The organism is Bacillus nitratireducens, assembly GCF_036320425.1.
Taxonomy (GTDB): Bacteria; Bacillota; Bacilli; order Bacillales; family Bacillaceae_G; genus Bacillus_A; species Bacillus_A nitratireducens.
In genome coordinates, this window is sequence record NZ_JAUMJO010000001.1 from 822256 (window position 1) to 879926 (window position 57671).

The 57671-nt window shown below is 34.5% G+C and carries 66 protein-coding genes, 3 pseudogenes and 1 riboswitch (1 of these 70 running past the window's edge); of the genes and pseudogenes, 20 read left to right on the forward strand and 49 right to left on the reverse strand.

Annotated features, from left to right (window positions below; all coding sequences use genetic code 11):
• Positions 1-120: 120 nt before the first annotated feature.
• Positions 121-681: pseudogene (locus tag Q3V31_RS04330) on the forward strand (dicarboxylate/amino acid:cation symporter); the annotation flags it as partial.
• A gap of 22 nt (positions 682-703) precedes the next feature.
• On the opposite strand, the gene Q3V31_RS04335 reads toward Q3V31_RS04330, so the two are convergent.
• Positions 704-859, reverse strand: coding sequence for a hypothetical protein (locus Q3V31_RS04335; protein WP_000184933.1), 156 nt, complete (start codon positions 857-859; stop codon positions 704-706).
• 136 nt (positions 860-995) lie between these two features.
• Positions 996-1415 carry a MarR family winged helix-turn-helix transcriptional regulator gene (locus Q3V31_RS04340; protein WP_329762566.1) on the reverse strand — a complete coding sequence of 140 codons (420 nt, stop codon included), beginning with the start codon at positions 1413-1415 and terminating at the stop codon, positions 996-998.
• 162 nt (positions 1416-1577) lie between these two features.
• Between Q3V31_RS04340 and Q3V31_RS04345 the strand changes: the two genes are divergently transcribed.
• A complete protein-coding gene (locus Q3V31_RS04345; RefSeq protein WP_097871667.1) occupies positions 1578-2009 on the forward strand; it encodes a regulatory YrvL family protein in 432 nt (143 codons plus the stop codon).
• A 33-nt stretch (positions 2010-2042) separates the two neighbouring features.
• Positions 2043-2630 (forward strand): thioredoxin family protein, encoded by a 588-nt coding sequence (locus Q3V31_RS04350; RefSeq protein WP_141435188.1) that lies wholly within the window; start codon positions 2043-2045, stop codon positions 2628-2630.
• A 42-nt stretch (positions 2631-2672) separates the two neighbouring features.
• Here Q3V31_RS04350 and Q3V31_RS04355 read toward each other — a convergent pair whose 3' ends face one another.
• Together Q3V31_RS04355 and uppP are read right to left on the reverse strand one after the other, a co-directional pair.
• Positions 2673-3137, reverse strand: a complete 465-nt coding sequence (locus tag Q3V31_RS04355) for an SRPBCC family protein (RefSeq protein WP_000006431.1) — start codon at positions 3135-3137, stop codon at positions 2673-2675.
• 194 nt (positions 3138-3331) lie between these two features.
• On the reverse strand, positions 3332-4123 hold the full coding sequence (gene uppP / locus Q3V31_RS04360) for a bacitracin resistance undecaprenyl-diphosphatase (RefSeq protein WP_000796259.1): 792 nt from the start codon (positions 4121-4123) through the stop codon (positions 3332-3334).
• A 183-nt stretch (positions 4124-4306) separates the two neighbouring features.
• Between uppP and Q3V31_RS04365 the strand changes: the two genes are divergently transcribed.
• From Q3V31_RS04365 to Q3V31_RS04375, 3 genes are all read left to right on the forward strand, one after another.
• On the forward strand, positions 4307-5665 hold the full coding sequence (locus Q3V31_RS04365; protein ID WP_000665540.1) for an MATE family efflux transporter: 1359 nt from the start codon (positions 4307-4309) through the stop codon (positions 5663-5665).
• Between the two features lie 76 nt (positions 5666-5741).
• Positions 5742-5915, forward strand: coding sequence for a hypothetical protein (locus Q3V31_RS04370; protein WP_000343684.1), 174 nt, complete (start codon positions 5742-5744; stop codon positions 5913-5915).
• Between the two features lie 18 nt (positions 5916-5933).
• Positions 5934-6083 carry a hypothetical protein gene (locus tag Q3V31_RS04375; protein ID WP_000743737.1) on the forward strand — a complete coding sequence of 50 codons (150 nt, stop codon included), beginning with the start codon at positions 5934-5936 and terminating at the stop codon, positions 6081-6083.
• A gap of 25 nt (positions 6084-6108) precedes the next feature.
• Here Q3V31_RS04375 and Q3V31_RS04380 read toward each other — a convergent pair.
• Positions 6109-6589: pseudogene (locus Q3V31_RS04380) on the reverse strand (biotin transporter BioY).
• A gap of 123 nt (positions 6590-6712) precedes the next feature.
• Between Q3V31_RS04380 and Q3V31_RS04385 the strand changes: the two are divergent.
• Complete coding sequence (locus tag Q3V31_RS04385) at positions 6713-7621, forward strand: aminoglycoside phosphotransferase family protein (RefSeq protein ID WP_001110362.1); 909 nt, start codon at positions 6713-6715, stop codon at positions 7619-7621.
• Here the strand turns inward: Q3V31_RS04385 and Q3V31_RS04390 are convergent.
• The 5 genes from Q3V31_RS04390 to Q3V31_RS04410 all read right to left on the reverse strand — a co-directional run bounded on the left by Q3V31_RS04390 (position 7618) and on the right by Q3V31_RS04410 (position 10685).
• Positions 7618-7779: a hypothetical protein gene (locus Q3V31_RS04390; protein WP_000651091.1), complete on the reverse strand. Its 162-nt coding sequence runs from the start codon at positions 7777-7779 to the stop codon at positions 7618-7620. The genes Q3V31_RS04385 and Q3V31_RS04390 overlap by 4 nt on opposite strands.
• 96 nt (positions 7780-7875) lie before the next feature.
• On the reverse strand, positions 7876-8649 hold the full coding sequence (locus Q3V31_RS04395; protein WP_000544552.1) for a hypothetical protein: 774 nt from the start codon (positions 8647-8649) through the stop codon (positions 7876-7878).
• A gap of 24 nt (positions 8650-8673) precedes the next feature.
• Positions 8674-9120 (reverse strand): flavodoxin, encoded by a 447-nt coding sequence (locus Q3V31_RS04400; RefSeq protein WP_000041145.1) that lies wholly within the window; start codon positions 9118-9120, stop codon positions 8674-8676.
• Positions 9113-9289, reverse strand: a complete 177-nt coding sequence (locus Q3V31_RS04405; RefSeq protein WP_000929010.1) for a hypothetical protein — start codon at positions 9287-9289, stop codon at positions 9113-9115. Before Q3V31_RS04405 ends, Q3V31_RS04400 begins: the two co-directional genes overlap by 8 nt.
• 226 nt (positions 9290-9515) lie before the next feature.
• Entirely contained in the window at positions 9516-10685 is a 1170-nt protein-coding gene (locus Q3V31_RS04410) for an amidohydrolase (protein ID WP_000827668.1), read from the reverse strand.
• Positions 10686-11014: 329 nt separating this feature from the next.
• Between Q3V31_RS04410 and Q3V31_RS04415 the strand changes: the two genes are divergently transcribed.
• From Q3V31_RS04415 to dltD, 5 genes are all read left to right on the forward strand, one after another.
• The gene (locus tag Q3V31_RS04415) at positions 11015-11161 is read left to right on the forward strand and encodes a teichoic acid D-Ala incorporation-associated protein DltX (protein WP_000440293.1); all 147 of its coding nucleotides are present in this window, start codon (positions 11015-11017) and stop codon (positions 11159-11161) included.
• 12 nt (positions 11162-11173) lie between these two features.
• Positions 11174-12688, forward strand: a complete 1515-nt coding sequence (dltA, locus tag Q3V31_RS04420; protein WP_000770509.1) for a D-alanine--poly(phosphoribitol) ligase subunit DltA — start codon at positions 11174-11176, stop codon at positions 12686-12688.
• Positions 12685-13851 (forward strand): D-alanyl-lipoteichoic acid biosynthesis protein DltB, encoded by a 1167-nt coding sequence (gene dltB / locus Q3V31_RS04425; RefSeq protein WP_000127920.1) that lies wholly within the window; start codon positions 12685-12687, stop codon positions 13849-13851. Before dltA ends, dltB begins: the two co-directional genes overlap by 4 nt.
• A gap of 67 nt (positions 13852-13918) precedes the next feature.
• The gene (dltC, locus tag Q3V31_RS04430; protein ID WP_000807310.1) at positions 13919-14158 is read left to right on the forward strand and encodes a D-alanine--poly(phosphoribitol) ligase subunit DltC; all 240 of its coding nucleotides are present in this window, start codon (positions 13919-13921) and stop codon (positions 14156-14158) included.
• Positions 14155-15330, forward strand: a complete 1176-nt coding sequence (gene dltD / locus Q3V31_RS04435) for a D-alanyl-lipoteichoic acid biosynthesis protein DltD (RefSeq protein WP_329762573.1) — start codon at positions 14155-14157, stop codon at positions 15328-15330. The genes dltC and dltD overlap by 4 nt, the downstream gene beginning before the upstream one ends.
• 17 nt (positions 15331-15347) lie before the next feature.
• On the opposite strand, the gene Q3V31_RS04440 is transcribed toward dltD, so the two are convergent.
• Positions 15348-16484 carry an NAD(P)H-dependent flavin oxidoreductase gene (locus Q3V31_RS04440; RefSeq protein WP_329762574.1) on the reverse strand — a complete coding sequence of 379 codons (1137 nt, stop codon included), beginning with the start codon at positions 16482-16484 and terminating at the stop codon, positions 15348-15350.
• Positions 16485-16554: 70 nt separating this feature from the next.
• Here Q3V31_RS04440 and Q3V31_RS04445 point away from each other — a divergent pair, with 70 nt between their 5' ends.
• A complete protein-coding gene (locus tag Q3V31_RS04445; protein WP_097871660.1) occupies positions 16555-17475 on the forward strand; it encodes a S66 peptidase family protein in 921 nt (306 codons plus the stop codon).
• 27 nt (positions 17476-17502) lie between these two features.
• On the opposite strand, the gene Q3V31_RS04450 is transcribed toward Q3V31_RS04445, so the two are convergent.
• From Q3V31_RS04450 to Q3V31_RS04460, 3 genes are all read right to left on the reverse strand, one after another.
• The gene (locus Q3V31_RS04450; protein WP_000723762.1) at positions 17503-17901 is read right to left on the reverse strand and encodes an SseB family protein; all 399 of its coding nucleotides are present in this window, start codon (positions 17899-17901) and stop codon (positions 17503-17505) included.
• Between the two features lie 87 nt (positions 17902-17988).
• Positions 17989-18543: a cysteine hydrolase family protein gene (locus tag Q3V31_RS04455; RefSeq protein ID WP_097871658.1), complete on the reverse strand. Its 555-nt coding sequence runs from the start codon at positions 18541-18543 to the stop codon at positions 17989-17991.
• A 13-nt stretch (positions 18544-18556) separates the two neighbouring features.
• Positions 18557-19030, reverse strand: a complete 474-nt coding sequence (locus Q3V31_RS04460) for a carboxymuconolactone decarboxylase family protein (RefSeq protein WP_052662179.1) — start codon at positions 19028-19030, stop codon at positions 18557-18559.
• 63 nt (positions 19031-19093) lie between these two features.
• On the opposite strand from Q3V31_RS04460, the gene Q3V31_RS04465 reads away from it, so the two are divergent.
• Both Q3V31_RS04465 and Q3V31_RS04470 read left to right on the forward strand, forming a co-directional pair.
• On the forward strand, positions 19094-19546 hold the full coding sequence (locus tag Q3V31_RS04465; RefSeq protein WP_001175507.1) for an Lrp/AsnC family transcriptional regulator: 453 nt from the start codon (positions 19094-19096) through the stop codon (positions 19544-19546).
• 100 nt (positions 19547-19646) lie between these two features.
• On the forward strand, positions 19647-19829 hold the full coding sequence (locus Q3V31_RS04470) for a DUF3913 family protein (RefSeq protein WP_000707108.1): 183 nt from the start codon (positions 19647-19649) through the stop codon (positions 19827-19829).
• 29 nt (positions 19830-19858) lie between these two features.
• Here the strand turns inward: Q3V31_RS04470 and Q3V31_RS04475 are convergent, their stop codons facing one another.
• The 19 genes and pseudogenes from Q3V31_RS04475 to Q3V31_RS04565 all read right to left on the reverse strand — a co-directional run bounded on the left by Q3V31_RS04475 (position 19859) and on the right by Q3V31_RS04565 (position 39371).
• Positions 19859-20872, reverse strand: coding sequence for a CPBP family intramembrane glutamic endopeptidase (locus Q3V31_RS04475; RefSeq protein WP_001198828.1), 1014 nt, complete (start codon positions 20870-20872; stop codon positions 19859-19861).
• Between the two features lie 379 nt (positions 20873-21251).
• The gene (locus Q3V31_RS04480) at positions 21252-22028 is read right to left on the reverse strand and encodes an ABC transporter permease (RefSeq protein ID WP_000475418.1); all 777 of its coding nucleotides are present in this window, start codon (positions 22026-22028) and stop codon (positions 21252-21254) included.
• Complete coding sequence (locus Q3V31_RS04485; protein WP_000528805.1) at positions 22028-22930, reverse strand: ABC transporter ATP-binding protein; 903 nt, start codon at positions 22928-22930, stop codon at positions 22028-22030. The genes Q3V31_RS04480 and Q3V31_RS04485 overlap by 1 nt, the downstream gene beginning before the upstream one ends.
• A gap of 14 nt (positions 22931-22944) precedes the next feature.
• Positions 22945-23733 (reverse strand): hypothetical protein, encoded by a 789-nt coding sequence (locus Q3V31_RS04490; RefSeq protein WP_000842632.1) that lies wholly within the window; start codon positions 23731-23733, stop codon positions 22945-22947.
• On the reverse strand, positions 23730-24428 hold the full coding sequence (locus Q3V31_RS04495) for an ABC transporter ATP-binding protein (RefSeq protein WP_329762575.1): 699 nt from the start codon (positions 24426-24428) through the stop codon (positions 23730-23732). Before Q3V31_RS04495 ends, Q3V31_RS04490 begins: the two co-directional genes overlap by 4 nt.
• Positions 24425-24805 (reverse strand): GntR family transcriptional regulator, encoded by a 381-nt coding sequence (locus tag Q3V31_RS04500; RefSeq protein WP_000687509.1) that lies wholly within the window; start codon positions 24803-24805, stop codon positions 24425-24427. Before Q3V31_RS04500 ends, Q3V31_RS04495 begins: the two co-directional genes overlap by 4 nt.
• Before the next feature lie 193 nt (positions 24806-24998).
• Entirely contained in the window at positions 24999-26372 is a 1374-nt protein-coding gene (locus Q3V31_RS04505; RefSeq protein ID WP_000449698.1) for a putrescine aminotransferase, read from the reverse strand.
• The gene (locus Q3V31_RS04510; protein WP_044741044.1) at positions 26373-27866 is read right to left on the reverse strand and encodes an aldehyde dehydrogenase family protein; all 1494 of its coding nucleotides are present in this window, start codon (positions 27864-27866) and stop codon (positions 26373-26375) included.
• A gap of 391 nt (positions 27867-28257) precedes the next feature.
• Complete coding sequence (locus Q3V31_RS04515; RefSeq protein WP_000491354.1) at positions 28258-30387, reverse strand: sigma 54-interacting transcriptional regulator; 2130 nt, start codon at positions 30385-30387, stop codon at positions 28258-28260.
• A 142-nt stretch (positions 30388-30529) separates the two neighbouring features.
• Entirely contained in the window at positions 30530-30778 is a 249-nt protein-coding gene (locus Q3V31_RS04520) for a biotin/lipoyl attachment domain-containing protein (RefSeq protein WP_000291043.1), read from the reverse strand.
• A gap of 27 nt (positions 30779-30805) precedes the next feature.
• Positions 30806-31096: an SAV0927 family protein gene (locus tag Q3V31_RS04525; protein ID WP_000762559.1), complete on the reverse strand. Its 291-nt coding sequence runs from the start codon at positions 31094-31096 to the stop codon at positions 30806-30808.
• A gap of 18 nt (positions 31097-31114) precedes the next feature.
• Positions 31115-32395 carry a Glu/Leu/Phe/Val family dehydrogenase gene (locus tag Q3V31_RS04530; RefSeq protein WP_083583389.1) on the reverse strand — a complete coding sequence of 427 codons (1281 nt, stop codon included), beginning with the start codon at positions 32393-32395 and terminating at the stop codon, positions 31115-31117.
• 181 nt (positions 32396-32576) lie between these two features.
• The gene (locus Q3V31_RS04535) at positions 32577-33926 is read right to left on the reverse strand and encodes an APC family permease (protein WP_000521246.1); all 1350 of its coding nucleotides are present in this window, start codon (positions 33924-33926) and stop codon (positions 32577-32579) included.
• 418 nt (positions 33927-34344) lie between these two features.
• Complete coding sequence (gene nrdF, locus Q3V31_RS04540) at positions 34345-35313, reverse strand: class 1b ribonucleoside-diphosphate reductase subunit beta (protein ID WP_001203023.1); 969 nt, start codon at positions 35311-35313, stop codon at positions 34345-34347.
• A 93-nt stretch (positions 35314-35406) separates the two neighbouring features.
• Positions 35407-36357: a ribonucleotide reductase large subunit gene (locus Q3V31_RS04545; protein ID WP_306295567.1), complete on the reverse strand. Its 951-nt coding sequence runs from the start codon at positions 36355-36357 to the stop codon at positions 35407-35409.
• A gap of 382 nt (positions 36358-36739) precedes the next feature.
• Positions 36740-37867: pseudogene (locus Q3V31_RS04550) on the reverse strand (ribonucleotide reductase N-terminal alpha domain-containing protein); the annotation flags it as partial.
• Complete coding sequence (nrdI, locus tag Q3V31_RS04555; RefSeq protein ID WP_000959445.1) at positions 37854-38213, reverse strand: class Ib ribonucleoside-diphosphate reductase assembly flavoprotein NrdI; 360 nt, start codon at positions 38211-38213, stop codon at positions 37854-37856. The pseudogene Q3V31_RS04550 and the gene nrdI, both read right to left, overlap by 14 nt.
• Before the next feature lie 480 nt (positions 38214-38693).
• A complete protein-coding gene (locus Q3V31_RS04560; RefSeq protein WP_000502203.1) occupies positions 38694-39008 on the reverse strand; it encodes a hypothetical protein in 315 nt (104 codons plus the stop codon).
• Between the two features lie 168 nt (positions 39009-39176).
• Entirely contained in the window at positions 39177-39371 is a 195-nt protein-coding gene (locus tag Q3V31_RS04565; protein WP_000360788.1) for a hypothetical protein, read from the reverse strand.
• Positions 39372-39632: 261 nt separating this feature from the next.
• On the opposite strand from Q3V31_RS04565, the gene Q3V31_RS04570 reads away from it, so the two are divergent.
• On the forward strand, positions 39633-40211 hold the full coding sequence (locus Q3V31_RS04570; protein WP_000619519.1) for a GNAT family N-acetyltransferase: 579 nt from the start codon (positions 39633-39635) through the stop codon (positions 40209-40211).
• 59 nt (positions 40212-40270) lie between these two features.
• Here the strand turns inward: Q3V31_RS04570 and Q3V31_RS04575 are convergent, their stop codons facing one another.
• Together Q3V31_RS04575 and Q3V31_RS04580 are read right to left on the reverse strand one after the other, a co-directional pair.
• Positions 40271-40873, reverse strand: coding sequence for a histidine phosphatase family protein (locus Q3V31_RS04575; RefSeq protein WP_001222806.1), 603 nt, complete (start codon positions 40871-40873; stop codon positions 40271-40273).
• Positions 40874-40964: 91 nt separating this feature from the next.
• Positions 40965-41123, reverse strand: coding sequence for a hypothetical protein (locus Q3V31_RS04580; protein ID WP_000971078.1), 159 nt, complete (start codon positions 41121-41123; stop codon positions 40965-40967).
• 256 nt (positions 41124-41379) lie between these two features.
• Here Q3V31_RS04580 and Q3V31_RS04585 point away from each other — a divergent pair, with 256 nt between their 5' ends.
• Positions 41380-41565, forward strand: coding sequence for a YkvS family protein (locus tag Q3V31_RS04585; protein ID WP_001165083.1), 186 nt, complete (start codon positions 41380-41382; stop codon positions 41563-41565).
• A 54-nt stretch (positions 41566-41619) separates the two neighbouring features.
• On the opposite strand, the gene queF is transcribed toward Q3V31_RS04585, so the two are convergent.
• The 4 genes from queF to queC are packed head-to-tail and all read right to left on the reverse strand — an operon-like array spanning position 41620 to position 43998.
• The gene (gene queF, locus Q3V31_RS04590; protein WP_000918893.1) at positions 41620-42117 is read right to left on the reverse strand and encodes a preQ(1) synthase; all 498 of its coding nucleotides are present in this window, start codon (positions 42115-42117) and stop codon (positions 41620-41622) included.
• Positions 42118-42135: 18 nt separating this feature from the next.
• Positions 42136-42852, reverse strand: coding sequence for a 7-carboxy-7-deazaguanine synthase QueE (queE, locus tag Q3V31_RS04595; protein ID WP_000036273.1), 717 nt, complete (start codon positions 42850-42852; stop codon positions 42136-42138).
• Positions 42845-43336 carry a 6-carboxytetrahydropterin synthase QueD gene (gene queD, locus Q3V31_RS04600; RefSeq protein WP_000368412.1) on the reverse strand — a complete coding sequence of 164 codons (492 nt, stop codon included), beginning with the start codon at positions 43334-43336 and terminating at the stop codon, positions 42845-42847. Before queD ends, queE begins: the two co-directional genes overlap by 8 nt.
• Positions 43336-43998: a 7-cyano-7-deazaguanine synthase QueC gene (queC, locus tag Q3V31_RS04605; protein ID WP_097871654.1), complete on the reverse strand. Its 663-nt coding sequence runs from the start codon at positions 43996-43998 to the stop codon at positions 43336-43338. The genes queD and queC overlap by 1 nt, the downstream gene beginning before the upstream one ends.
• 93 nt (positions 43999-44091) lie before the next feature.
• Positions 44092-44135, reverse strand: a riboswitch (PreQ1 riboswitch).
• A gap of 207 nt (positions 44136-44342) precedes the next feature.
• Here queC and Q3V31_RS04610 point away from each other — a divergent pair.
• Positions 44343-45551 carry an ATP-binding protein gene (locus Q3V31_RS04610; protein WP_002075044.1) on the forward strand — a complete coding sequence of 403 codons (1209 nt, stop codon included), beginning with the start codon at positions 44343-44345 and terminating at the stop codon, positions 45549-45551.
• A gap of 9 nt (positions 45552-45560) precedes the next feature.
• Here Q3V31_RS04610 and Q3V31_RS04615 read toward each other — a convergent pair whose 3' ends face one another.
• The 4 genes from Q3V31_RS04615 to Q3V31_RS04630 form a co-directional block, all read right to left on the reverse strand.
• Entirely contained in the window at positions 45561-45677 is a 117-nt protein-coding gene (locus Q3V31_RS04615) for a DUF6254 family protein (RefSeq protein ID WP_000038354.1), read from the reverse strand.
• Positions 45678-45867: 190 nt separating this feature from the next.
• Positions 45868-46401, reverse strand: a complete 534-nt coding sequence (locus Q3V31_RS04620; RefSeq protein WP_000941981.1) for a DinB family protein — start codon at positions 46399-46401, stop codon at positions 45868-45870.
• Positions 46402-46540: 139 nt separating this feature from the next.
• Positions 46541-48235 (reverse strand): M3 family oligoendopeptidase, encoded by a 1695-nt coding sequence (locus Q3V31_RS04625; protein WP_071735040.1) that lies wholly within the window; start codon positions 48233-48235, stop codon positions 46541-46543.
• 157 nt (positions 48236-48392) lie between these two features.
• A complete protein-coding gene (locus tag Q3V31_RS04630) occupies positions 48393-48839 on the reverse strand; it encodes a MarR family winged helix-turn-helix transcriptional regulator (RefSeq protein ID WP_000203343.1) in 447 nt (148 codons plus the stop codon).
• 193 nt (positions 48840-49032) lie between these two features.
• Here Q3V31_RS04630 and Q3V31_RS04635 point away from each other — a divergent pair, with 193 nt between their 5' ends.
• Positions 49033-50529, forward strand: a complete 1497-nt coding sequence (locus tag Q3V31_RS04635; RefSeq protein WP_000865274.1) for a DUF3149 domain-containing protein — start codon at positions 49033-49035, stop codon at positions 50527-50529.
• Between the two features lie 29 nt (positions 50530-50558).
• Here the strand turns inward: Q3V31_RS04635 and Q3V31_RS04640 are convergent, their stop codons facing one another.
• On the reverse strand, positions 50559-50840 hold the full coding sequence (locus tag Q3V31_RS04640) for an aspartyl-phosphate phosphatase Spo0E family protein (protein WP_000495524.1): 282 nt from the start codon (positions 50838-50840) through the stop codon (positions 50559-50561).
• Between the two features lie 483 nt (positions 50841-51323).
• Here Q3V31_RS04640 and Q3V31_RS04645 point away from each other — a divergent pair, with 483 nt between their 5' ends.
• Positions 51324-52094 carry a divergent polysaccharide deacetylase family protein gene (locus Q3V31_RS04645; protein ID WP_001234133.1) on the forward strand — a complete coding sequence of 257 codons (771 nt, stop codon included), beginning with the start codon at positions 51324-51326 and terminating at the stop codon, positions 52092-52094.
• Between the two features lie 67 nt (positions 52095-52161).
• Here the strand turns inward: Q3V31_RS04645 and cbpA are convergent, their stop codons facing one another.
• The 5 genes from cbpA to Q3V31_RS04670 form a co-directional block, all read right to left on the reverse strand.
• Positions 52162-52785, reverse strand: coding sequence for a cyclic di-AMP binding protein CbpA (cbpA, locus tag Q3V31_RS04650; RefSeq protein ID WP_001264224.1), 624 nt, complete (start codon positions 52783-52785; stop codon positions 52162-52164).
• 125 nt (positions 52786-52910) lie between these two features.
• A complete protein-coding gene (locus Q3V31_RS04655; RefSeq protein ID WP_000895985.1) occupies positions 52911-53540 on the reverse strand; it encodes a class II aldolase/adducin family protein in 630 nt (209 codons plus the stop codon).
• 249 nt (positions 53541-53789) lie between these two features.
• Positions 53790-56072 (reverse strand): NEAT domain-containing leucine-rich repeat protein, encoded by a 2283-nt coding sequence (locus tag Q3V31_RS04660; RefSeq protein ID WP_071735041.1) that lies wholly within the window; start codon positions 56070-56072, stop codon positions 53790-53792.
• 439 nt (positions 56073-56511) lie between these two features.
• Positions 56512-57294, reverse strand: a complete 783-nt coding sequence (locus Q3V31_RS04665; protein WP_000117655.1) for a DeoR/GlpR family DNA-binding transcription regulator — start codon at positions 57292-57294, stop codon at positions 56512-56514.
• Positions 57295-57334: 40 nt separating this feature from the next.
• Positions 57335-57671 carry the 3' end of a saccharopine dehydrogenase family protein gene (locus tag Q3V31_RS04670; protein ID WP_097871652.1) on the reverse strand. The gene runs 848 nt beyond the window's last position, so the window shows 337 of its 1185 coding nt (coding positions 849-1185); the start codon falls outside the window, past its right edge — the gene reads right to left on this strand; its stop codon occupies positions 57335-57337.

The window sequence follows — 57671 nt, forward strand, 5'->3', positions numbered from 1 at the left end:
TTAAATTGACATAAATTGTCCCCTCCCTTTGACCATCTTTTATATGATGGTCTTATTTTTTTATTTTCTTATCCCTATTTCTCAGCAGAAATACCTGTTTCACAATTTTATAAAAACAACATTATTCACGGTGTCTTCGTATACGGCGGCTTATTAAGGGTATTGGCAAAAGAAAGTATTATTCGTTTCTTTAAACATTTCGGACCGGTAATGGCAATTGGATTTAGATTTAGTACATCTAGCTCTAATGCATCTCTTCCATTTGCTATGAAAACCGCACAAGAAAAACTTGGAGTTCCAAAAGCGATAAGCTCTTTTGTACAACCACTAGGTGCAACGATTAATATGGATGGCACTGCCATTATGCAAGGTGTGGCAACTGTATTTATCGCTCAAGTGTACGGAGTTGAACTTACATTAGCACAATTAGCCATGGTCGTATTAACTGCCATACTAGCTAGTATCGGCACTGCTGGTGTACCAGGTGTTGGACTTGTAATGCTTACGATGGTTTTAAATCAAGTAAACCTACCAGTAGAAGGTATTGCTTTAATTATCGGTATTGATCGCATCCTAGATATGTCTAGAACAGCTGTAAATATTTCCGGTGATGCAATTTGCGCAATGATTGTCGCAAAATCAGAAGAAAAATATAATACGGATCAATCGGCAGCATCTTAAATCAAAAAAGGAGTGAATTATTTCACTCCTTTTTTGATTTGCTTCCTTTTTTCGAACGATATTCTTTTCCTTTGTTATCATTACCTGTTTCAAATTCAGTACTAAACTCCTGCTGGAATTGCCCTGATTTCGGTGAACCTTGATTTCCGCTACCTTTACTACCATTACGATTCGTCATATTTCTGCCTCCTTCCTTTACTAGTAGTATGGTACATATTTTCTTTTTTATAATCTTTTACATACGAAAGAAGACCTTCCCTATATAAGGAAGGCCTTCTTTGTCATTACGTAAGCGTTTTCTTACTTTTAATTATTTAAATAAGTTTTTTAGAAATAGATATCATTATATTCATTTCTTCTTCTGAAAGTGCGGAGAATCTTTCTTGTAAATATTTCTTTTTCTCCCCTTCCATTTTCGCAACTAAATCTTTCCCTTGTTCTGTAATCTCCAAATATACAACTCGGCGATCTGACGTAGAGCGTGAACGAGTTACAAAACCTTTATTAATTAATTTTTCTGTAACAGCTGTAATATGACTATTCGACACATTTAACTCATTAGCTACACGTGATACCATTTCTTTATTCGCACGATTTAATATTCTAAGGACGATGAACTCATTCCACGGTATGTAACCACCAAATATTTTTCCAATATCATTACGCAACGCGCGGAACATAGCAAAAACATTTGTCGATAGTTCTTCCATTAATTGCTCTCTATTTTGAGACAACTTTGACAGCCCCTTTTATTTCATTTAGTTAAATAAAAACCTTATTAATAATTTTACATGAAATCTTACTTTTTGTCACCTTATTTTCCCATAATTCGTAGTTTTTTAATAGATATTTCATGGTACAATGAAATTGATTTTCCAGAAAAAGGAGTTGAGATAATGAGTGAAGAAGACAAATTTTCTAATCTCAATCTAAAAGATAAGACTATTATTATTAGTGTTGTTATTCTTATTCTCATTATATTCTTTGCATTTATATTCTTTGTATATGTAGGAATCTTTCAAATTACAGGTATAGAATATTCATCAAGAACAGCTCTACTACTCTTTTTTTTACTTATTCTTTTATTAGATGGTATTACATATTTTATATTCATTTTCTTTAAAGTTCTCCTACATCCAATGATGACAAGTATGCCCAATTGGCTCTCACTTGCTCTTCTCGCTATAATTGAAATTACGTTAGATTGGTTTGTCATACATACTGCCGATGACTGGATAGAGAGTGTACAAATGTCCAACATAGCTGAATTTTGTTTCGCACTATTCCTTTACACACTAAATAAATTATTTAGTGATAAGAAAGAGTAAGAATACAAGCTTTTCTATATAAAAATTGGTACAATAAAAGCAAATCATACTAAAGAGGTGTTACTTATGAACTTACAACAATGGGCTGATAAAGGTATGTCCTTTGATACATATGTGAATGAAATGAAAGTAAATCAATACGAGCTACTGCACATTTACAATAACTTTTTAATTCCAAATGAATTACTTCCTGTATTAGAAGAACACCAAAATGATGGCTGGCGTGTTATCGTATTAACAGCTGATTGGTGTGGTGACGCCCTTTTATGCGTACCTGTTATGAAACGAATTTCTGAAGTTGCAAATATTGATATGTCATTATTAATTCGCGATGAAAACTTAGAATTAATGGATCAATATTTAACAAATGGAACAGCACGTGCAATTCCAATCTTTATTTTCATTGATAAAGATGGAAATGAACAAGCCGTTTGGGGACCACGCGCTCCAAAAGTACAAGAATTAGTAACTTCAATGCGCGCTACACTGCCTGAAAAAGAAGATCCAACATTCGAGGAAAAACAAAAAGAAATGTACGCTAATTTCCGTGCTACATTAGCTGATGATACTTCTCTTTGGGAGCATGTTATGGAAAGCATGATTGAAAAAGTAGTAAAATAAAAAAACATGCCGAATTCGGCATGTTTTTTTTATTAAACAAAATTATAATCCTTTTTTCTGAGAATATACAGCATCTACGCACTCTGCTAAACGTTCCATTTCACCCATGTATATTCCACGTGTCATCCATCCAGTCAACTTGTACATAATCTTATATAAAAAATTCTTCGGTTCAAATTCTACGATTAAAGTAAGCGATGTACCTTCTTCATCCTCTTCTAACATATAAGTTGCAGCTGTATAACCTTGCTTCATCTCACATCCAACTGAAACGATATACGGTTCATCATACTCTAAAATTTCCGCCTCAAATTCATATATTTTCTTCCCCATCTTTTGCACAGATATATATTTGTCACCTTCACGAGGGTTTTCAACATCTATATTTGAAGGATACCTATTTTCTACCATAAAGGTACTCCATTCTAGTATTTTCTCGTCATTGTGTACATAATCAAATACAACATCAATTGGTGCTGGAATTACTATTTCTATTGCAAAACTCACTAAATTGCCCCTCTCAAATACCCTATCGCTTTTCTTAAAATTATTATAACGAAATCATTATGCCATATTTCACATGGTGAAATACAAGTAATTGAAGGTAAAAGTTTCATTTTTCTCTCGCTATAAAAAAACCCCCTATAGAATAGACTTTTTTTCAAATGTCTATTCTATAGGGGATTGCTGACAATTTATTCTTACATAATGAAGAAATAGAATACCGCAGCTAAAACGAAACGGTAATAAGCGAACGGTGTTAGTTTTACACGCGCTAATAATTTTAAGAATGAAACGATTGCAAGCAACGCAACAACAAATGCTGTAATAAATCCAGTTGCAAATAACGTTATATCAGCCGAGCTTAATATATCCCAGCTTTTAATTAAATCTAAGCCACTTGCAGCTACCATCATTGGCACCGCTAAAATGAACGTATATTCAGCTGCCGCTGTATGCGAAACGCGAGCTAACAAACCACCACTTATTGTCGATCCAGAACGAGAAAATCCTGGCCAAAGTGCTAAACATTGGAACATTCCAATTGTAAATGCTTGCTTATATGTGATTTCATCTAACGTTCTTGCTGTACTTGGTTTTGAAAACTTCTCAGCAACAATCATTAAAATACCACCAGCTACTAAGCTAATAACAACCGGTCCTGGACCGAATAAAACTTCTTTAATTGTACTATGGAATAATACACCCAGAATTCCGGCAGGGATCATCCCGATAATAATATGTAATAAATTTAACGATGGTCCATCCGTTACTTTCCCTATTCCAACCAATGACCATAAACGCTTCCAAAATATAACAACAACTGCTAAAATCGATCCCAACTGAATAACAACTTCGAAAACTTTCGCTCTATCGTCTTCAAATCCAATTAAGTGTCCTGTTAAAATCATATGTCCTGTTGATGATACTGGTAAAAACTCTGTTAAACCTTCAACAGCACCCATGATTAATCCAATTAACCAATCAGCCACAAGTAGTGCCTCCTTAATAACGAATATGTAATTTTTTTCACACCTTATCATAATACCTTATCCCTTTTCAAAGTGCATCCTTTTTTTATTGATTTCATCTGTTGTATACGCTTATTTCTTTTCTATTTTTTGATTAAATTGTATGATAATAAGAGTTTGTTTTTTACGTTGAAAGGGGATTTTATGAAAGAAACTACTTCATTCTCACAAAAGTTAAAGCAATTTTTATTACTCTTTTTCCCAATTTTTGTAACGCAAATGTCATTATTTGCGATGAGCTTTTTTGATACGACAATGTCAGGACATGCAAGTCCTATTGATTTAGCGGGGGTTGCTATCGGAACAAGTATATGGCTTCCCGTTAGTACCGGCTTAACCGGAATTTTAATGGCTACTACTCCTATTGTTGCACAGCTCGTTGGATCAAAGAAAAAGGAGGACGTTCCCCACATTGTCATACAAGCAGTATATTTAGCAATTTGTGCTAGTTTCGTTGTTATCCTTATCGGATTCTTCGCTGTTTCACCTATTTTAAATGGCATGCAATTAGAAGAACCTGTGGAACGTATTGCAGCACAATTTTTAAGTATTATCGCGATTGGAATTATCCCTTTATTTACTTACACCGTCTTACGTGGATTTATTGATGCATTAGGAAAAACTCGAACAACGATGATTATCACATTACTATCATTACCAATTAACGTAGTATTAAATTACTTATTAATTTTTGGTCACTTTGGTTTTCCAAAACTCGGTGGTGTTGGTGCGGCAATCGCTTCTGCAGCAACATATTGGTGTATTTTAATTATTACAGTCATTATTATTCGTACGAAAGAGCCTTTCGCTTCTTTCAATATCTTTAAACAGTTATACCGCCCTTCCTTTACGAGCTGGAAGGAATTCCTGAAGCTTGGCGTCCCTATCGGATTTGCTATCTTTTTTGAGACGAGTATTTTCGCTGCAGTAACACTTATGATGAGTAATTTTAGTACGACAACAATAGCAGCACATCAAGCAGCTATGAACTTTGCTTCCTTGTTATATATGACTCCTTTAAGTTTAGCAATGGCAATGACGATAGCCGTTGGATTTGAAGTTGGAGCAAAACGATACAATAATGCAAAACAATATGGATTTATCGGAATTGGATTAGCTCTTGCTTTCGCTCTTTTATATTCAATCCTTCTTTATTTCTTTGATGATGAAATTGCTTCTATTTATACGACAAATGCAAATGTCCACCATTTAGCAAAAGAATTTCTTATCTTCGCGATTTTATTTCAAATTTCAGATGCGATTGCAACTCCAGTACAAGGAGCACTTCGTGGTTATAAAGATGTAAATGTTGCCTTAATTATGACATTGATCGCCTATTGGGTAATCGGTCTACCTCTTGGCTACATATTAGCAACTTATACTGATTGGGCCGCAAAAGGGTATTGGATCGGCCTTATTATCGGTCTAGCATTTGGAGCAATCTTCCTGCTTATCCGTCTCTTTCAAGTTCAGAGAAAATATACTACGCAAAACAGCCGCTAATGATATAGCGGCTGTTTTCTTCGTGCATATTTTTTCTTGTAACGTGTAACATAATGAAAAAGAAAGGTGGATACATATGGACGAAAAACAAAAGAAACAATCATTCGATGAAGAATTCGCCCCTGAAATTTCACCTGGATATCGGCAAGATGTACATAAGCCACCTAAATATAAAAACACTTCTTTTTTAATGGGCATTACCATTTTCGCAGCCGTATTACTCGTACTCATCATTTTCGTTTATTTTTAATGGAAGGCGGTCTATTATATGAAGAAACAAGATTCTAATCGTTCAAAAAGAACTGTTAAAACAGAAAAAGGATATGCCGGGGATTCTGTTCATACACTTAAACAAGTTGAGCAAGGAAACTTATACATTGCTCAAAAAGAACTTGGGCAACAAAATGAAAATCTTTAAAGTCCCTCTTCTACTAGAGGGTTTTTTATCGTACATACTGCTTTTGCTCCAACACCATAAATATATTATTAACCTTTACAATTTTCATATCATAATTTCATTTCACTTCTCTTACCATTTTTAGTACCAACAACGTGCGCTACAGCATGATAGGAAAAACTCTCATTCGTCATTTCACGTATCTCCTCGTTTTCGGAATTTATACTCTAAATTCCGAAAACGATTTGGATAATAATTTTTCATTAATTGTTCATGCCCTCTATTTATAAATAGCTCTTCGCTTTTTATCTTCACATCTTCTTTATTATCAAACTCAAACACTGATAGTTGCGCTGTCACAAAGTGTTCTCCTATCATTTTCACTTCTTTATCAGTTAAAATTTCTATACCCTTGTTCTTTATTTCCTGATTTAACTCGTACTGATCTATCGGTTTAAAAGTAGCAAAAACTGTCTCTTATATGACCAAAACAAACCAAAAGCGATACATATAGAAATGATTAACATTCTTTTCTTCGTAATACACACCAACCTTCCTTCAAATTATAATTATAGATCACGAAAAAGAAAGAAGATTCTGATATTATAAAGTGGAATAATTTAACTTTCAATTAGAAATGAGGAGTGACTATGAATTATTACAAGCAATATATAAAACAAGCCCTGCCTGACCTTTCTATACATTCATATAAGCAAAATGAAGAAGGCTGGGATAATATAGCGGTTATTATAAATGACGATCTACTCTTTCGTTTCCCGCGAAGACTTGAATATGCAAACCGAATTCCGTTAGAAAAAGAACTATGCACCATTATTTCTCATTCATTACAAAGAATCGAAATTCCTAAGTATCACCTATTGTATAAGAATGATTGTGATACTGTTCCATTTTGTAGCTATTATCCTCTCATTCATGGTAAACCGTTAAAAACTGAAATAGTTGCCAAGTTAGAGAAAAAAGAACTTGAAGTAATTATTACACAGTTAGCCACTTTCCTTGCGACTTTACATAGTATTCCTTTAAAACGTGTTGAAACGCTGGGATTCCCTATCGAAAAAACACTTACCTACTGGAAAGAGCTACAAACAAAATTAAATCAATATCTTACTAACAGTTTTACTTCATTACAGAAATCAGCGTTAAATTGTTTATTCGAAAACTTCTTTGCCGATATAGCTAAATCTACCTTTCAAAATACAATCATTCACGCTGACTTTACACATCATCACATCTTATTTGACAGCCGAAACAAAACCATTTCAGGAGTTATCGATTTCGGTGATGCTCAAATTGGCGATCCTGCTTTTGATTTTGCTGGACTATATTATGATTTCGGACGTGAATTTACTACATCTGTATACGAACAATACAGTACACTTAGTTCTCATCCTGATCCATTACTCATTCACCGCGTCACTAGTTTTTATCAATACAGCCCTTTACTACATAACCTTATTTATAACATTGAGACAAATAACGAAATAGAATTAAATGCGAGTGTAAAACAACTGAAAGCGATATTACAGGGCCGAGATTAAATTCTCTCCCTATATTCTTTCTCCTCATACATCATTAACTTTTTATCCATTTCAACAATGACTTTATACAATTGAAACGCTTGTAAAATTTGCAGTTGAATCCCAAAAGGAGCATTCTGTTCTTTTAACCATTGAAATACTTTCGTTTCATCTTTCATTGATTATTCCTCCCTTTATTAATCTGCTACAAATATACGGTAAATGATGAAAAGCTTTTCATGTCAATAACAAACAAGGATGCAAATTTGCATCCTTTAATGTACGATATTTTTCTTCTGCTTCGCTTCTTTCTTTACTTCTTCCCTTTGGCATTCACTACGAAACGCACAACTCATACACTCAGAACGAAAATGACGCTCTGTATAGTGCTCAGGTTGCTGCAACATTTCTTTCATTCTAGATAAATCAGCCATTCCAGTTATAATATCTTCCTGTTTTGGAATGTACTCATACTTAGTTCCTTCTATTAAATTAATAACTTCAATTTTTCCTGGAAGAATGCCGAAAGCTTTATAGCTGAATACTGTCATTAACTTTTGACAAAGAGCAAGCATTTCCTCATCCGCATCGACAACATACTTTTTAATTACAAACGACTCAGTACTCCACTCACCAACTTCTAATGTCAATGACATGTGGACACCTAACTCTTCCATATATGTTTGAAATTTTTCATATAAAAATAACGGCGGTGTCTGACTATCATCTCTTTCAACAAACTGTAATAAGTGATCCGTTAACTTCGCTAACACAATATAATACTCCGTCTTTGAAGCAAACATATTAATCCTTACCTTTTTCCAATACTTTTCTATTAATATTAAAAGTACGATTTTCGTTTGTTGGCCCGCAGGTAGTGTGTAATATTCATTAATAATTCGATTCACAATCATTTGTGCGATTTGTTGCCATTCAAATGAAGAAGGTTCTCTTCTTTTTATATGACGGAAATAAAATTTATGCGGACAACGCATAAAATCATACAAATGATAATCTGTCATCGTTTTGATTGCGATTTTCTCATGCACTTGCTCTTCATCTCCCTTCTGCCATTAAGAAAGGTGTTTTACAAATTCAGCTCCAAACTGTAAACATTTTTCTACATCTTCATCTTCTGGCGTTAATTCTACTTTTAGTCCTTCTAACACAACTGCAGCTCCGCGCTCTTGTAGCTTTTCTATTAAAATGTCAACCGCCACGCCGTATTTCGGATAAGCCGAATCACATGACCCGAATACTGCGGCTTTTTTCCCATTTAAATCAATAGAATCCATTGCGTCATAAAAATCTAAGAAATCATCAGGAAGGTCACCATCTCCCCAAGTATAAGCACCTAAAATAATTCCATCATACTGTTCTAGTATAGAAGCTTCTGGTGAATCCATAATATCGATAACTTCAATTTCATTTTCTGTTTCACGAATTGCACCCGCAATATGATCAGCCATTTCCTCTGTATTTCCACTCATACTTGCAAAAATCATTACTAACTTACTCAACTGAATCTCTCCTTTTACCTTGTATCTCTTTTTCTGTTGGAAGCGGACTCTTCTCATCTACATATTCAGAACGAATTACATTTCGTTGCCATTCCATATGCTGATCAACATCTTTATTTTTATCTTTTAATCCCCTCCGCAGAAGGTGAAATTTTTTTCTCATTAACATGTCTCATCCATCCTATTGATAATAATTATCAATTTCAACTACCCTTAGATTAATTGACAGTGATTATCAATGTCAATAACTATTTTTAAAAAAATGATGAAAATGTACAAGCTTGTCCGTTAGCTATTCATATACTATAAATGAGCATAGTTCTTTCTCAGCCCTCTCTGACGGAAAGAAATAAAAGCAACTGCGATAGAGCGCAGTTGCCTTTTTTTATACTTTTCTATGATTTTAGTAGTCTTATCGCTGTCTCTAAAAATAATTCCACTCCATAAATTAAAGCTGATTCATCTACATCAAATTTCGGATGATGATGCGGATAACAAGTATCTACCTTTTCATTCCCCGTCCCCAATTTAATGAAGCAACCCGGTGCCTTTCTTAAATATGCTGAAAAATCTTCTCCTCCCATAGAAGGTTCAAGCTTCACAACACGCTCATTCCCAAACAAATATAGTGCACTTTCTTCTACTACTTTCGTAATATATTCATCATTAATAACCGGATCATATCCGTATCGATACGTATATGTATACTTTCCTCCATGTGCCTTTGTAATTCCTTTCACGATTTGCTCAATTTTCTCTTCTGCTTCTATTCTTAACGCTTGATTAAAAGAACGCACAGTTCCCATTAAAGTTGCTGCATTAGGAATAATATTATCAGCCATTCCCCCATGAAACTGCGTAACTGAAACAACTCTTTGCATGAAAGCACTTGTATTTCTTGATACGATATGTTGTAAATTTGTAATAATCTGCGCTCCGATAGCAATAGGATCTATCGTTTCTTCTGGCCTCGCCGCATGCCCTCCTTTCCCTTGAATTTCAACTGTAAATACGTCTGGTGCCGCCATCATCGGCCCATACGCAATTCCGATTTTCCCGCTCTCGAGTCCTGACATAACATGTAAACCTATTACATAATCAACACCATCCATCACACCTGCCTCAACCATTTCTTGTCCCCCGCCGGGATACACCTCTTCTGCATGCTGAAAGAAGAGACGAATCTCACCTACAAAATCTTCCTTTATATTTGATAGCACCTCTGCTGTACTTAACAAAATAGCTGCATGAGCATCATGTCCACATGCATGCATCATTCCTTTATTCACAGACGTATAAGATTTTCTTGTCTCCTCTTGAATTGGTAAAGCATCTATATCAGCTCGAATCGCAACTACCTTCCCTTGTCCCGTCCCTCTTTTAATTGCTAGTACACTATATTCCGTCGGTCTCGTTACTTCTAAAGAAGAAAATGAGCATAATGTTTCATATATAAATTGTGAAGTTTCTTTTTCATGAAATGATAATTCCGGATATTTATGAAAATGCTGTCTCCATTTAATAATGTTTTCTTCTGAAATAAGATCCTTCCACATCCTCTTCATCAGAAATTCCTCCTCTTATGAAACTTTAACAATTCATGCATTAACTATGAAGAAACTCAAACAAATATTACATTTCTATACATTCTCCCAGACCACTTTTATACATTCACACAATCCACTTCCTATTTACATGTCAAACTCGTTACAAATTCATGCTGAATGTAATATAATTGCTAAGTTAGGGATTTTCTTTTTTAGTATTTAGTGCTAATATCAGAAAAGAGCCTTTTGTCTTATTTTTACCTAAAATGTGGAATTTTGTTTTTTTCACAATAATGTAGGACATGATACCTACAAAGAGCTATTATTTCATTAAGAGAGGGAAAGACATGGAAAGATTAAAAGAGATATGGTCTCGACCACTCACACAATGGGTTGCAAAGACGGTTTATTACCTTGCAATTTTATTTGCATTACTTTGGTTGTATGGATTCCATGATACAAACACAAGTACATTTATTTACAATGAATTCTAGGGTGGGAACGTTATGAAGTTATTAGAACAAATTGAAAAGTGGGCTGCAGAAACGCCTGATCAAACCGCTTTTGTTTGGCGAGATGCGAAAATTACGTACAAACAATTAAAGGAAGATTCTGATGCGTTAGCACATTGGATTTCTTCTGAGTATCCAGATGATCGTTCACCAATCATGGTGTATGGACATATGCAACCTGAAATGATTATTAACTTTTTAGGATGTGTAAAAGCTGGACATGCTTACATTCCTGTAGATTTATCTATCCCAGCTGATCGTGTACAACGTATCGCTGAAAATTCTGGTGCGAAATTACTTTTATCAGGAACAGCAGTAACTGTAACTGATTTACCAGTTCGCATCGTAAGTGAAGACAACTTAAAAGATATTTTCTTTACTCATAAAGGGAACATTCCAAATCCTGAACATGCGGTAAAAGGTGATGAGAACTTCTACATTATTTACACATCAGGAAGTACAGGTAATCCGAAAGGGGTTCAGATTACTTATAACTGCCTTGTTAGCTTTACAAAATGGGCTGTAGAAGATTTCAACTTACAAACAGGGCAAGTATTCTTAAACCAAGCACCTTTCTCATTCGATTTATCTGTAATGGATATTTACCCATCATTAGTAACAGGTGGTACACTTTGGGCAATCGATAAAGATATGATTGCACGTCCAAAAGACTTGTTTGCTTCTTTAGAGCAATCGGATATACAAGTATGGACTTCGACACCATCTTTCGCAGAAATGTGTTTAATGGAAGCATCTTTCTCTGAGAGTATGCTACCAAACATGAAAACATTCTTATTCTGCGGTGAAGTATTACCGAATGAAGTGGCTAGAAAATTAATTGAGCGTTTCCCGAAAGCTACAATTATGAATACGTATGGTCCAACAGAAGCTACTGTCGCTGTAACAGGTATTCACGTTACAGAAGAAGTGCTTGATCAATACAAATCACTTCCAGTTGGCTACTGTAAATCAGACTGTCGCCTTCTTATTATGAAAGAAGATGGCACGATTGCACCTGATGGTGAAAAAGGTGAAATCGTAATTGTCGGTCCAAGCGTAAGCGTTGGATATTTAGGAAGCCCTGAATTAACAGAAAAAGCATTTACTATTATTGACGGTGAGCGCGCCTATAAAACAGGCGATGCTGGCTATGTTGAAAATGGTCTTCTATTCTATAATGGTCGTCTTGATTTCCAAATTAAGCTTCATGGTTATCGAATGGAATTAGAAGAAATCGAGCATCATCTTCGTGCGTGTTCTTACGTAGAAGGAGCAGTTATTGTTCCAATTAAAAAAGGTGAAAAATACGATTATTTATTAGCGGTTGTTGTTCCTGGTGAGCATTCATTTGAAAAAGAATTCAAATTAACATCTGCAATCAAAAAAGAACTCAATGAGCGTTTACCAAACTACATGATTCCACGTAAATTCATGTATCAATCTTCTATTCCAATGACACCAAATGGAAAGGTAGATCGCAAAAAATTATTGAGTGAGGTTACAGCATGACCGCGTATGGATCATTTTATTTTTTCGCTATAGTGGGCATTTTATTAATACCTACTATCATAGCTGGATTAAAAGGTAAAATGTTGCGTAAATATAATGCCTTTTTAACATTATTAATGCTTGTTATTATCTTCTCTGATAAACCAAAGCAAGCAATAATGTTAGCCGCATTTATTATTTGGCAATATGCCCTTATTAAAGGCTATTTATTATTAAGAAAACAAAATAATAGTACATCTAGGTTTTATATAGCTGTTATTTTATCGATTTTACCGCTTATTTTGGCAAAAGTCGCACCGTTTGTACCTGAGCTAAAGTTTGTCGTATTTTTAGGAATGTCCTATGTAACATTTAGAGCAGTACAAATGGTATTTGAAGTTCGTGATAATTTAATTAAAGAGCTTTCCTTCTTTAATTTTTGGGAATTCGTTTTATTCTTCCCGGCTATCTCAACAGGACCTATCGATCGTTACCGCAGATTCCAAAAAGATATTCAAAAGCCACCTAGTGCAGAAGAATATCAAAACTTACTATATACAGGGCTAAACCGTATTTTCCAAGGTTTCTTGTATAAATTTATTATTGCTTACTTAATAAAGCAATATTTTATGGATCCGGCATTCGCTCAACAAGATACAATCCTATCAAATATGATTTACATGTATAGCTATAGCTTATATTTATTCTTTGACTTTGCTGGTTATAGCTCATTTGTAATTGGTGTAAGTTATATGATGGGAATTAAAACTCCAGAAAACTTTAATAAACCATTTATTAGTCGTAATATTAAAGACTTCTGGAACCGTTGGCACATGAGTTTATCATTCTGGTTCCGTGACTTTATTTACATGCGTTTCGTCTTTTTTGCAACGAAGAAAAAGCTAATTAAAAACCGTTACACAATTTCGTATATCGGTGCATTTTTAAACTTTTTCATCATGGGAATATGGCATATTACTGGTGAGCATGTGTATCAATACATTATTTATGGTCTTTATCACGCTGCCTTGTTTATCTTGTTCGATATTTTCGAACGAAAAAACAAGAAGCATAAGTTTTGGCCAAATAATAAATTTACGCATGTCCTTGCAATTGTAATTACGTTCCACGTTGTATGTTTCGGTTTCCTAATCTTCTCTGGACACCTTAACAGATACTTTTAATGCACCCTTCTTATTCCATTAAGAAGTTGCACATATAATATATTCGGATATAAAGGAGATTTTAAAAATGGCAGAATTCAAAGAGCAAGTATTAGATATTTTAGAAGAAGTATGTGAAAACGATATTGTGAAAGAAAACTTAGATGTTCAATTATTCGAAGAAGGTATTCTTGATTCTTTCGCTGTAGTATCTTTATTAGTTGAATTCCAAGAGCGTTTAGATATTGAAGTGTCTATTTCTGATTTTGACCGTGATGAGTGGGCTACACCAAATATGGTTATTAAGAAGTTGGAAGAAATCCGATGAACAAAGCAAAATTTGGTCCGATGCTTTTAGCATTGGCCCTTTTTGCTGTATTCTTACTTATTCCGACGCGCTTCCTACTTCCACTTTTAAGTGATGAGAAAGTAGAACAAGCTGCGACTTCTTTAAAAGAAGAAAAGATTCAAAGTATGATTTTACAGCAAAAGATGTTAGCAGATCCGAAATATCTTCCGATGTACGGTTCATCGGAATTCGCACGTATGGATGCTTTCCATCCATCAAATTATTTCAAAGTAAAGCCTGAAGGGTTCACACCATTCCTTCTTGGACGCGGCGGAACACAAGACCTTGTACACGTATTAAACTTTGCATCTACAATGGATCAATTGAAAGACAAGAAAATGGTATTCGTTCTTTCTCCGCAATGGTTTGTGCCACAAGGTATTGATGAAACACACTTTGCACCTAACTTTTCAAAACAACAAGGCTATCACTTGCTTTTCAATGATGACTTAAAGCCTGAGATGAAAAAACAAATTGCAAAACGTTTACTAAACTTTGAGATCGTTAAGAAAGAAACTTTACTTAAAGTTTCGCTTGAAGGTATCGTTTATGATGATACAAAGCATAAAGTAAAAGCACTTGCTGCTAAACCTTTCGCTTATATTTATCGTAACATTTTAGATCGTAAAGATTTATTTACAGCAATGTTTGATATTAAACCGCATAAAGAAAAACTTGACCCTTCATTAAAACAAATGAACTGGGAAGAGGCTCGTAAACATGCAGATCAAACGGGCGCAGTAGAATCTGGATCGAACGAATATGGTATCGAAGATGATTACTTCAATAGCAAAATTAAGAAGAAATTAAAGCAACGTGAAGGTTACTTAAAAAATGATGCTTATGACCAATCACCAGAGTATGAAGATTTACAAATTGTACTTGATTTATTAAAACAATCTGGTGCAAAACCACTCTTCATTTCTGTTCCTGTAAAAGGTCCTTGGTATGATTACGCTGGCTTCCCGAAAGAAAAACGCGAATTATACTACAATAAAGTTCATGAACAAATTAAGAAATCTGGCTACCCAATTGCTGACTTCTCAAATCATGAATATGATAAGTACTTCTTAAAAGATCATATGCACTTAGGTTGGAAGGGCTGGGTTTACATCGACGAGGCCATCCAACAATTTTATAAAGCAAACTAATGAAAAGACCGCTTGAATTATTCAAGTGGTCTTTTTCTATATACATTTTGTAATTGTTCAATTACGTTCTCCGCTTCATTCATGACACGTTTCACTACGTGCTGAGCTGGCTCTATTCGTGCTAATGATGATGCTTGTCCCGCCCAAAGCGACATGTACTCTTCCTTATTTTGCTTCGCTGCTTCTTGGCGTATTTTAGAAGTTAATACATTTTGTACTGGATACATCGGGAGCTCTTCTTCTTTTTCTTCATGTCTCTCTATAAATTCATTACGAATACCCCGTGCATATTTCCCGGAAAACGCACGGGTTACAGTTGTACTCGTATCTGTACTTTGTAATACGGCCTCTTTATATGCATCATGTGTAATACTTTCTTCACTCGTTAAAAAGGCTGATCCCATTTGAACAGCTTCTGCCCCTAACGCAAATGCCGCAACAAGCCCTTGCCCATTCATTACACCACCTGCTGCAACAATCGGGATATGAGGTACCGCTGCTACTATTTGCGGAATTAGCGCGAACGTACCAATCATAGCTTCACGCTCTTTCCCAATAAACGTCCCTCTATGCCCTCCTGCCTCGCTACCTTGCCCGACGATAATATCAACCCCTAACGCGGCAAGTACTTTCGCTTCTGCTACATGGGTAGCTGTTCCGATAACTTTTATCCCTCTTTTTTTTAATTCATCTATTTCTTCTTTTTCTAATGTTTGAAATGCAAAACTAACGACCGGTACTTTTTCCTCTAATAATACTTGTAATTGCGCTTTATAGCTTTTCGGCAGCTTTAGTACCTGCTCTCCCTCTATACCTAGTTCTCTATTCACCGCTTCCAGTAATACGTTCGCCTCTTTTACCTTTTCTTCTTCTATCTTTACCTCTTTTGTTACAAGTAAATTAACACCAAATGGTTTATCTGTTAACTCCCTTATCTTATAAATAGCTTCACGAATTTGTTCTGGGCTCATATAGCCAGCTCCAAGCGTACCTAATCCTCCGCCATTACTTACAGCGGCAACGAGATCTGGCTTTGTAATGGCACCTGCCATCCCCGCTTGTATGATAGGATTTTTCACTTGTAATATTTCTGTAACTCGGCTTGTAAACATCATTTTCCCTCCTACTTTCCTTATACCTTCTTTATATGACATACTTTCCCCTTCTTTTACAAGGATTGAACCATCGCTACGCGAATATATTGAAAGAGAAGGAGGGAATACAATGATTTATCCAAATGCATTAAAACAAGGTGACACTGTAATGGTTATCGCTCCATCAGGCCCACCAACACCCGAAAATGTTTTAAAGGGCGTGAACGTATTAAAAGAGATGGGATTATCCGTAATAATTGGAAAGAGTGTTTATGGAAAATATGGATATTTAGCTGGAAGTGATCAAGTTCGTCTTGATGATATACATGAAGCATTTACAAATACTGAGGTCAAAGCCGTCTTTTGTGCACGGGGTGGTTACGGAAGCGCTCGCCTTCTCCCTTACATTCAATATGAAATTATTCAACAGAATCCAAAGATTTTTTGGGGATATAGCGATATTACGGCTTTGCATACCGCCTTTTTACGTTATGCGGAGCTGGTTACTTTTCATGGTCCAATGATTGAAGAATTAGGCAAAGGTATAGATTCTCTCTCTTTATCTTCTTTCAATCAACTTTTCCATCCGTATTCATCTATCTTATATGCATCAGAATGTATCGTACCTAACTCTCCATGTACAGTTACAGGCACATTAGTTGGAGGGAATTTAACTGTATTAACAAGTATAATTGGCTCGCCCTATGAGATAAATACGGCAAATAAACTTTTATTGCTTGAAGATATTGGTGAAGAACCATACCGCATTGACCGGATGTTAAATCAACTACTTTTATCTGGACAGTTTAATGAATGCAGTGGCGTTATTTTTACAAGTTGTCACGACTGCACCTCTTCTAAACCATCCCAATCATTGCAAACAATATTATATGAGTATTTCACACCATATAATATACCTGTGCTATTCGGTTTACCAATTGGACATATAAGCCCAAATATCGGTATTCCCCTCGGAGCTACAGCAACAATAAATACAAATAACAAAACTGTTTCTATTTCTACTGGTATAGCCACTCCATGTTCAAATTAAAAAGGAAAAGCTACTAAGCTTTTCCTTTTACTTATAATAATTAAAGATTCGTCCAGATGAGATATCTGCGATTTCTTCTGGAATAAATGTTTTACTCATATCTGTTCCAACATTTAATACAGCTGTCGCATCTTTCTCGATGCTACCAAATAATTCTTTTCCACGTATCGTAATAAGGGGTGTCCCTTCTGGCAACACATCTTTTACAAATTCCAATTGCGTAAAGAATGGAACGATCCATCTATCCTCTCCTTGGAAATGACGTAAACGAAGTGTGCCTTCTGTTGCTCCGTCCTCTGCTTCTAATGAACCAGCAACATAAAAATCAGTTGTTAAGAGCAATTCATAAAATTCCTTTTGCTTTTGTTTATCATCCCCTGCTAAAACGAGTACCTCTTCTATTTTTTTCACTGGAATTTTCTTCATATGATGACACCCCTATTTTCAAAATGATTATACTTAGATTATACGAAATATTCTTATTTTTTTCTACATAATTCCACAATTATTTTCTTAAAATAATTTCAAAGCCTCTTCAGTCGTAACAATTTTAGCAAATTCATCATGTAAGTTTACAAGTGCCATATTGTGAATGTCCTCTGCACTATACTCTATCCCGTCCAGACCTTTACGATTGAATGTAGCCGTCGCATCGCTCACTACATACGTTGTAAATCCTAAATTACCTGCCATCCGTGTTGTAGTCTCCACACAATGATTTGTTGTTAATCCTACAATCACTACAGTATTACATTTTTGCTCTCTTAATTGTTCTTCTAAATTTGTCCCACTGAACGCGCTATTAACGGATTTCCGGATTATTATTTCATCTGGCATTGGTTGCACTTCTTCTTTAAAGTTTACCGTTTCCACATATTGATAAAATATCGACTGGACATTTTCTTTATTTACATGTTGAATATGAAAAACTGGCAGTTTCCTTTTTCTCCATTCCTCTAACAAACTTTTCATATTTTCTTCCGCAAAAAAATTATTCCCCGTGCCCCAGTACGGCGAGTTGAATGCTTCTTGTACATCAATGATTATAAGTGCTACTTGATTAAGCATACTATCCTCCTATTTAATTGGGCTGTAATTGAAACAGAAAACCAAGTTGCTGCGACGCAGTAATAAAACAAATATACGCGCAAAGCTCTACAATTTCTTTTTCCGTCCAATATTGTTTTAAGACATGAAACATATTATCATCTATCGCCTTTCGGTCATGAACAAATGTATGCGCAAAAGTAACTGCTACACTCATTTCTTCTACCTTTTGCATATCATCAGGTCTTCCCTTTGCCATACAGTACGGACATTCATTCCCATACGCTAATGTTCGTCTCACTTGCTCCTTCAACTCTGCTGAAAGAGTTCCTTTATTGTACATTGTATCCTCTAACGCACTCCAAGAATGTAATATATCCGGATTATGACCTAATAACTTTTGAAACTTTGTATCTCCTACATTTGATAATGAAATCCTCTCCATCATTTCCCCTCCTATTTCCTTCTGTTTTATTGTAAAATAAATAAAGTTCACTTTACATTTCATATGAATCTTAATTTATATTTTTCCTTTACAAAAAATATCATTTTACTGGAGGTTTATTTACAAATGCAACTAGACCGTGTTGATCGAAAAATTTTAAATGAATTATATAATGATAGTCGTCTTTCCATGCGCGAATTAGCAAAGCGAGTAAACTTATCCGCTCCGTCTACCACAGAACGTGTTCGTAAACTCGAAAGTGAAGGCGTTATTCAAAAATACACAATCGATATCGATTATAAGAAAGCAGGACTTGTTTTAGACTGTATTTTAGAAATCACTTTAAAAAATGGTGATACAACACGTATGCAACAGTTTATTCAGTCTTATCCATCTGCAAGTTTTTGTTACCGAGTAACAGGAAGCTTATGCTATATTGTAAAAATTTCTGTTCCTTCACTCGTAGAACTTGAAGAATTTATTAATGATGTTTCTTCATATGCAACGACAGTTTCTCATATCGTATTATCAGAAGTAGCTCTTACTCCGGATATTGAACATATATTCCCAGAAGATTAATTTATTTTTATTCATAAAATATTGAAAAACCCCTTACAATAAGAATAAAAATAATATATTATGTATTAAAATACATAAAGTTCGAGAAAGGGGCTTTACATTGAAAATCTGGTTTTATGAAAAAACGGCACAATTAGATGACTTGCTTGGTATTTGGGACAATGTTCCGACCATCCCTCGAATTGGTGAAAAAGTTGAACTTCTAAAAACAGTTCGGATCGTTACAGATATTAAATATGTAAAGAACGGTAATAATTTTCGTGTAGAGATTATTACAAATTAAAAAGTAGCTCTTTAGGAGCTACTTTTTAATTATCTATTATACGCTTTCTTTATAACAATTTTATCTTCTTCTACAGAAACTGTTACATAATCATTTTCTTCTAACCGAAGCTTATTTACAGCTTCATCAGGCAGTTCTACAGCCATCAATCTATCTGTTACTATCACTTGGCTATATATTTCATTTTCTTCTGATGTATTCTCCACTTTTTCTTCATTTATGAAACGAAGCGGTGGCACACCTACTTCTTTTACCGTACGCCATTGTTTCCAAATGTAAGGGATTAACCAAAGTAATCCAACAATCACAAGTCCAATGCCAATCCATAAATTACTTTGTGCCTGCAATTCCGCAATTGAGATTGTGTCACTTCCATCTCCACTTGCCAATTGCATACTCGTTGCAATCAAATTATTTAAAGCATGCACAGCAATATTCGTCCATATACTTCTTGTCTTTATGTATAGAAGGCACATAATAACACCGAACATGAAAGCACCGATAACATCAAAATGTCCTAGTCCAAAAATAAGAGAGGATATAATAACCGCTCGTTTAATCCCCCATTTGTATGCCATTCGTTGTAAGAAAAACCCTCTAAAAATAACCTCTTCCATTATTGGGGCTAATACACATGCTGAAATGAAAGTAAATATAGTCATATATATGTTACTCGTATTAATTACATTTCCATCTTCTAACATAGTAACTAAGAAATTAGGTACAGTATGTGCTAAAATATAAAATTGAATTTGGGATATACCGACTGAAAAAATCATTCCCATTATCGTTGCTAATACAATTAACCCCCAATGTAAACGTCCCGGTTTATCAAAAAAACTTTTAAAAACAACATTATTTTTACTTGTTTTTAAATATAGCCACAATAGTGGAAATACGAAAAATATTGATATTTGTGACATGAACTCTATCGTATTGTCAGAAACACCAGATAAACTTAATGGAATCATCGTTAGGAACATCCCTATAATCATCCATCCAAAAAAACTACGTAACCTTATACGTGAAAATGCATATTGCATATTAAACACCTCCAAAGATAGTAAAAATAAAGTGAAACTTTAATCAGTAGGGGTGTTCTTCATCTCCCACTGATTATCAGCCCTCACCAATCGGGCTTTTACGGGCAGTTGATCCCCCACCTAACTTCTTTTCTTTCGCTGAATTTTGAGGTGAGGATCTTACTGCCCACAAATAGCGGGATAAATGGTCGGATAACTAAATTATAATATGAATATAGTTGAAAATCTTCCTATTTTTCTCAAATGTTTTCAAACAACATATCTCTTAAAATATATAGTACATTTTATTTAAAATACCGTATTACTGTTCTTCCAGTTGAAATCTAGGAGAACGTTATGTAATAAAAATCCCCGTTTTTACAAGCGGGGATTTCTTTTATTATAATACGTCACGTTTTTGGAATAATACACTTGATGCTACAAGTAATACAGCAAAGTATGCAACTACAAGTAATAATGAGGTTGTAAACGTAAATTCTGTAAATGGTGGTTCTGCTCCGCCACTTACTAATTTATTGCTATCGTAAACACTTAAATTCAAATGGAAAAACACTACAAATTTTGCTACACCTTTTGCAAACATCATCAGTACCATATTAATTGGTCCTTGTAAAAAGAAGAGGAACATCGTAATAATCAATGGTAATACAGACTTTCTAAATACGTTTGCTAAGAAAAATGCAAGCGTCGCAAAGAAGAACGGTGAAAGTACTTGATATAAAGTAGATTTCATTACGATTCCTAACGTTAATTCTGTTTTACTACCATCCTTTACAATTCCGCCAATAATCATTGCAATTAACGTGCTAGCAAATATGATAAATACTATAGTAAGTAACACTGTAATATATTTAGAGAATAAAACGGTAATTCTTTTTCTTGGACGGATTAATAACTGCTTAATTGTACCTTTTTGGAACTCATCAGTAATCATACGTGAAGCAATCGTAATTCCAAAAATTGTTGCAAATAAAGTAATTAAACCAATCTCTGAACTTGCAAAATCTAAATATGATCCTTTAAATTCACTTCCGTCTCCCCACTTCAGCATCGCTAAAACTCCCAAAATCTCCAATACTGCAATGGCACCAATTAAAATATACATACCTTTTTTCGCATGCAACTTTAAAAATTCATTTTGAATTAATTTAAACATTACGCTTTCACTCCCCCTGTAATTGCTAAGAACTCATCCTCTAATGTTTTATTTTGAACGGTAACTCCGTATACAAGCACATCGTCATTCACAAGTTTCTTTACAAGTTGTGGAATTTCTTCTTTCGTTACAGATACTGCAATTACATTTCCTTTTGCCTTACCTTTAATGATTTCATTTGCTTTCTGTACTTGATCTACTTCAAACGCTACAACTACTTTCTCATCATGTTTCGCTTGTTCATGTAAGTTGTACTCTTGTACAAACTCACCCTGCTTAATAATAACGACGCGATCACACATTAGTTCAATTTCACTTAATAAGTGACTTGATACGATTACGGCAATATTCTCTTCTTTCGCTAAACGTTGTAAATAATCACGAATTTGACGAATACCAGCTGGATCTAATCCATTTGTCGGCTCATCTAAAATTAAGATTTTCGGCTGATGAAGTAATGCCTGTGCAATTCCTAAACGTTGTTTCATACCAAGTGAATATGTTTTCACCTTTTTATGAATCGCATGCTCTAAGTCAACAAGCTTTACAATTTCAGCAATGCGCTCTTTACTAATTGGTGTAATTGCCATGTTTGCAAAATGCTTTAAGTTTTGCATTCCAGTCATATAATCATATAGCTCGGGATTTTCTACAATTGCTCCAATTTGCTCTAACGCCTTTTCACGCTCCGTACGAATGCTATGACCACAAATTGTAATATCGCCTTCTGTCATAGAAATAAGACCTGTCATCATACGAATTGTCGTCGTCTTACCACTACCGTTCGGTCCAAGGAACCCGTATACTTCTCCTTCTCGAACCTCAAACGATAGGCCGCGAATGATTTCTGCCTTACCAATCTTTTTTCGAACATTTTCTAATTTCACTACTACGTTTCCCAATGCTGATTCCTCCTTTAGACTTCTAACTTTTTGTCGATTATGCGACCTGTTATATAAACAAGTAAAACAAATATACCGATTGAAAAAGCAATACTATATAAATTCATAAGTTTTTCTTGATAGAGCAACACATTTGCTTCTGATGATTCATCTATATATACTAACTTTGTTATTAAAGGCGCAGTAGGTGCAAGACCACCCAACATTCCATATATAGTACCTAATAATTTTGTTACTAGTAAAAATAAGAAAAATACAATTGGATATTTTAACTTCTTCTTTTTCAAAGAAAACACTTTAACGCTAGCTACTACAAAAAGCAATACAAGTAATATACTAGATAAATTAAATACATATACAATAGTACTAAATAAGTGCCCTAATGGATTTAATCCACTTTGGGTAAATAACACTTCATAGAGCTCTGTACCCTTTATTATTTTCATAGAAATACTATATAAAAAAATAGAACCTATTACTTCAAAAATAAGTAAACTAATTGTAGTATATAACAATATTGCTAAAACAATCTTTTTACCTGATGTCGGCGTTAATCGAAATAATGTACTTTCAGTCATTTTTCCAAATGCAGACATCGCCTGAATAAATATCAATGCTATAAAAATTATATATACTAAGATAACTAAGGAAACTATAATTATTTGCCTTATTTCTCCTGATTCTTGCTTAATATAATTTCCCAAACTTACGAAAGCTACAGCTACAACGAATATAAATGATAACAATGAAATAATAATTTGCTTTTTATTTACATTGTACATATATATTAAGCTCGACTTCATCTACTAAACACCTCCTTAAACACCTCCGTGACAGCTTTCCCTCTCTGAAAACGTAACTCTTCTACATTTTCATACAATACAATTTCCCCATCTTTTAAAAAGATTACTTCATCAAAAATATTTTCAACTTCATTTATTAAGTGAGTCGAGATTAGTATCGTACAATCTTCTCTATAAAATTGTAGAATGAGATCTAATACGTGTTCTCTAGAAACAAGATCAATCCCGCCAAGTGGTTCATCTAGTACATATAACTTCGCTTTTCGAGAAAACGTTAAAATAATTTGAAGCTTTTCTACCATCCCTTTTGATAATGCTATAATTTTTTCTTCTAACGGTATTTTAAATTCCGCAATTGTATCGACTGCTTTTTGAATATCGAAGTCTTTATAAAAATCTCGATAGAAAAATAGGGCATCTTTTACAGTCATCCAATCATCAAAGCCTGGCTTATCAGACATAAATGAAACGATTTCTTTCGTCTCTAACCCTACTTTTTTACCGTTAATTACCATGCTGCCTTCAGAAGGGTGCTGCAATCCTGCAATCATTTTTAATAACGTCGTTTTCCCGCTTCCGTTATCTCCAACAAGCCCAACGATTTTTCCTTCTGTAATCTCTATGTTTAACTCACGGATCACTGCTTTTAATCCGTACCGCTTCCATACGTTTTCTATTTTTAATAACTCTGTCATTCGCTCTCCTCCCTTTTCTCATGTAATGAAGAACGAAGGATTGTAAGAATTTCTTCTTCTGAAAAACCTAAATTGTCCATTCCATCTATAAAAGAATGAAGTAATTCTCTCGCCATATCTTTTCGCAGCTCCATAATTTTCTCCTCTTCATTCGTTACATATCGTCCCATTCCTCTACGTGTTACAACAACTCCATCCCGCTCTAACTCTTGAAATGTACGTTGAATCGTATTTGGATTTACTTGTAATTCACTCGCTAATTCACGTACAGAGGGAATTTTATCGCCAGGCAATAAATGACCCGTTACAATTTCTTTCTTTATGTATTCCATTACTTGAATGTAAATTGGTGTATTTGGAGAAAACTCGATTTTCATTTCTCCCCTCCTGTCTTAGTGTGTTAGTTAAATAGTACACTAAGACAAATTACATGTAAATACTTAGAACAAAAAATGTAATAAAAAGGCAGTGTAACTTTTCGTTACACTGCCTTCCTGTAATACAATATAAGTAAATCTATTCTAATTATAGTTTCAATCGTTTGAATTCACATATAATCTTATGCGAAATTTATTTTACTTTTACTTGAGTTAGCACAGATTTAAACGTATTAATAACTGTATCTACTTCTTCATAGCTAATTGTAAGGGATGGTTCAATACGAATTGTTTTTGAGTTAATTAATGTTCCCGCAACAAGAATACCTTGATCAAACATCGCCTTTGACACTTCATAACCAATCTCGTCTTTATGGAATTCAATCCCAATCATTAAACCTTGACCACGAATTTCAAAGATTTTATCTTCGTGCCCTTCTGCTGCTTGTTTCAATCCATTTAAGAAATACTCCCCAACTTCCATCGCTCGTTCCGGTAATTTCTCTTCCAATAATACATGGATTGTTGCAATTGCAGCAGCACATGCAAGAGGATTCCCGCCAAACGTTGTTGTATGCATAAATGGATTTTCAAACCAACTTTGGAATACTTTTTCTTTCGCAACAATAGCCCCCGCTGGCATTACACCTCCACCAAACGCTTTCGCAAGACAAATAATATCCGGCACAACATCATATAAATCTGCTGCAAACATTTTTCCTGTACGGCCCATTCCAGTTTGCACTTCATCAAAAATAAGGAGCGAATCAAACTCATCACAAAGCTCTCGCACTTGTTTCAAATAATTTTCTGGAGGTAAAATAATGCCGCCCTCCCCTTGAATTGGCTCTAAAATAACTGCTGCAACATCTTCTCCCACTAATGCACATGTCTCAAATGTTTTTCTCATCATATCAATATCGCCAAATGGAACATGACGGAAACCCGGAATTAATGGTAAGAATGGCTTACGGAACATTCCTTTTGCCGTCCCAGATAAAGCACCAAGGCTCTTCCCATGGAAAGCACGAGTTGTAGAAATAAAAGTTGTTCGTTCACTATACATTTTTGCTAGTTTTAATGCTGCCTCTACGCTTTCTGTTCCACTATTTGTGAAGAAGGCATATTTCAAATCACCAGGTGTAATATCCGCTAAAATCTTTGCAAGAATTGCTCGAAGTGGATCTAGTAAATCCTGACTGTGCAATGCTTGACGCTTTAATTGATCTGTTACAGCTTTGACTACTTTCGGATTACGGTGACCAACATTATAAATTCCGAATCCACCTAAACAGTCAATGTATTTTTTACCATTAATATCCATGAAACAAGATCCTTCATCAGACCATTCTACTGCTGCAAATTGTCCATCTTTTGTTACTGTTTTTCTATAAGCAAGAAAACCAGGGTTCACATGCTCTCTAAATCCGTCTACTGTTTCTTTTTGAATCCAATTTGCCTCTTCTTCAGATACTTTTTCTTTTTCAATTAACTGTAGTACTTTCGTAATATACTCATTTACATTTGATTCTTTCTCATTCAATTTATTTTTCACGTTCGTTTCCATCTAATTCACCTCTACATTTTTTTTATTTGCAAACCAACCAATAGGTTCTACTTCTAGATTTATATTAATCTGCTTAATTTCTTGAAATTCTTCTAAACCAAATGTTCCTAGACTACGACCTATACCACTTTGCTTATATCCACCCCAAGGCGCCTCATTGTATGTTGGATGATAGCTATTAATCCAAGTAATGCCTGCACGAAGCTTGCGAATTACGCGCATTGCTTTTGCACCATCAACCGTAAATACCCCTCCAGCTAAGCCATAATCCGTACCGTTTGCTAACTCAATTGCTTCCTGTTCAGTTTTAAACTTTTGAATTACTACAACAGGACCGAAGATTTCTTCCTGGACAATGCGCATATCAGGTTTTACATTGACAAAGACTGTTGGTTCAATAAAGAAACCATCACCTTTTCCATCCTCCATTATTCGTCTACCTCCGCAAGCAACGTTTGCACCTTCGTCTTTTCCAATTTCAATATAACGTAATACTTTTTCCATATGTTCTTGACTTACAAGTGGCCCCATTTCTGATTCCGGTTTATCACCAGGTCCAACGTTAATTTGCTGCGCTCTCTCTACAAAACTATTAACAAATCTATCATAAACGCTTTCCTCTACAAGAATTCTCGATCCTGCTGAACACACTTGTCCGCTACCTGCATAAATACCGAATAGAGCATAATCAATAGCAGTCTCAAAATCTGCATCTGCAAAAATAATATTTGGAGATTTCCCTCCAAGTTCTAACGAAATCTTTTTCATATTATCTGCCGCTGTTCTCATAATGTGCTTACCTGTTTTTGTTCCACCTGTAAAGGAAATCATATCCACTTTATGACTCGCTGCAATTTCATTCCCTACTATTGGACCGGCCCCCATTACCATATTGGCAACACCTTTTGGTAGCCCTACTTTTTCAAGAATTTCGAATAGCTTTGTTGCAGTTATTGGTGTCACTTCAGAAGGTTTAAACACAATTGTATTGCCAGCTGCTAAAGCAGGTGCAATTTTCCATACACTCATCAATAGCGGATAATTCCATGGAACAATTAATCCACAAACACCAACTGGCTCTCTTACTACCATGGCTTGCATCGGATCGGCTACATGATATGTTTGGCCATCTGGCTTTGTAATCAATCCGGCATAATAGCGAAAACAAGCCGCTGCATCTCCAATATCTCCTTCTGCCTCACGGTATGTTTTTCCATTATCCATTGTTTCAAGGTATACTAATTCTTCCATATTTTTATCAATTTCATCTGCTATTTTAAATAAATATGATGCTCTTTCAGCAGTGGATGTTTCTGACCAAATTCCGCTATCGAAAGCCGCTCTTGCCACTTCTATTGCGTATTTTGCGTCCTCAATCGTTCCTTCAGGTGCATATGCTATACCCTTGCCATTCGCAGGGTTAATAATCGTTCTTTTTTCTTGATTACTAGAGTCTCTCCATTCACCGTTTACATACATTTTTAAATCTAGCACTATATTGAATCCTCCTTTATCGATCGTTTATATATTTATAAGCAATTTCCATGCCAATATTTAAAATTCAAAAGAATCATACATAAAGTGAAACTTTAATCAGCCCTCACCAATCGGGCGTTTACAGGCAGCGGGGCTTCCAGCCTAACTTCTTTGCTCCACCTGAATTTTGAGGTGGGAGTTTTACTGCCCACAAATAGCGGGATAAACTGACTATTTTCTTAAAAACAACAAACATTTTATGCAGTTCCGCATACACTATTCCATTTTGCATAAAGTGAAACTTTAATCATTTCCGCTACCGCCTTCACCACTCGGGACTTGAATCCCAGAGCATATGTACATGCTGAGCGCACACAAAAAGGAGAAGTCTATGTGACCTTCTCCTTTTTTAGGAATATGAGATGATATCAGCCGCTATCTCTTTTTCACTAACAATCTTTTGATATTTACGACTCACTGAAGATTGGCTGATTCCAAGAGCTTTTGCAGCCTTAGTCGTTGTTTTATACTGCTTCATTGCAAGCAAAATCAATTGTTCTTCTACAGAATGTAGCGCTTCTTGTAATGGTAATACTCTTGTAATAACTGGTTTTGATTTATTAAAGTCATAACCGGGTGTTAAAAACTTACTAACAAACTCCGCTTCAATTACTAGATCATCTGCTGATACAACTAAACGTTCAATCATATTCTGTAATTCACGGACATTTCCTGGCCATGAATAGAACTCTAGTAAATTAAGTGCATCTGGAGTTAAATGATAATTTTTATTATATTTTTCATTTAACTGTTGTAAGAAATGAAAGGCAAGTACTGGAACATCTTCCATTCGCTCTCGTAAAGAAGGAACTCGCAGCGGAATTACATTGAGGCGATAAAATAAATCTTCACGGAATGTTCCAGATTCGACCATCTTTTCAAGGCTCTTATTTGTAGCAGCAATAATTTGTACATTTATTTTCATAGGTGTTGTACTTCCAATAGGAATTACTTCTTGTTCCTGCAGGACTCTAAGCAATTTTACTTGCAAATGTAAAGGCATTTCTCCAATTTCATCTAAAAATAAAATACCTTGATCAGCTCGCTTAAAATATCCTTCTTTTCCATTTTTATCGGCTCCTGTAAAAGCGCCTTTCGTATAACCAAATAATTCACTTTCTAACAAAGTTTCTGGAATTGCACCACAATTTAATTTTAAAAATGGCTTTGAAGATCTGTTTCCAAGTTGATGAATTGCCTGGGCAATTACTTCTTTTCCGACACCAGATTCTCCAGAAATAAGAACATTGGAAGAAAAATTTGCTATTTTTTTAGCTTGGTTAATTATTTGTTCCATTTTTGGACTACAGTAAATAAGCTTCTTAAGAAAACGATCTTTATTTTTAAAGTCATCTAACTCTTTCTTATATTGCTCTGATATCTTCTTTATTTCATGTAATTCCGTCTTCAATCTCGTTGCTTCAGTAATATCCCTTGAGGCAATAATAATACGATGAAGCTCTCCATTTTCATTAAATACAGGATTTCCAACTGCTAATATTTTTCTTCCGCTTTTTGTTTCTTGTACAACTGATACCTTTTTTTGTTTTTCCAACACTAATCGCGTAACCGATGGACTAAATAATCCTTTCTTTTCTAGGTCTAAAAGATTTTTTCCTAACAAGTCCTTCAAATTACTCCCCCAAAAATCATTGATAACAGTTTCACTATAACGAATTAATTCCCCTTTATGATTAACAACTAATATTTCATCATAAATGCTAGACAAAATTGCATGTAAATCTTTATTTAAATCCTTTATATATTCAATTTCCATCGCCATGTCCTCGACCATCGGCAAATCTTGCACAATAATAACCATTCCTTCAATACTTTGATCAAAGTTTGGAATCGGACTATAGTCAACTAATACACCCATCTCATTTGTGATTTGTAATTGATTCAAGATCGTTTTTCCCTTTGTAAATACGTTATTAATGTGTTCTCCATTAAAAATCAGTTCTGCTGGTACATTCATAACTTTTTCAGGAGTCGATTTAATCATCTTCAAACCAGATTCATTACAATTTACAATTTTCTTTTCTCGATCTACTACAAAAATCCCCATTGGAATAGACGTTAAAATAATTTTCAATATATCAACACTCTGATTTTCTTGTTTAAATAGTTCTGCAAAAACATCCTCTCTTCTTATATATCCTGTTAGCTCATCCATTTCATTTTTCACTATGGCAATCGGCGCCCCAATAATTTGAAAAAGAGCTGTTAAAGAAATATCTTTACTAAGATGACATATTGTATCTAGTGGAACAGCATTTGAAAGTAATAGCTTCGAAGTTAATCCTTTACTATTTGATAGCAGATCCTTCACATGAACGTATGCAAATAATTTCTCTCCTCTTTTTAAAAATAGAAAAGATTCTTTTATATTTTTAACATCTATATTCCATTCCTTTTCAGATTGATCGATAGGTAGAGAAACTATGGGTCTAATTTTTGTATGAGCGATGGAAAACATTCTGCTATTCCTCCTTTGAACTATTTAATTTGTATTGTATCATTAAATACAGATTTTTTTAATTAATCTGAAAATAAAACATTTCTTTCTTTATTAAAAAAAAAGGAAGATGAGTGCCTTCATCTTCCTCATAGTTCTATCATTAATCACTACCACTAACGAAAAGATCTTCTTGAATATAAGCTAATACCATACCTGGAATTACTTTATCTCCCGCTTCTACTTCTAAAGATTGAACTTCTCCACTACATCCCATCTTAATTACTTCCAGTTTACCATTCATATCTTTAATAGAGAATAATGGCTCCCATTCATAAATTCGAGAATCCTTATCGATAGACACTTTTTCAATTATTCCATAACACGGACTCGTAATAATATCATAATACATAATCAATCATCCCTTTCTTTTTTTCTATTAATATTGTTCTTCTAACCTTTGTGACTGAAGAATCATATAGAAAAAGCTTTGAAACTCTTCTATGTCCTCTACCTCAATCCCTAGCCTTGTTGCCCAATATTGTTCCTCTCCAATATCTTCTTGGCTTAATAAAACCATTCTCCCATTTTGAATTGAGGTAACCATTGCTTTTCCAAGAAACTGTTGCGAATACGTAACAGCTATATCGTAACGATGACTATTCGACACAATGCAGTAATAACCGATTTGTTGTCTCTCCACTTCTTCTAATAAAATATCCAGTTTCATTTTAGCCCTCCCTTTAGGTTAAAAATGCAACCAACCTCTTAGGCGTGATGCTTCTACAATCTTGCGAACCCCTTCCATATAAGCAGCAATTTTCATATTTACTCCAAAGCGTTTAGAAGTATCAAGTACGTTAGAAAAACTAGATGCAATTTTCTCCTTTAAACATTGATCAACATATTGCTCCGTCCAGTAATATCCTTGGTTATTTTGACACCATTCAAAATATGAAACAATCACGCCACCAGAGTTTGCTAAAATATCTGGAACAACCAAAATCCCCTTTTCTTCTAACATGGTTATCGCCTCTTTTGTTGTTGGTCCATTTGCAGCCTCAATGATAATCTTACATCCAAGCTTTCCTGCATTATGTTTTGTAATGACTCCTCCAATTGCCGCCGGAATGAGTACATCACATTCTTTTTCTAACAACTCCTGATTAGAAATTGTTTTATTAAAGAGATTCGATACTACACCGAAAGAATCTCTGTTTTCTAGTAAATAAGGAACATCTAGACCGTCTGGATTATAAATTCCTCCTATAGCATCTGATACCCCGACTACTTTCACACCAATATCATATAAATATTTCGCCAAATAACCTCCAACATTCCCGAACCCTTGAATAATAACTCGCATATTTTGTAGCGGAATTTGTTTTAACTCACTTACTAACTGAAGTGTATACAATACACCTTTAGAAGTTGCTGTTTCTCGCCCTTGTGATCCTCCTAGCATTAATGGCTTCCCGGTTATAAATCCTGGAGAGTCAAACTCCCTGATATGGTCATATTCATCTAGCATCCAAGCCATAATTTGCGCATTTGTATACATATCAGGTGCTGGAATATCTTTCGTCGGTCCCACAATTTGACTTACTGCTCTTACATACCCACGACTCAGTAACTCTAGTTCTCTAAAACTCAACTCCTGTGGATTACAAATAATCCCGCCCTTTGCGCCTCCATATGGCAGTCCTGTCACTCCACATTTCAAGCTCATCCAGCCAGCAAGTGCTTTTACTTCTTCTGCCGTAACATCTGGATGAAATCTAATACCACCTTTTGTTGGCCCTGCTGCGTCGTTATGCTGAGCGCGATACCCTTGAAATACCTTTGTTGTTCCATCATCCATGCGAACAGGAATGCTTACTTCTAAAAAACGCATCGGTTTTTTCAAAAATTCGAATACTTCGTCTGGATAACTTAAAAAATGAAGCGCCTCTTTTAATATAGCTTGAAATTCCTCTAAAGGATTTTCAACTTCAACTGTATTTGTATGTTTTTCTGATTGAATCGGCACGATAACACCCCTCTTTATATTTTTACTAATTGTACAAAGCAATAATCGTGCCAAGTGAAAATACTATGTTAATCCTATCTTGTTATCCTCCTACTTATGAATCTTTGAATGACTTATGCAATGCTGCATGATTATCAAATATAAAAAAAGACATCGGAACTTATCCGATGCCTTTTTCTTTTTATATTTCCTGTGCTTCTTCAAAATGCATTTGCGGAGGAGCTGAACGGAACATATTTGTAACATATAGAAGGTACCCAATTCCAATAGCAGCCCAGCAAATCCCTAGAATAAGTGAATGAATATTGAGGTTAAACCATAGTACTGCTACAGTACCAGCACCTAAAATAGGCATCACTAAGAAATTTAAACAGTCTTTTATCGTCTTATATCTTTTTTTCTTAATTACATAGTAGGAAATTACAGATAAATTAACAAATGTAAATGCAATAAGCGCTCCAAAATTAATAAGAGATGCTGCCGTTTCTAAATCAATGAATATAGCGGAGAGTGAAATAATCCCTACAATAATAATGTTATATACTGGAGTTCGCCATCGAGGATGAATGTATCCGAATATTTTCTTCGGAATTACATTATCTCGCCCCATTACGTATAATAATCGAGATACACTTGTATGGGAAGCTAAACCGGACGCAAGTGTCCCCATAAGGGTTCCTACTAAAAAGAAAGCTTGAAATAATTTCCCACCAACATATAGTGCAATTTCTGGAGATGCTGATTCTTGATTTTTAAATACAGCTGTATCTGGAAACATAGATTGTGTAAAATACGTAGTTGTAATGAATAAAACTCCACCAATTAAAGCAGTAAGAAAAATAGCTCGAGGAATTGTCTTCTTCGCGTTTGGTGTCTCTTCAGAAAATGTAGTTACTGCATCAAAACCTAAAAATGAAAAACAAAGAATTGTCGCACCTGCAACTAACGGTGATATTTGTATATCCGATTGAAAAAACGGCTGAATGGAAAAAACTTCTCCTGTTCCCTCTCCCGCTAATAAACCTTTTATAACTAGAAAAACAAACACGGCCATTACTAGCACTTGAAATATTACTAAAAAAGTATTGAAGTTAGCAGTAACATTCACGCTAATAATATTTATAAGTGTAATCAGTAGAATAAAACCGATGACCCATATCCAACTAGGAACACTTGGAAAAAATGCTGACAAATAAATTCTCGTTAATAGTGCGTTCACCATCGGTAGAAACAAATAATCCAATAACGCGGACCATCCAACAAGAAATCCAAGCCTTGCACTAATTGTCTTCTGTGTATACGTATAAGCTGATCCTGCGGTAGGAAAAACCTTTACCATTTTGCCGTAGCTTGCAGCGGTAAACAACATCCCTGCTAATGCAATCAAATAAGCTCCTGGAACATGCCCACCCGTTTTTTCCGAAACAATTCCAAACGTATCAAATCCAACCATCGGTGTCATGTACCCGACCCCTAGCATAACAATTGACCACAGCCCTAATGAACGTTTTAAACCAACTACTTTTCCCACCTATCATTCCCCCTACTTTTTCTATCTAATTTCTATTTAAAAATCGACAGCAGAAAGGAAACGCTTTCAAACGACTGTATATACCACACAATCTATTACAATTTCCTTTTGTTTTTAAATATCCATGCAATTTTCGAGCCAATATTTCTGTAGTCAAAAAAAGCACTCCGAAAAAGAACATATAGGTGGAATTAGGCCTCACTTCTTATCATTTTTTATTCATTTTGACATAAGTTATTCAATCTCTCATACTGCTAAATAAATAAAAACAGAACTTTAATCCGTTTTTTATTTTCACTTCCGCATAAATTATACTTTTACGAGATAAAAATATTTTCATGAAATAATAACATTATGTAAACCATTCATATAAAAAAAAGCTGTCTTTTCTATAAAGACAGCTTTTTTTAACACTATATTAAAAATTGAATACGAAGTCATCGTCAGCTAACTTTTCAACGTTCGTTGCTTTTACGTAACCATTTCCTTTTACAGAGAAGAAATCATGGTTTTTCGTATCTGTACGTAAACCGTTTAAAACGATTGGGTTAATTTCTTCTTCTTCAAACTTCGGCTCAAGCCCTAAGTTCATAAGTCCTTTATTCGCATTGTAACGAACGAAACGATTTACATCTTCTACAAGACCGATAGAAGTATAAATTTCTTCTGTGTATGCCATTTCAATTTCATATAGTTCCATTAATAATTCTTGCGTTTCTTTTTGCACTTCTTGTTGATCTTCTGCAGAAAGTTCTGCGAAGAGTTGTTGTGCTAAAATACCGACGAATACGCCGTGAATTGACTCATCACGAATGATTAGGTTAATAATCTCACCACTTGCTGTCAGTTTACCTTGACCAGCTAAGTAAAGTGGATAGAAGAATCCACTATAGAATAAGTAACTTTCTAAGAATACGCTTGCTACCATTGCCATGTATAACTCTTTTTTCGTTACTTCAGGCTTTAATAGACGACGGTAGTAACGAGTAATAATACCAGCCTTTTTCTCAAGTAATGGATGGTTATCTACCCATTCAAAAATATCATCAATTTCTTCTTCAGTAGCTAGCGTTGTGAAAATATGACTGTAACTCTTCGCATGCACTTCTTCCATAGCACCCATGAAAGCTAATACACTTTTCGCTTGTAAATTTTCAAGATGAACAAGTACAAGTGGCATCCCTTCGCCGCCTTGTTTCGTATCTAAAAGTGTTAAACCACCTAATACACGCTTATAAGCAACCTGCTCTTCTCTTGATAATTGTGCCCAAGTATTTTTGTCAGAAGATACCGCGATTTCTTCTTCTGTCCAAAACTGAGCGATGTTTTGCTTCCAAAACATTAAACTAAAATCGTCTTCCTTTTTGTTCCAGTTTACCGCACGCATTCAATCGCCCCTTCTCTAAATAAACATGAAAAATTGATAACTAAGCATGAGCAGGGTTCAGAAAACCCTGCTCATCATGTCACACTTTTTATATTAAACAGTACAAGCCACGCACTCTTCCACGCTTAATTTACGTGTTCTCGTATAATAAAGACTCTTCAAGCCTTTTTTATGTGCATAAATGTAGTAACGTGCTAACTCACGTGTTGAAATATCACTATTAACGTAAAGAATCGTACTAATTCCCTGGTCAATATGCTCTTGAATTTCTGCGATTAAATCAATTAATTTAAACTGATTCATGTCGTAAGAAGATTTATAGTACCAGAACGTATCTTTTGATAAATATGGCATTGGATAATATGTTGTCGCATTCGCATACGTTCTTGATTCAATTTGACTTACGATCGGCATTACGCTTGAAGTTGCATTTTGAACGTAACTGATAGATTGTGTAGGTGCGATAGCAAGACGATATGAATTATATAATCCATTCTTCTTCACTTGCTCTTTTAAACTTGTCCAATCTTCTTTTGTTGGAATATGAATTCCTTCAAATAGTTGCTGAACTTTCTCAGTTACCGGGCTGTAATCTGTCGTTTCATACTTTTCAAAGTATGTGCCGTTCGCATAATCAGACTTATCGAAGTCTTTAAATGTTTCGCCTTTTTCTTTAGCGATTTCCATACTTTTCTCAATCGAGTAGTAATTTAACATCATAAAGAATGTACGAGCGAACTCTTTCGCTTCTGCACTTTCATATGCGATTTTATTTTTTGATAAATATCCGTGTAAATTCATTGCTCCAAGTCCAACTGAATGAAGCTCATCATTTGCTTTTTTCACAGTTGGCGCATTCGGAATGATCGTCATATCAGAAACTGCTGTTAAAGCTTCCATTCCCGCATGAACTGCTTCACGAATTTCTTTATTTTCCATTACATTTACGATATTTAACGATCCTAAGTTACAGTTAATATCACGACGGATAATGTCATCTGTACCGTAATCATTTATTTCAGAAGTTTCTTGAAGCTGGAAGATTTCTGTCTCGAATGTTCAACCGAGTTCGCTACTCCTCAGTCCGTTGCTCATGCAACTGCTGTATGTCACCATACAGGACAGACTATATCATCACCTACAGCATTACCTGGTTAGGTGCTCCGCTTTTCGAACGCCAATCGCTTGCGCTCTACTCCCAAATGGGATAGTCGTTAGGCTTTTACTTATCTTAATCTTTCAGAAAGTCTCTTATTACTTTATGTTGTCCGATAACTCTGCTATACAAAATAATAAGATACATTCTGAACTTTTATATTTTCATTCTAAGATAAGATTTAGCACGGTAGGTTACCTCAAACTTGAGGCTTTCCCCGTTTAACGGAGTGTTCGACTAGCATTTCTACTAGAAGGTGCTACATATTTAACACAAGTTCGACATCTTCACAGTTCCAATATCCTTCAATGGATGCTGGTTATTTGCATTTGATTTAAACATTAAGTATGGGTAACCAGACTCAAGCTGGATCATAGCGATTTTAATCAGCATATCACGTGCACTAATATCTAGTGGCTTCTTCTTCACTTTCGGATTACTCATTAATTCATCGTACATTTCATCAATATCTATATCATCTAAATGTTTTCCGTACTCTTTAAATACTGTATAAGGCGCGAAAACATGGAAAGGTTCGTTTTTCTCAGCAAGTTCAAAGAACTTACTTGGAACGATAATTCCGATTGATAGAGACTGAATACGGCTCTTCTCATCGGCATTTATTTTTTTTGTATCAAGGAATTCAATAATATCCCAATGGAAAATGTTTAAGTATACAGCGCCGGCACCTTTTCGTTGGCCAAGTTGATTCGCATATGAAAACGAATCTTCAAGCAATTTCATAACAGGTACTACACCACTTGCGGCGTTATCAATGCCTTTAATTTGCTCACCACGTGCGCGTAGCTTAGATAAGTTTAAAGCTACTCCACCACCGATTTTCGATAATTGCATTGCAGTATTAATGTTAAAGCCAATTGAATTTAAGCTATCGTCCATCTCTAACAAGAAACAAGACACCATTTCTCCTCTTCTGCTTCTTCCCGCATTTAAAAAGGTTGGTGTCGCTGGTTGGTAGTTTTGTTTTACAATCATGCTTGCGAAGTGGTTTGCCTTCGCAACATCACCGCGTCCTAAGTATAATGACACAATTGCTACACGATCTTCATAGCTTTCTAAGTATTGTTTTTGATCATTCGTTTTTAACGCATAATCTTTATAGAACTTAGATGCTGCCATATAAGATTGGAACTCGAAGTTTTCACCATAAGCGATGTTATATACTCCCTCTACTTCCTCCAAGCTATACTCGTCCAGAACGTTGTAATAGTAATCGTGTTCTTTCATATACTCCATTCGCTCTGCCACGCTATTAAAAGGAACGGTATTCTCTCTAGCTTCTTCCATAAAGACTTCTAACGCCTCTTTATCTTTATGAAGCTGATAAAAACCGTCCTGCATTTGCGTGATTTCATTATTCAGTTCAATGTGTCGCAATCTCCCGCACCCTTTCTTTAAAATATTCTACATCATTATTTGTTCCAGATAACTCAAATTTTGATACAATAGGCACTTCATATTTAGTAGAAATTTTGTCAGCACTTGCACCGAACATGTCTCCCCAATTACGATTGCCGCTTGCAGATACGCCTTTTAATTTTTCATTATTGCGTTCTAAAAAGTCTAAAACACGTTCCGGTACATTGCCAAAACCTGTTGTATACGTAATAAGAATAAAGTCTTCATCTAATACTAGAGCTTCATCAATTTGAACGGCCGGCATATTTAATTTGTGGATGAAACGCTTCACGTTTCCTGTCATAGAATCATATGCAACTAACATTTCCGACCCTCCCTCTCCAATATATATTCTCTGTATGTCGTTTCTTGTTTTCTCTATATATTGTATTACGTTTCAAAATAAGACACAAGATATATGTATAAAATCTTTATTTTTTTAACTTTTACTTTTCGACATGATCATCGTTTTTTTTCAATACAAAGACTATGAAACAACATTCTAAAACTCATGTCAATAAAGTGCTTTTCAAAAAAGTTGTCAACGCATTTAACCTCATTTTAAAAAAGTTAACAATATTTTTTGTCATAAAACAGTAAATGCTGGAGGATTATATTTCTCCAGCATCACGCAAAAAAGAACAGACATTAAACGATAATCTGTTCTAAAAAACGATTACATTTATCAATTTTACTTTATTAAATATTATACATACTCTTTCGTTCCTCGTTACATACTAAAAGATAACTATTATAGAAAAAGATTATTATTATGGAACTTCAATTTTATTTATGAAAAAAATTATTACAGGTGCTCAATACGCAAAATATCTTTTATAAATATATGATGTGGATTCTCATCTTTATCGAGCATTGTACATACAGGAGCTTCTTCATCAAAGTATACGATCATTCCTTCTACGTACTGATATGTATGTTGGACTTGTACAGTTACTTTAATTTCTACAGCTTCTTCATATGCTCTTTTTATTTTCTGAAGCATTTTTGCTGAACATTTTCGTTTCTCTGGATACATAACCATTCCCATAAACCTATTCCCAGCTCTATCTTTCCACATATAATCCCAATGTGGTAATATGCCTTGTTTAAAATCTCCCATAATTCTCCTCTCCTTTATCTTCTATTTATCCCGCTATTTGCGGGCAGTAGGACCCCCACCCCAAAATTCAGTGAATTCAAAGAAGTTAGGTGGGAGATAACTGCCCGTAAATGCCCGATTGGTTCAACTAATAATCAGTGGGGATGCCCCCACTGTTAAAGTTTCACTTTATGAACGTGGTGTTTCTGAATATGTATAAATTACCTGTCCACCGCGCTGTGCGTTCCCGATAATATGTTTAAAATCTTCTCGACTTACAACAACTTCCCTGAACGTATAAAATACATCTTTTGTCGCAACATACTCCTTTATTTCACCATTTTTCAGCTGATCCAAAATTGCATTTGCTAATTGTTTATCCATGTATTTCACCTCTCTGCAATAGTTTATTTTATCGCATCTTCTATAGGTCGACAACGGTAAAATTATCCCGTTACTATTATTTAATTCACTTCCATTATTTTTATAGCTATATCACTTTATTATATTCGTACTAAATATCATATACTAACATAGCTACTTCTCTATATCAAACTTTTTGACGCTCTGTATAACAAAGTTCCAATCCACTGTTTGTTATTTTATTTTATGCTACAATATATGCATAGAACTAGGAGGGATACTATGATTCGGAAAGCAAAAAAGACAGATGCGATAGGAGTAGCACCTTTACTGTATAACGCTCTGCACGAAATTGCTGAAAAAATCACAGGTAGCACAGTTGAAGCAAAAGTGATACTAGGACTTGAAACATGGTTCGCAAAAGAAAATAATCGATTGAGCTATGAAAACTGTTTAGTGGCTGAACAAGATGGAAAGGTAGTTGGGGTTATTGTCGGTTATCACGGTAGTGACGCTGAACAACTTGATGCACCAATCGTACACCACTTAAGAGAACTACATGACGACGAATCCATTACGTTAGAAAAAGAAGCTGAACTTGATGAGTACTATATTGACACGTTGTCAGTTTCAAATATGTACAGTGGACGTGGCATTGGCTCTAAATTAATCGATGCAGCTGAACTTCATGCAACTGAAAAAGGTCATGAAAAAATCGCCTTACTTGTTAATTTAGAAAACAAACGCGCTTTTTTACTATATGAAAAACTTGGTTACAAAAAAGATAACATCGTTATGCTCGTTGGTGAACCGTATGCCCATCTAATAAAACCATTACGGTCATTAGTTTCTATATCTTAAAAGGACAATTCTTTTTGCTTGTTATGTAAAGAGAGAGGCTGCCCAAGGGACAGCCTCTTTTATGTTAAATTCGTATTTAATACATTTCCATTCATCGCCTCACGAAATGTATACGTTGTACATCCCCATGGCTTCCTATGGAAAATAGGCGAACCTGACCACCCCATTGCCCTCAGTTCAGTCCCAATCATCACATTAAAATAACTATGACCTACAAGAGCAATATGTCCGTGTACGAGCGCATAGCGGTGTAACATATTAGCAGCTTTCCTTGCTCTTTCTCGTACTTCCTTATAAGACTCAACATCCTTACTATAAGCAGCTATCCATAGTGTACGTCCAATAAACATCCATACATTAGGTTTACATTTCAACCATTTTGGAGCATAAAAACCTGTCGGAATTTCAGCTTCCCTAAAAAGAGGATTTTGCACAAAAGATAAAGAATCCGTTAATTCGGTTGCTGATTGCACAGCGCGCCTCTGATTACTCGTTACGACCAATTTCGCTGTTGTAATCGCCTCAATTGTTTCAATCGGTATATGAACTTCTTTTACCATAGTTCCTAAATCATATTGCTTCATCCATTCACGAAATGAAATAATTGTCATTGGCTCTATAGTACTGTCCAAACGACCATGACGAATAAAAGAAATTCGCATTCTTTCCACTCCCCATTCATCACTTACGAACTATATTATGTACTATTTCTTATTGCCATCATACCATGCATAAAAAGAAAGTTATATATCATTACATATCCCCACTACTATCATGCGTTATCGATGCATGCACACCATCCAGTCCATCAAAATATGTAGTTGTTTCATGTTGACGCATTTTCTTCAACTGTATATAAGAAAATAAAAATAATAAAATCGCTATAAAGCTCCCCACAATTTCAAACATCATTTTACCGCCCCTAATTTCTCCCACCTTAGTAGGTCATTGTATCCTTTTTATTATACCCCCATATAAAGATGTATGCATTTTCATCATTCCTCTCCTAACAATATTTTTTCACATATTTTCTTACAAAAAGTGAATATTTTTTGAATTTTTACTTTGGAAACATTTACAAATTGGTAAATATAGTTCAAAATAAGAGGAAATAAAAAAAGCCCAAATTATTCTTTTTTGGGGAAAACTGTAACAAGGAGAGTTGCTTATGCAGATCGCAGAAACTGGAGATATCATTGAATTTAAAGGTGGAATGCAAGGCCGTGTTCAAAAAGTAAATCAAAATTCTGTTATTGTTGATTTAACAATTATGGAGAATTTTAGAGAACTAGATATGGAACCTCTTACAGTTGTAAGCCATAAAAACTATACTGTCATTAATCAACATGCATAATATAATAGAAAGAAAGGATCTGTATATCATACAGATCCTTTCTTTCTATACATATTAACGATTATCAACTGTTTCTGGATATAGATCATGGTTCATCATACGGTAATCTGCCATTTTCTCATACTTAGTTCCTGGGCGACCGTAGTTACAGTAAGGATCGATTGAAATCCCACCACGTGGTGTAAATTTCCCCCATACCTCAATATAACGTGGATCCATTAATTTAATTAAATCATTCATAATAACGTTCATGCAATCTTCGTGGAAGTCACCATGATTTCGGAAGCTAAATAAATATAGCTTTAAAGATTTACTCTCTACCATTCTTTGTTCTGGAATGTAGCTAATATAAATTGTTGCAAAATCAGGTTGTCCTGTTTTCGGACATAAACTTGTAAATTCAGGACAGTTAAATTTTACAAAGTAATCACGGTTTGGATGGTTATTATCAAATACCTCTAAAATTTCTGGGCTATATTCAAATAAATATTTTGTATTTTGATTTCCTAATAATGTTACATCTTTTAAATCTTCATCTAATCTTCCTGCCATTTTAAACATCCCTTCTCGTTATACGCCTCGTTTATTTCCCCATACTAACGCATGAAGCTGTGGCAATACTTTCGCATCATTCATTTCTTTACAGTTCACAGCTTTTTCAATAAGCCACTCATACTTATCTAATAATTTTTTAATAAGCATTGCATCATCCACTGTTTTCGTATCATCATTTCCTACTTGTAAGAAAAATGGTACATCTGGATAACGTCCATGCATTTTAACTGCATATTCAAAATCTTGATCATCGAATACTACTACTTTTAAACTAATATCTTTTCCTGCTAGTTTCTGAATAACATCATCTAACTTCTGAAAATCTGTATGCATCGCCGAACTCGGTGGTTTTGGCGAAATCGTTACCTCATCAATTTGAAGTAACCAATCTTGCCATTTACTCCCTTGTGTTTCGATCGCCGTTCGCATCCCATTCTCTTTTAATATAGAAAGAAGCGATTCAATATTTTTCAATAAAACAGGATTTCCACCCGAAATCGTAACATGAGAGAAATTTTCTCCTCCAATTTCAACAAGCTCATTCCAAATGTCTTCTGCTGACATTTGTCTAATTTGATCTTTTGCCGATCCATCCCACGTAAAGGCAGAATCACACCAAGCACAGCTATAGTCACAGCCAGCAGTTCGAATAAACATAGTTTTTTGCCCGACAACCATCCCTTCTCCTTGAATGGTCGGACCAAATATTTCTAAGACGGGGATTTTACTCATCGAGCATCCACTCCCGTCTCACTTCCGCATAACTAGTCGGTGTCTCAAACAAACGAACAAATTCAACACGCGCTCCTTTGTATTCATTCGCACGATTATCTTTTGTTAATGCTTCTGCCATCTTTTCATAAATCCAAACAACCATGTTTTCAGCAGTCGTATTCATCGCTGGTAACGTTTCGTTTAAATAACGATGGTCTAAATAAATTTCTATTTCATTTTTCCAAATTTCTTTTATATCTCCAAAGTCAATTGCAAGACCTATTTCATTTACATATCCACTAATCCCAAATACAACTTTATATGTGTGACCATGTAAGTTTTTACATTTCCCTTCATAACAGTGTAAATGGTGTGCTGCATCAAATGTAAATTCCTTGCTGACCATTACTCTTTTATTATGATATTTGAGCTGTTTACGCTGAATATCCTTGTCCATTTTTTGCAAATTTTCTACGATGCGAAATCCAAAGAAATTATCCATTAGTTGTTCGCTCCTTCGCGTTCTTGTAGGTACGTATCTAATCCTGCTTTACGAAGCTGGCATGCTGGACATTCACCGCAACCATCACCAATGATTCCGTTATAACATGTTAATGTTTTTTCTCGAACAAACTCGAATGCTCCAAGTTCATCTGATAATTTCCATGTTTCCGCTTTATCAATCCACATAAGTGGTGTATGAATTACGAACGGATAATCCATGGATAAATTTAAAGTAACGTTTAACGATTTCACAAACACGTCACGGCAATCTGGATAACCGCTAAAATCAGTTTCACATACACCCGTTACAATATGACGTGCTCCAACTTGTTTTGCTAATACAGCAGCAAATGATAAGAATAGTAAATTTCGTCCATCTACAAACGTCGATGGCAATTCACCTTCTTCATGTGTAATCTCCATATCCGTTCTCGTTAACGCATTTGGAGCAAGTTGATTTAATAGACTCATATCTAGTACCGTATGTTTAATCCCTATCTCTTTCGCGATTTCCGCTGCACAATCAATTTCTAGTTTATGACGTTGATTGTAATTAAATGTTACAGCTTCCACTTCTGCAAACTGCTCTATTGCCCAAAATAAACATGTTGTACTATCTTGTCCACCACTAAAAACAACAACTGCTTTTTCTTTTTTCATTTCACTCATTCTCCTTCTCTACTACGAATAAGAAGAAAGAACGTTCTTGAACTGTCACAATAAAAAAACAAAACAATACCTAAGGATATTGTTGTTTCCATAGTTTTTTATAGAGGGAGTTCGCGAACCTCTCCCATGCGGTGCATGGAATTTCTTCTTTCATTGACAAAACATATTGTAACATATTGTATACTACCAGAAAAAATTTCTGATTTTTCCGCTATTTCACATTTCATTTCTCTCATTTTATAGTATGATTAATTTAATGTGAGAAGAGAGGAGGCATCCCACTGAAACTCTTTATTATTTATCTCTTTTTAAATATATTATGCATTCTTGTTACAATGCTTATATATCATTTATTTTGGAATCAAAAAGGGAAAAGCTCTCCTAAATTAAATTCAACTATATTTATTGTATTATGTTGCCTCGCCACCATACTATGCATCACTTTCGCAGCAAAAACAAATTATGGATTTCAATTTGATATGCGTCATATCGTATTAATTGTCGGTACATTAACAGGGGGACCTATTGCCGGTGCTTCCATCTTAGCTGTATTAAACATATATCGTGTATTATTAGGAGGAATAGGTGTTTTCCCATCTCTTATCGCTTCGGTTCTCCTATTTATTGTTCTACTATTAACATACAAACTGTTTAACCGAAGTTCTAATCGTGTAAAAATAGCACTCGCTATCTTTTACAGTCTCATATTCGGATTTAGCTGGATACCATTTTTCCTTTCAGCGGTTACAAATAAGGCTGATTATATATCGTATATTATTGTGTACGAACTCTGTACGATACTTGGTACAATCCTTATTTTATATTTATTACACATATTACAAACGCAAGTTCGTCTCCAAAATGAACTTATGAATGCTGAAAAATTTCATTTAATCGGTGAAATGGCAGCTTCTATCTCTCATGAAATTCGTAATCCTTTAACTTCAACGAAAGGATTTTTGCAACTTTTACAGTCAGATACATGTTCTGAGAAGGAACGAAAATTATATATCGACATAGCCATTAACGGGATCGAACAAGCAAATCATGTTCTTACAGACTACTTAACTTTTGCAAAACCGAGTATTGAAAAAGAACAAAAATTACAGGTAGAGGAAGAGTTACTTCATGCGTTATCTTTAATTACACCTCTCGCCAATTTAACAAATGTTCGCATACATTATATAAAACAAAGTACATCTTTCTTTATAGCTGGTGAAAGGCAAAAGCTGAACCAATGCTTATTAAATATTTTTAAAAACTGTATCGAGGCTATGCCTAACGGTGGTGACCTTATTCTTACATTAGTTCCAGACCATAAACATATACAATTATATATAAAAGATACAGGCGTTGGTATGGATCCAGAACAAGTAAAACGCCTCGGATCACCCTTCTACTCGACGAAAGAAAAAGGGACCGGACTCGGGATGATGGTCGTCTTCAGTGTCATTCAAGCAATGAATGGAAAGATTGATATTATTAGTGAAAAAGGAACGGGTACAACATTTTTATTAACTTTCCCAATCATACAAAAAACGTGATGAATTTCATCACGTTTTTTCTGTTCCTTCAACTAATTCTGCAAAAGCTTTCACTTTTCCATGTGGTTTTTGATTCTCTTTCCGAGCTTTCCAAGCGCGCTCTTCTTCTCTCTTTTTCTTTGACATACTTTTCAACTCCTTTTCTCTTCTCCATGTAGTATTCCAAAATGAGAAAGAAAACTATGCATGTGTAAAAAAGGAAAAGAAGCGGTGAACCGCTTCTTTTCCTTTATCCCACTATTTGAGGGCAGCCCGATTGGTAAATAATAATAATAATAATCAGTGCGGGATGCCACCCAATGATTACAGCTTCACTTTATCGCTGTAAAATTGCATGTTTTGCTTCTTTTAGCTGTGTAAGATGCCTTTGTTCGTGCAAATCCAGAAATTGAACCCATTGGTATAAATTCAAATCATTAAAAATAGGATGTTTCAATCCATTTTCAAATAATTCTTTTTCATCTATCACACTATGAAGTGCATGTAATAATTCTTGTCGTGAATGTTCTAGTAATTGAATTCCTTGCAGTTTTTTCATTAATGTTTCTGTTGGTTTCATTTGTTGAGGAGCTTCCCGTTTATATGTGCGATCAAGCGTAAGTTGGAGGTCTTTAAATGGAGCAAGGTTTCTTTCTTTTTTTTGTAAAGCATATACAAGGGCAGATGTGACAGACTGTTCAACTAAATGTAAATGATGCAAAATTTGAATAATACTCCATTTATCACGACGTGGCTTTACATTCACCTCAGTATCATTTAACATTTCAATTTCTGATAACAGCGTGCTTCGTGTAGACTGTAATGAGTGGACTAAAGTTTCTAAACTAACATCCATATTAGATTGAAGCATAATGCTTTCCCCCCTTTTGTTGGTGAAAAGAGGTGCTCCTTATTAGAAACACCTCTTAGTTAATTCTGAATTTTCTTTTATTATCTCATCGTTTTTCCATTATGTCGATGTTAAACATGTGAAAAAAAGCGCATGTTTTTTACAATTTTGTGTCGTCAACAGCACGTAACCACGCTTCAATTTCTGTAATTACACTTTTTACACAACCTTCAGCAAATGGCGATGTTAAATTTGCAACTTCTACTAATTCTAAGAATGATTTACTTCCACCTTGCTGACAAAGATTCACATAATCTTCCCAAGCCTCTTGTCTATTATCTCTTGCACGTTTCCAAAATTGCAGCGCACAAATTTGAGCTAACGTGTAGTCAATATAATAGAACGGTGAGCTATAAATGTGGCCTTGACGTTGCCAGAAACCACCGCGCTCTAAATAATCATTATCTTCATAATCACGATGTGGTAAATATTTCTTCTCTATGTTACGCCATGCTGACTTACGTTCTGCTGGCGATGCTTCTGGATTCTCATATACATAATGTTGATATTCGTCTACAGATACACCGTACGGTAAAAATAGAAGTGCTGAACTTAAGTGTGAGAAATAATATTTTTCCGCATCTTCTTCAAAGAATAACTTCATCCATGGCCATGTAAAGAATTCCATACTCATTGAATGGATTTCACACGCTTCATATGTTGGCCAATTGTATTCTGGAATTTCATACTTACGACTTTCATATACTTGGAAAGCATGACCAGCTTCATGTGTTAGTACATCAATGTCACCAGACGTTCCATTAAAGTTTGAGAAAATGAATGGCGCTTTATAATTCTCAATATATGTACAATATCCACCACCAGCTTTTCCTTTTTTCGCAACTAAATCTAATAAATCATTATCTAGCATGAAATTAAAAAATTCATCTGTTTCAGCTGATAATTCTTTATACATCGTTTTCCCGTGATTAATAATCCAATCCGCATCACCTTTTGGAGTTGGGTTACCTGTAGCAAACTCAAAGTTTTCATCATAATAAGCGAGCTTTTCTACACCAATGCGTGCTTTTTGTCTATTTCTTAATTCTGTTGCAACCGGAACGATATAATCTAATACTTGCTGGCGATAGTTCGCAACCATTTCAGCATTATAATCTGTACGATACATTCTCGCATATCCTAATTCCACAAAGTTTTTAAAACCAAGTGTTTTTGCAATTGTAGTTCTCACTTTAACAAGCTCATCATAAATACGGTCTAACTCCTCCTCATTCCCAGCTAAAAATCCGTAGTATGCTTCACTTGCTGCTTTACGTTTGCTTCTTTCTTTTCCTTGCATAAACGGAATAAGTTGCGATAACGTCCTTTCTTCTCCTGCAAAGTCAATTTTTGCAGATGCTAACAACTGTGTATATTGTGAAGACAATTTATTCTCTAATTGCAAATCTTTCACTACTTCATCTGAATATGTTTTTAAATCACATTCAGCTAGAGCAAATAATTGCTTTCCATAATAGGCTTCTAACTCTTCACGGAATGGAGAATTCATTAACGCCTTATAATATTTTGTTCCGTAGCCTTGTACAACCGGAGAGTATTCATCAAAGAAATCTTGCTCTTCTTTATAAAAAGCATCTGTCGTATCAACAGAATGACGAATGTAACAAAGATTCCCCATTGTACCAAAATCATTGCGAATTTCATTGATTGAATTAATCACTTGTTTTTGTTCTTCAACCGTTTTTGCATTATCGAACTTGTCTAAAGCAACAGTAAACTTCTCTTTTAATTCTTCAATATTTGGCCGATTATATTCATAGTCTTTAAATGACATGAACGAGCCCCCTCTCCATTATATGCATCATTACTATAATTCAATGCTTACTTACAAATATCCTCTTATTCTTCAGCAAAATACAGCAGCTACTGTCATGATAACATGTAAAAAAAGCCTTGGATTTCTTTATCCAAAGCTCCTTTGGAACATATTATTATTTTTCATACTTTCCAATTTTTTTTAATAGATCAAGTAATTCATCCTTTTCATCTTTCGTTAACATTTCAAAAGACTGATGTATAACTTGCTCATGCCCAGGAAAAATAGAAGCAATAAAGCTCTCTCCAGACTCCGTTAATTGTGCATAAATAACACGTCTATCATTCGGGCACGGGATTCTCTTTACTAGTCCTTTTTTCTCTAGCTTATCTACAACGTATGTAATGCTGCCACTAGCTATTAAAATACGCTCACCGATTTGCTGAAGTGGTTGGCCTCCTTTATGATATAGTAGTTCTAATACTGCAAACTCAGTTGGATTTAATCCGTTACTTTGTATGGATTTATTTGTAGTATCCATAACAGAACGATGTACACGGGATAATGCAATAAATACTTTTAAAGATTGAGAAATATCTTCTCGCTCATTATTTGATGTCATACCATTTCAACCCTTCACTTAAATTCTACGCAACAAAAAGAAAAGCAATGTAGTACTTCATTACAAATTCCAAATGAATATTCTCTCATCCCTTTTCCTTTCCCTAATGTAATGCAAATGATTCTTGAATAAAAACATGACAATTTTAACATAGTTTATATATAATGATAATAAAAAAGAAGGAGTACCAAATTTGAAAGTCAAATTACAAAGCATATTTTTTTACATACTGCTTGTTATACTGCCAACGATAGGGATCGGTGCCACATTTTTTTCGTATCACACATATCAAATGAAACAGGAAAACAAACTATCTGCTCACACTGTTCTCTTTTTATATAGAGACTATTTAGACCATCACCTTGGTGAATCTATATCTGCCTTAGAAATGCTCGCAAAAGTCGTAGGGACCGAAACCGGAAACCTCAATGGGATTAAACAGATTGTACATGATACGGATGGAAATGATGAACGTTTTTCCGGCCTATATTACGCTACGACAGATGGGATGATTACAATCGCATCCCAAGGCGATTCGCCGCCTATTGACGTTTCTGACCGCCAATACATTCAAGATGCATTGCAATCTAAGAAAACAACTGTATCATCAGTTATTACAGATCGCGTTCTTGGACATCAAGCTATTATGATTGCCTCTCCAATATTTAATAGACAAAAGGAACTCTCAGGCTTATTATTAGCGAGTTTACGTTTTGACTACATTTCAGCCTCTTTAAATGCTATTAAACCACAATATCATTTCGAAGTGACTGATAAACATGATGTAGTTTTTCTAACTGATGATAATAATGAAACAAGCGATGGGCATTCTAACATGCTCACTACCCCACTCCAAAGATTAAATTGGAAGGTCTCTGTTTCTCCATTGCCTATCCATCAAAAAACCTTATACCAGTGGGTTTCAATAGAGTGTATAGCTACTTTATTTTTACTGTCTATTTTATTTTTACTTGCTCAATATATGTTGTTAAAACGGCAAACAAAACTGGAAAGACAACAAAATGAACTACAAAAAATTGAATTGGTTGGAACTTTTGCAGCTAGTACAGCCCACGAAATCCGTAATCCTCTTACTGGAATTAAAGGGCTCGTCGCTCTATTAAAAGAGAAATATAAAGATGAACAAGATCAGTTCTATTTTTCCATCATCGAACAAGAAATAGAACGGATTAATGAAATTGTAAGCGAATTTCTTATTCTTGGAAAGCCAACTGCTATCATTGAACAAACATATGATGTGAGAACCATTCTAAATGAGGTAGCATTAATTATTCAATCTGAGGCGAATCTACATAACATTGTATTTCATTTACATTTGCCAGACCAACCTGTTCATATACTTTGCTCAAAAGACCATATGAAACAAGTGGTTTTAAACATTACAAAAAATGCAATTGAAGCTATGGCTTCTGGTGATACATTAACCATTGTAGTAACAAACAATGAAAAATACGCACAACTGCAAATTATTGATACTGGAAAAGGAATTCCAAAATATATTCAAAAACACCTCTTTCATCCGTTCTTTACTAATAAAGATACTGGAACAGGTCTTGGGCTTGTCATATGTAAACGAATTGTAGAGATGTACAACGGGCATATATTTATTGATAGTAAAGAAAACAAAGGAACGACAGTTCATATAGAGATTCCATTACACACAGTATAATTATCCTTATCCCAAAAGGATAATTATACTTATTTCATAAAACCAGCCACAAGCATTCTCCAAAAATTGCTCGATTTTCCTTCATACCCAATTTGAAAAATAGGGACCCTTATAATTGAAAACCATTTCGGTGTTTGTTTTTCTTTGTAACTCTGGTACTGTACGATAAGCTTGTCCAATTCTTGACTAACTTGAATTGTCTCCATACTATTTAACCCACTTGTTAAACCTAATTGAATCATTTCTTCACGTTTCATATGAATATCATGCGAAAGCTTTTCTAATGTGTACTTCCTTTTTACAGTAAACATCCATATCCCCCTTATTATTCTTCCATGCTCTCAACGTCTCTTCTACTTTAGTCCTTTAAACATTTAATCCTATTTGAAGAATCAGAAAATTTAACATTTTCCCCCTGTAATTTACAAATCTTTACCCTCACTTTGAGAATTATTACAAATTATTCTATCTTTGTAAATACATTCGCAATAATAGACATTTTTTTCATCTTCTTTTTTGTAAATACTCAGTAAACAGTGGATTCTCTATTTTCAATGTACTTTTCTTCGACATTTTTTGTTTAATTTATGTAAAAACGCAAAACATAATGATGATTGATAAAGTGCAACTTTAATCAGTGGAGATTTTGCTCCCTCCAACTGATTATTAGCCCTCACCAATCGGGCGTTTACGGGCAGTGGATCTCCCACCTAACTTCTTTGCTCTAGCCGAATTTTGAGGTGGGAATCTTACTGCCCGCAAATAGCAGGATAAAATAGAAAGGAAATATTTAAATGCGCAAATATACTATTACATTTCTCGTCTTCACCCTGTTCATACCCTTCTTCCTATTTCCTATTCAAGCAAACGCTCATACGAATAAAGTTGCTATTGTCATCGATGATTTCGGCAATAATATGAAAGGAACTGATAGAATGTTATCACTTCCTATTCCACTCACTATTGCTGTTATGCCATTTCTTCCTTCTACTAAACAAGATGCAATAGCTGCCCATAAAAAAGGACATGAAGTTATTATACATATGCCCATGGAGCCAATTAGAGGAAAAAAAGAGTGGCTTGGACCGAAAGCGATTACAACAGATTTAAGCGATGAAGAAATAAACAACCGACTCGAACAAGCAATTCAAGAAATACCTCATGCAATAGGAATGAACAATCATATGGGATCAAAAGTAACCGCCGATGAAAGGATTGTACGTCTTATACTTTCTGCCTGTAAAAAACACGGTTTATTTTATTTAGATAGTAAAACCAATCCTAATAGTGTTGTCCCAAAAATCGGTAAAGAATTAGGGGTACCAGTCATTGAAAATCAATTATTTTTTGATGATGTATATACGGCAAGTCATATTTCAAGACAAGCCCAATTACTCATCAAAAAAATTCAAGAAAAGCCAATAATGGTAGCTATCGGGCACGTTGGTCCTCCAGGTGAAATTACATCACGTGTTATTGAAACTTCTATTCCTAAAGTTCGCGAACATGCAGACTTCATTTTTTTATCTGATTTAGTATTATCTCCACCTCCTGTTTCAAAATAAGATTCATTTCTCATACTAAAAAAGGTACCTATCTACATATTGCAGATAGGTACCTTTCCTTTTTAACTTAAATATGATCTACATGACTCACCCTAAATCCCTTTTTCTCTATCTTTTCAATTAATTTCTTTAATTTTTTTTCATTTAACTCATCTGATATATTTACGATAATACGGCGAATATATTGATCACCATTATCAAGCGTAAACAGTCCACCTATATTGTATGCCTTTAACAATGTCCCCAGCTCTTTAATTGTTCCCTTACAATCTTGTGTTGCAATTGTTAATATATAACCACCCGTCCGCATACCGAACGAATCTTCAATAACATCAAATACATTAGAATGTGTTAGAATACCGACAAATTCATTATATTCATTTAAAACCGCTAAAAATGGGAGACGACGAATCACGTAAAAAGCTCTAAAAAAAGAATCCTTTTCAAAAATAAACGAAGTTGGATCTTCCAACACATCTCCTGTACTTACATGCTCTAATCCGCTATTACACTTCTTCTCTAAAAGATCTACTTTATAAATAATCCCCGTGAATTCCTTCTCATCTTCTGCTAATACGGGGATCGCCCTAAATCCCGTTTCATTCATAATTTGCAAAGCCTTTTCACCAGAATCATTCGTTTTGCAAAATGTCACCTGCTGTTTTGGCAGAAAATGATATTTAACTCGCAAAATATGTTCCTCCTTACATGTCAACATGTAATCTATATATAATAAGGAGACCTATATTTTATGAGTGAAATTTACTTTTAAAACGCTTTCATTTTTATAGAATGGTAACCTCTATGAATACACCTTTATATAACAGAACTTTTTGCCCCTTTTATCATTAAAAGCTTTACGTGATAGTTCATTAAATATTCTATACCTTCCAACCATTTTTTCGCTTCTTCTGGTGATTTTCCCCATACGATCATTCCGTAATTATGAACAAGGACTACTCCTCCACCTTCAGTAAAATTCGGAACATTACTTTCCAATAAATCAGCGAACTTTTTTTCATCTTCTACAATTGGAATGGTCATTTCTGTAATGCCTTCTTTGCCAAAAACACGTTCCACGCTGCGTTTTTCGAATGTTACTTCTCCTTCTTTCCCATATAGCTCTGACATTAAATGACTATCTACAGTCTGTACTTGTAAAATACATTCTGCACTGCTTTTTTTATAAATATCCGCATGCATAAACGACTCTGAAGCTGGTTTTTCTTCGTTTTCAAATACTGGCTCACACATGCAATTTACTACAATAAAGTCTTCTTCAGAAAATACTCCTTTATCTCTTCCCTCTACATTTATCAAAAATGTTAATGGCTCTTTTGACGTACACATCGATAAACTAATTTTTGTACCATAAAACCAATCGCGAAGTGCCAGTTCTGCCTTCACATCTTTTAATTCGTTCCATTTCTTCAGAAAAAATAACATTTCGTCACCCCCGGCGTAATATTAATATAATTTTCAAATCCTTTCTATGTAAAAGGAATGTTTTTTGATTATTCTAAAAATTTAATTGAATTATCACACGAGAATGCCTTTTTGTCAATATGGTTTCAGCACCTATCGGAAAAATAGACATATCACCTATAAGCACTCCTGTCTATTTCTTACTTGATTTTGTACATATAAAAAATACGCTATTCTTCTTATTAAAGAATAACGTATTTTTCTCATCTATTATTTTTTTATTGCGTTATACAAAAATTGTGCATATTGTTCACGTGTTACGAAATTATCCCCTAAAAAGTTCCCATTCCCGTCACCTTTTGATATGTTATTATCCTCTAAAGCTTTCACATATCCTTCTGCCCAATGACCAGTTGGTACGTCTTTAAAGTTCTCCAAATTACTTTCATTTGCCTTTAACTGAAATACTTTTTGTAATACTACTGACATCTCGTACCTAGTTAATACTCCTTCTGGACGAAACTTCCCTGTACCATCCCCTTGCATAATTCCAGCTTTTGCAACTGTAGCAATATCTTGCTCAAACATATGCCCTTTCGTATCTGTAAACATCTCTTTCTGCTCTACTTTATTTTCTAATTTCAAGTACCTTTGTACTAAAGATGCAACTTGTCCACGGGTAATATTATCACCAAATCCAAATTGTCCATTTCCATATCCTTTAAAAATATTCTCTTTCGCTAAATAATTAATTGCTTCTTCTGACCAATGTCCTTTTGGTACATCTTTAAATTCTACTACTTCTACTTTTTCATCTTCTTTAGAAGTGTTATCCCCTTTGCTTTCTACTACATTTTGAATAACAGAACCAGTGAAGAAAATGCCTGTATCCGCAAATGGATCTTTCACTCCAAATTCATATACCTTCTCACCTGGTGTATTCCATTTCACTACACCATTACTATACGTACCATCATCACTCTTCAGACGGATTTTTGTAGATACCTCGCCGTCTTTTTCGTATATAGGTACTTTTACTTCTTTATTTACTTCTGTATCCTCTAAAAAGACTTTTTGGTTTTGAACATTAATATAAGCTTTCTTACTTAGTTCTATTACTGGTCTAACATCGCGGATTTCATTTGCAACAAAACTTAAATATACTAACTTATTCAAATTACTAACTGGCGATAAGTCTGAAATATAATTTGCTTCTAAATCAAGCTTTTGTAAGTTTACTAGATTTGATAATGGAGTAATATCCTTTAACTCATTATTAGGTAAATCTAATTCTGTAAGCTGAGTCATTTTAGCAAGTGGTGTCACATCTTCAATTTGATTTTTCCCGATAAATAATTTATTTAATTGATTCATTTGATCAATACCCGATAAATCTTTAACCTTATTACGCGTTAATACTAAGTCCTTTAAAGGTAATGAATATAACGGTTTAATATCTTCAATTTGATTACCTGCTAAAGTTAAGTATGTTACATTTTTCAACGCGCTTAATGGAGCAACATTCGTAATTTTATTATTTGCTAAATTCAAGTAATCTAGTTGTTCCATTTTCGCTAATGCTGTTACATCTTCTATTTGGTTGCCTGATAGATATAAACTTTTTACATTTTTCATTCCAATTAGTGGTGCAACGTTTGTAATTTTATTATTACTCAAATCAAGAGATTCTAAATTATCCATCTTAACAAGTGGTGTTACATCTGAAAATTCATTACCACGCAAAGCTAAATGATTTAATTGCTTTAAATTCGCAAAGAACGACGGATCTGTTAACTTCGCATTCGCAACTGTTAAAGATTTTAAATTCGGCATATATTTTAATGCACTATAATCAAGAATCTCATTCGTGTTTAAAAACAAGTCCTTTACTTGTAATAACTCTTCTTTCGTAATTGGTGTATTTAAATCTTTTCTATTAAATACTTTTTTATTAACAAGTTCTCTTAATTTGTTATCTGTTATCATATTTTGATTATCAACTGGATTATCTGTTTCCGTATTGCCTGAATTAGAGTTATCGTCTGGTTTCTCTGTTTCTTTGTCGCTTACAGTTGGATCTTTAATTTCAAATTGAACTTGATATTTGTGATCGTATCCAATAGCTGGAATAAGTATATGCATTTGCATATTATGCTTCTTCTCAAATTCACCAATTTCAAATTGAACTACTTTCGTTCCATTTTTTCTTTTGTCTTCTGACAGAACTTTCACATCATGAAATACACCAGGTTGATTTCTATCTTCTATTCTAAGATATTGAAAATAATCGCTATCTTGCATTGTTACAGTAACAATTTTTTTCCCGTCTTCAATTGCTACTTTAGGATTTTTTATGTACTGAGAAACCATAGATGGCTCATCTTTTTGATCCTTATATATTTTAATCTCAGTATCATACGTGCGATCACTGGCTGCTGCTAACGACTGATTTGCTTCAATTTTTATTGCTGCTAATGCTGGAGTAGAGTATGCAGCAAATGGAATAGCTAATGTTGTTGCTACTACTAGAGCTTTAATATAACTTTTTTTCAAAATAATATCCCCTTGTCTTATATATATTTTAATTGATAATCCCTATCAATTACTAACATAATAAATGATAATGAATCTCATTATCATTGTCAATGGGAATATTACATTAAGTTTATAATTTCCATAGATACAAAATAAAAAAGCCTTTACTCAAAGGGCTTTTTTACCTATCGTATGAAGAATTTCACTTTTTTCCTTTTCATTAATAACACCAATTTTTTGCAAAATGTTTGCATACAATACAAGTTTATTATATATCCGTTCTGACATAATTCCCCTTCTTTCCTTCGACCAACTTTTTTTGTATTGGTAAATTATATGAACGAGATGAGAAAATGTGTCCACTTTTTGCATAAATACAAATCTTTTATTTTGTTACTTACTGATAGTAAAACTCCCACCTAAAAATTAGGCGGGAGTCTAGATGTATTCAATTCATTTAGCAAATTGTCCATTGAATATTATGTTTTTTGACTTCTTCTTCAAAACTATAAGGCATTTTCTTATCACAAATGACATGTTGAATATGAGAAAATGCTGCTATTCTATAATTCCCTTTTACGCCTACCTTTGTATGATCACATAAAATATATGTTCTCTCAGCTAGCTTAATCATCGCTTCTGAAAGTTTCGCCTTTTCTAATTCAAAGCTAGAAACCCCAAAGCCTGGCAACAACCCATCAATCGAAACGAATGCCTTATGAAAATGAAATTGATGGATTACTTGCTGTGAAATAGACCCTGACACCCGTGAATGTTTTGGGGATACTTTTCCACCAATAAATAAAACCTCACCATGAAACATCTTTTTATTAATAGAAGATATTAATTGTGTCGCTACTGGAAAAGAACTCGTAACAATCGTTAAATTTTTACGATGAACAAGATATGGTACCATTTGAAGTGGTGTACTTCCATCATCAATCGCAATAACATCTCCATCTTCTACAAACGTTGCTGCTTTATACCCAATTCTTTTCTTCTCTTCTATATGCAGCATTTCTCGTTCTAACATTGGTGCCTCTATTCCAGCTCCCGGAAGTTGAACGGCTCCACCATACACTTTCTTCAACTTCTTTTCACGATCTAATTCTTCTAAATAACGGCGAATCGTCTCTGTTGATACTGCAAACTCTCTCGCTAATTCTGAAACTTTTACTTTCCCTTTAAACTCTACCTTCTCAAGAATTGTTCGCTTTCTTTCTTCGCCCACTACAGACATAGCCTCACCCCATTTATATCTACCTTATAAACTGCCTTACTTATACAAAGTTATAATTTTCTTTTTCAGTGAAAATCTCTTCATGAATATAAATACCACGCTTTTCTAATTCGTCAAAAATGATTTGTGGATTTTCAAAAGCTTCTTCAGGAATAACAACACCGACTTTATTAACTACTCCTTTTGCAATTAACTCTGTAGCGACTCCGAATGGGATTCCAACATTTCTTGTATAAGCTCTTAATTTCTCCCAACCTACTACAGAACCATCAGATAACGGATGTGTATGATATAACACATGCCTTTGTTTTTCATTATTTTTCATACCTACTACCTCTACATGAAGTGCATAACCATAAAGCTCTGTTTCTTTTCCT

Excerpts from the sequence above, each read along its gene's own strand:
- Q3V31_RS04475 (WP_001198828.1), bottom strand. The coding sequence starts at position 20,872 with ATGCAATATGCATTTTCACGTATAAGGTTACGTAGTTTTTTTGGATGG.
- Q3V31_RS04580 (WP_000971078.1), bottom strand. The coding sequence starts at position 41,123 with ATGATGTTTGAAATTGTGGGGAGCTTTATAGCGATTTTATTATTTTTA.
- Q3V31_RS04560 (WP_000502203.1), bottom strand. The coding sequence starts at position 39,008 with ATGGGAGATTTTAAACAAGGCATATTACCACATTGGGATTATATGTGG.
- Q3V31_RS04455 (WP_097871658.1), bottom strand. The coding sequence starts at position 18,543 with ATGCTTAATCAAGTAGCACTTATAATCATTGATGTACAAGAAGCATTC.
- Q3V31_RS04450 (WP_000723762.1), bottom strand. The coding sequence starts at position 17,901 with ATGAAGAAAATTCCAGTGAAAAAAATAGAAGAGGTACTCGTTTTAGCA.
- Q3V31_RS04445 (WP_097871660.1), top strand. The coding sequence starts at position 16,555 with ATGATTTATCCAAATGCATTAAAACAAGGTGACACTGTAATGGTTATC.
- queC (WP_097871654.1), bottom strand. The coding sequence starts at position 43,998 with ATGAAAAAAGAAAAAGCAGTTGTTGTTTTTAGTGGTGGACAAGATAGT.
- Q3V31_RS04515 (WP_000491354.1), bottom strand. The coding sequence starts at position 30,387 with ATGTTTTCCATCGCTCATACAAAAATTAGACCCATAGTTTCTCTACCT.
- Q3V31_RS04565 (WP_000360788.1), bottom strand. The coding sequence starts at position 39,371 with ATGGATAAACAATTAGCAAATGCAATTTTGGATCAGCTGAAAAATGGT.
- Q3V31_RS04665 (WP_000117655.1), bottom strand. The coding sequence starts at position 57,294 with ATGTCTGTAGTGGGCGAAGAAAGAAAGCGAACAATTCTTGAGAAGGTA.
- Q3V31_RS04610 (WP_002075044.1), top strand. The coding sequence starts at position 44,343 with ATGCTTATATATCATTTATTTTGGAATCAAAAAGGGAAAAGCTCTCCT.
- Q3V31_RS04620 (WP_000941981.1), bottom strand. The coding sequence starts at position 46,401 with ATGCTTCAATCTAATATGGATGTTAGTTTAGAAACTTTAGTCCACTCA.
- dltB (WP_000127920.1), top strand. The coding sequence starts at position 12,685 with ATGACCGCGTATGGATCATTTTATTTTTTCGCTATAGTGGGCATTTTA.
- Q3V31_RS04645 (WP_001234133.1), top strand. The coding sequence starts at position 51,324 with ATGCGCAAATATACTATTACATTTCTCGTCTTCACCCTGTTCATACCC.
- Q3V31_RS04390 (WP_000651091.1), bottom strand. The coding sequence starts at position 7,779 with ATGAAAGATGAAACGAAAGTATTTCAATGGTTAAAAGAACAGAATGCT.
- Q3V31_RS04460 (WP_052662179.1), bottom strand. The coding sequence starts at position 19,030 with ATGAAATGTAAAGTGAACTTTATTTATTTTACAATAAAACAGAAGGAA.
- Q3V31_RS04405 (WP_000929010.1), bottom strand. The coding sequence starts at position 9,289 with ATGTTAATGAGAAAAAAATTTCACCTTCTGCGGAGGGGATTAAAAGAT.
- Q3V31_RS04625 (WP_071735040.1), bottom strand. The coding sequence starts at position 48,235 with ATGTCATTTAAAGACTATGAATATAATCGGCCAAATATTGAAGAATTA.
- Q3V31_RS04345 (WP_097871667.1), top strand. The coding sequence starts at position 1,578 with ATGAGTGAAGAAGACAAATTTTCTAATCTCAATCTAAAAGATAAGACT.
- Q3V31_RS04655 (WP_000895985.1), bottom strand. The coding sequence starts at position 53,540 with ATGTTATTTTTTCTGAAGAAATGGAACGAATTAAAAGATGTGAAGGCA.
- Q3V31_RS04480 (WP_000475418.1), bottom strand. The coding sequence starts at position 22,028 with ATGTTTAAATTAATTCAAAATGAATTTTTAAAGTTGCATGCGAAAAAA.
- Q3V31_RS04385 (WP_001110362.1), top strand. The coding sequence starts at position 6,713 with ATGAATTATTACAAGCAATATATAAAACAAGCCCTGCCTGACCTTTCT.
- Q3V31_RS04570 (WP_000619519.1), top strand. The coding sequence starts at position 39,633 with ATGATTCGGAAAGCAAAAAAGACAGATGCGATAGGAGTAGCACCTTTA.
- Q3V31_RS04335 (WP_000184933.1), bottom strand. The coding sequence starts at position 859 with ATGACGAATCGTAATGGTAGTAAAGGTAGCGGAAATCAAGGTTCACCG.
- nrdI (WP_000959445.1), bottom strand. The coding sequence starts at position 38,213 with ATGTTAGTTGCATATGATTCTATGACAGGAAACGTGAAGCGTTTCATC.
- queE (WP_000036273.1), bottom strand. The coding sequence starts at position 42,852 with ATGAGTAAAATCCCCGTCTTAGAAATATTTGGTCCGACCATTCAAGGA.
- dltC (WP_000807310.1), top strand. The coding sequence starts at position 13,919 with ATGGCAGAATTCAAAGAGCAAGTATTAGATATTTTAGAAGAAGTATGT.
- dltD (WP_329762573.1), top strand. The coding sequence starts at position 14,155 with ATGAACAAAGCAAAATTTGGTCCGATGCTTTTAGCATTGGCCCTTTTT.
- Q3V31_RS04465 (WP_001175507.1), top strand. The coding sequence starts at position 19,094 with ATGCAACTAGACCGTGTTGATCGAAAAATTTTAAATGAATTATATAAT.
- Q3V31_RS04525 (WP_000762559.1), bottom strand. The coding sequence starts at position 31,096 with ATGAAACTGGATATTTTATTAGAAGAAGTGGAGAGACAACAAATCGGT.
- Q3V31_RS04615 (WP_000038354.1), bottom strand. The coding sequence starts at position 45,677 with ATGTCAAAGAAAAAGAGAGAAGAAGAGCGCGCTTGGAAAGCTCGGAAA.
- Q3V31_RS04500 (WP_000687509.1), bottom strand. The coding sequence starts at position 24,805 with ATGAAAATCGAGTTTTCTCCAAATACACCAATTTACATTCAAGTAATG.
- queD (WP_000368412.1), bottom strand. The coding sequence starts at position 43,336 with ATGGATAATTTCTTTGGATTTCGCATCGTAGAAAATTTGCAAAAAATG.
- Q3V31_RS04365 (WP_000665540.1), top strand. The coding sequence starts at position 4,307 with ATGAAAGAAACTACTTCATTCTCACAAAAGTTAAAGCAATTTTTATTA.
- Q3V31_RS04520 (WP_000291043.1), bottom strand. The coding sequence starts at position 30,778 with ATGTATTATGATATTATTACGAGTCCGTGTTATGGAATAATTGAAAAA.
- Q3V31_RS04370 (WP_000343684.1), top strand. The coding sequence starts at position 5,742 with ATGGACGAAAAACAAAAGAAACAATCATTCGATGAAGAATTCGCCCCT.
- nrdF (WP_001203023.1), bottom strand. The coding sequence starts at position 35,313 with ATGCGTGCGGTAAACTGGAACAAAAAGGAAGACGATTTTAGTTTAATG.
- Q3V31_RS04410 (WP_000827668.1), bottom strand. The coding sequence starts at position 10,685 with ATGAAGAGGATGTGGAAGGATCTTATTTCAGAAGAAAACATTATTAAA.
- Q3V31_RS04640 (WP_000495524.1), bottom strand. The coding sequence starts at position 50,840 with ATGTTTACTGTAAAAAGGAAGTACACATTAGAAAAGCTTTCGCATGAT.
- queF (WP_000918893.1), bottom strand. The coding sequence starts at position 42,117 with ATGGCAGGAAGATTAGATGAAGATTTAAAAGATGTAACATTATTAGGA.
- Q3V31_RS04495 (WP_329762575.1), bottom strand. The coding sequence starts at position 24,428 with ATGACAGAGTTATTAAAAATAGAAAACGTATGGAAGCGGTACGGATTA.
- Q3V31_RS04415 (WP_000440293.1), top strand. The coding sequence starts at position 11,015 with ATGGAAAGATTAAAAGAGATATGGTCTCGACCACTCACACAATGGGTT.
- Q3V31_RS04505 (WP_000449698.1), bottom strand. The coding sequence starts at position 26,372 with ATGGAAACGAACGTGAAAAATAAATTGAATGAGAAAGAATCAAATGTA.
- dltA (WP_000770509.1), top strand. The coding sequence starts at position 11,174 with ATGAAGTTATTAGAACAAATTGAAAAGTGGGCTGCAGAAACGCCTGAT.
- Q3V31_RS04375 (WP_000743737.1), top strand. The coding sequence starts at position 5,934 with ATGAAGAAACAAGATTCTAATCGTTCAAAAAGAACTGTTAAAACAGAA.
- Q3V31_RS04490 (WP_000842632.1), bottom strand. The coding sequence starts at position 23,733 with ATGAAGTCGAGCTTAATATATATGTACAATGTAAATAAAAAGCAAATT.
- Q3V31_RS04630 (WP_000203343.1), bottom strand. The coding sequence starts at position 48,839 with ATGACATCAAATAATGAGCGAGAAGATATTTCTCAATCTTTAAAAGTA.
- Q3V31_RS04575 (WP_001222806.1), bottom strand. The coding sequence starts at position 40,873 with ATGCGAATTTCTTTTATTCGTCATGGTCGTTTGGACAGTACTATAGAG.
- Q3V31_RS04585 (WP_001165083.1), top strand. The coding sequence starts at position 41,380 with ATGCAGATCGCAGAAACTGGAGATATCATTGAATTTAAAGGTGGAATG.
- Q3V31_RS04440 (WP_329762574.1), bottom strand. The coding sequence starts at position 16,484 with ATGTCATATAAAGAAGGTATAAGGAAAGTAGGAGGGAAAATGATGTTT.